Source organism: Microcystis sp. M049S2, assembly GCF_020245625.1.
Lineage (GTDB): Bacteria > Cyanobacteriota > Cyanobacteriia > Cyanobacteriales > Microcystaceae > Microcystis > Microcystis ichthyoblabe_A.
Window position 1 is genome coordinate 1 of the sequence record NZ_JADBUN010000054.1, and the last position, 53108, is coordinate 53108.

The window sequence follows — 53108 nt, forward strand, 5'->3', positions numbered from 1 at the left end:
CTTCAGTCAACCACTGTTTTTTTTCTGTTTTTTTTATCTGAGTTAGTCTTCTAGACAACTCTGTATATTTCGGCTTTTTCTCTCCTTGTCGATACAGTTCTTGACAGTAAGCTAAAGTATCGTTCCAGACAACACGCACACACCCGAACAACTGAGACAAAAGCCTCTTTTGTTTGTTGGTTGGGTAAAGGCGATATTGACACCTTGCTTTGATTGAGTTAAAATGTGTCTGTCTGTACCCTATTTTAACTAGGTCTATCAATAATGTCAAGTCATCTACGAAAAGAAAGACACTCTATAATCAGTGATCAGTAAACAGTAAAAAGACAGTGGGAAAATTCTATTTAATACTGCACACTTAAAAACTCACATCTGATAACTGATAACTTACCGACTGATAACTGATAACTGATAACTGATAACTTACCCACTGATAACTGATAACTGATAACTGAGAGGTGCGCCACTGGAAGTTCTTAAGTGTTATATTAAAGATCAAGAAAAGCCGTCGTGAAACGACGGGGTTTTAAACCCAAATTTTCGATAAGCAGCAAGAGCAAAAATCCCCCTTTTCCCATGGCTAATCATCTGGCTGAATCTGAAAGTCTTTATCTGCGAAAACACGCCGAAAACCCGATCGATTGGTGGTATTGGTGTGACAGCGCCCTAGAAATTGCCAGGAGAGAAGATAAACCGATCTTTCTCTCGATCGGTTATTCTAGCTGTCATTGGTGTACGGTTATGGAAGGAGAAGCGTTTTCCGATCGGGCCATTGCCGATTATCTCAATCAGTATTTTTTGCCGATCAAAGTTGATCGCGAGGAAAGACCGGACATCGATAGCATCTATATGCAAGCATTGCAGATGATGGTCGGTCAAGGGGGTTGGCCTCTGAATGTCTTCCTAACACCCGATAGTTTAATTCCCTTCTATGGTGGCACCTATTTTCCCGTGCAACCGCGCTTTAACCGGCCTGGTTTTCTGCAAGTGTTGCAATCTGTACGTCGCTATTATGACGAGGAAAAGGAAAAATTAAGCAAATTCACGGCCGAAATGCTGGGCGCACTGCGTCAATCGGCCATTTTACCGCGAGCAGAGACCAATTTAGCCGAACCTTCCCTTTTAGCCACAGGAATCGAGACAAATACAGCGGTGATTCGGGTTAATCCCAATAACTACGGTCGGCCCAGTTTTCCGATGATTCCCTATGCTAATCTGGCTTTGCAGGGCAGTCGCTTTGGTGACGATTTTGAGGATTCCCTCCGACAAACGGCCTATCAACGGGGGGAAGATCTGGCCCTGGGGGGAATCTATGACCATGTGGGGGGAGGATTCCATCGTTATACAGTGGATTCGACGTGGACAGTTCCCCATTTTGAAAAAATGCTCTACGATAACGGGCAAATTGTCGAATATTTAGCCAATTTGTGGAGTGCGGGTAATCGAGAGGCGGCCTTTGAGAGAGGGATTAAAGGCACGGTTAACTGGCTAAAACGGGAAATGACCGCCCCAGAAGGTTATTTTTATGCGGCCCAAGATGCCGATAGTTTTGAGAAGGCCACGGATGGGGAACCGGAGGAAGGGGCCTTTTATGTCTGGTCGGATCTGGAGTTAAGGGATTATCTCTCGACTGAGGAATTGGGGCTGCTGCAGGCTAATTTTACCGTCACTGCCGAGGGGAATTTTGAGGGTCGCAATGTGCTGCAACGTCGGCAAGGAGGAGAATTATCGAGGGAGATAGAAAATATCCTCGATAAGTTATTTATTCGGCGTTATGGCAGTTCTCAGGCTCAATTAGCTCTTTTTCCCCCGGCCAGAGACAATCAGGAGGCGAAAACCGTCTCTTGGCCGGGACGAATTCCGGCGGTAACGGATACGAAAATGATCGTCGCTTGGAATAGTTTGATGATTTCCGGTTTAGCCCGGGCCTTTGCCGTCTTTGGCGAACCTTTGTACTGGCAAATGGCTACGGTCGCGGCCGAGTTTATTCTCAAGCATCAGTGGTTAGATGGACGTTTTCAGCGCTTGAATTATCAGGGTCAGGCCTCGGTTTTAGCCCAATCGGAGGATTTTGCCTATTTTATTAAGGCTTTACTGGACTTGCAAACCGCTAAACCCCAAGAAACTGCCTGGTTAGAGGCGGCTATCGATCTACAGGGGGAATTCGATCGCTGGTTTTGGGCCGAGGATGAGGGGGGATATTTTAATACTGCGTCCGATCATAGTCTCGATCTGATCGTGCGAGAGCGAGGTTATACGGACAATGCCACCCCTTCGGCTAACGGAATTGCGATCGCTAATTTAGTTCGTCTGTCGCGATTGACGGAAAATCTAGAATATCTCGATCGGGCCGAAAAGGCCTTGCAATCTTTTAGTACCATCCTAGAACAGTCCCCCACCGCTTGCCCCAGTTTATTTGTTGCCCTCGATCACTATCTTCACGGTTTCTGTCTGCGTGCCGCGGAAAGCTCGATCGAACGGCTGTTAGGTCGCTATTTGCCCACTGCGGTGTATCGAGTCGATGCCAGTTTGCCACCTAGCACATTTGGGTTAATTTGTCAAGGGTTATGCTGCCTTGAACCGGCGGAAAATTTAGAACAGTTAGACCGACAAATTGTCGGGGTGATGAGGGGAGAGTCAATACTGCTCGGTTAAGGTTTTTTTCTCTCTGCTCCCCACTTTCCTAGGAAATAGGATCTGGTTTTTGGCTTTCGTTGGCAACTTCTAATACTAAATCCGGGTATTAAAAACTGATTATTTATTCCCATTTTTTGCCTTTTGCATGAGTAGAAAACGGGTTTCTCGGAGAAACCCGTTTTCTGTGCGTTACTCAACGGATTTAGTATTACTTGACCGATAGTTAACTCTTAATCAGAAAAACCTCGCCAAAAAATCTCCCCTTTTTATTTCCAGTAAAAAGGGGAGAAAATATTAGATAGCTTTAGGATTCAGTCATCCATTCCGTATGGAAAAACTCACCTCTGGGTTTATCGGTACGTTCATAGGTATGAGCGCCAAAATAATCCCGTTGTGCTTGGGTGAGATTTTGCGGTAAATTGGCCCGACGATAACTATCAAAATAGTCCAAAGAAGAACTAAAAGCCGGGACGGGAATTCCCAACTTATTAGCCAAGACTAACACCTCACGCCATGCTTCTTGGCGATCGAGGATACTTTGCTTAAATTCCGGCGCTAACAACAAATTCGGCAGCCCCGGATTTTCCGCAAAAGCCTTGCGAATTTTATCCAAGAAACCGGCGCGAATAATACAGCCGCCCTTCCAGATCCGGGCCGATTCCGGCAGACTGATATTATAGTTAAACTCCTGAGAAGCTTTAGCGATTAAAGCCATACCCTGGGCATAGGAACACATTTTCGAGCAGTAAAGGGCATCACGCACCTTATCCACAAATAGTGCCGCATCCCCCGGATAGGTTTCCCCGGGTCCGGGTAACTCTTTTGAGGCTGCCACCCGTTCATCCTTATAAGCGGACATCACGCGAGCATTAACCGCAGCATAAATGGTCGGAATTGGCACCCCCAACTCTAAGGAACTTAACACTGTCCAGCGTCCTGTTCCCTTTTGTCCCGCCGAATCCAAGATTAAATCTACCAGATGATGGCCGGTTTCCGGGTCAACATACTTAAAGATATCGGCGGTAATTTCAATTAAATAAGAATTAAGCTCATCGGTGCGATTCCACTCGGCGAAAGTTTCCTGTAACTGCTGATTGCTTAGTCCTAGACCATTTTTCAGCACGTCGTAGGCCTCGGCAATTAACTGCATATCGCCGTACTCGATGCCATTGTGAACCATTTTCACATAATGGCCCGCACCCCCGGACCCCACATAGGTGACACAGGGACCATCATCGACTTGGGCGGCAATTTTGGTTAAAATCGGCTCTAATTCCCGATAGGCGAACTCTGTACCCCCCGGCATCAGGGAAGGACCGTGCAGAGCGCCTTCTTCGCCACCACTGACTCCCATCCCAACAAAACCCAGTTTAGTGGTCGATTCTAGGTCGCGGGTGCGTCTTTCCGTGTCCTCGTAGAGGGAGTTACCGCCATCGATAATCATATCTCCTTCTTCGAGAAGGGGTTTTAATTGTTCAATCACGGCATCCACCGGCGGGCCAGCTTTTACCATGACCAGAATTTTGCGGGGACGCTCTAAAATTTGGACGAATTCTTCTAAACTATAGGCCGCCTTGACATCTTTGCCGACGGCGCGAGTTTCCATAAATTCTTTAGTTTTGCTGGCGGTGCGATTGTAAACAGCGATGGGAAAACCCCGACTCTCCACATTGAGAGCGAGATTTTCTCCCATGACAGCTAGTCCGATAACACCGAAGGTACGTTTAGTCATAGAAATTCAGTCTCGGCTGATGCGTTCTTCTTCCCCTTTTAGCGCCTACTTTCCCTAGGATAGCTAAACTTTCCCTATTTCTTAAGCCTTGACTAATCAGGAGTCAGGAGGCAGGAGTCAGGAGTCAGGAGGCAGGAGGCAGGAGGCAGGAGATGGGGTTTTAGGGTGTTGGGGTTTTCGGGTTTTAGTTGAATTCCCCACTTCCCCACTTCCCCACTTCCCCACTTCCCCACTTCCCCACTTCCCCAATTCCCCACTTCCCTCTCCCCAGAAAAATTAATGCTAATGTTAAATTAAATTAAGAAAATCCCCATTATTCCTCGGCTTATATGCAGTTAACTTGGCTTGATAGTAATTCTTGGTTAATCGAAATCGGGGGAAAACGCCTGCTTCTCGACCCTTGGTTGGTAGGTTCCCTGACTTTTGGTAATTTAACTTGGCTATTTGAGGGCAAAAAAACCGCTAATCATGCCATTCCCGAACATATCGATCTGATTCTTCTTTCCCAAGGTTTGGAAGATCACGCCCATCCTCCTACTTTACAGGTACTCGATCGCCAAATTCCCGTGGTGGCCTCTCCTAATGCCGAAAAAGTCGTTCGAGCGCTTAATTATACCCATCTCATCCCTTTAACCCACGGTGCTAGTTATATCTTTGACAATGCGATCGAAATTACTGCTGTCCCCGGTTCTCCAGTCGGGCCGACTCTGGTGGAAAATGGTTATGTTATCAAGGAATTAGCGACAAATCAGAGTATCTACTACGAACCCCACGGTTATCATTCTCCTAGCCTCGATTCTCTGGGTAAAATCTCCGTGATTATCACTCCTTTGATTGATTTAAAAATACCTTTCCTCGGACCGGTAATCAAAGGACAAGAAAGCGCCTTAGCAGTCTGTCAACGCTTGCAGCCCGAATATATTATTTCCACCGCTGCCGGTGGTGATATCGAGTTTAAAGGTTTATTGATGGCGGTGTTAAGTGCCGAGGGTAGTCCCGAATCTTTTCAAGAATTATTAACATCCCATGCCTTGCCGACAAAAGTAATTGATCCTCGTCCTTGGCAACCTTTTACAGTGGAATTAGGCGAATGCGTCCCTGGTTTGAGCTAATCTGAGTTAAGGGAAGAATAGAAAAAAGTTAAAACTTTCTTCCCGATTTTTATCTAAAAAAGTAGAATTTTTGTTATATCTTTGCTGGCTACAGATAACATTAATTGTTTGAAAAAACTGGCTCTCTTGAATATTGGATGTAAAATGGGTAAAACCCCACACCCTGCCCCCAGGAAAAACTTTTTCAGCAAACCCTAATTAAAAGTGGCTCTTCTCTGCTAAATTTTCTATGAATCAGTTGCCCTTATTTTCTCAATCAAAATCAGTGCGAGACTTTTATCAACCTGATGCCGAAATAATTCTTTATCAAGGAGATAGCAATAATTTTATCAAGACTATACCAGATAATTCTGTGAGCTTGATTATTACTTCTCCTCCCTACAATTTAGGAAAAGACTACGAAAGAAAAATCTCTTTGGATACTTATCTGGAAACCCAAACCAAAATTATGCGAGAATTCTCTAGAATCTTGCAAGATAATGGCAGTATTTGCTGGCAGGTGGGAAATTTCGTTCAAGAGGGTGAAGTTTATCCTTTAGATATTTTTTATTATCAGCTATTTAAACAAATGGGTTTCTTTTTAAGAAATAGAATTGTCTGGCATTTTGGCCATGGATTACATACCTCTAAAAGATTTTCTGGCAGATATGAAACTATTTTATGGTTGACAAAAACCGATAAATATATCTTTAATCTTGATCCGGTGAGAATCCCCGCTAAATACCCTGGTAAGCGCCATTTTAAAGGTAAAAATATCGGTAAACCCTCTGGTAATCCTTTAGGAAAAAATCCCAGCGATGTTTGGGAGTTTTTAGCACAAGAATGGGATGAGTTACTGTGGGATATTCCTAACGTTAAATCTAATCATCCAGAGAAAACTATCCATCCTTGTCAATATCCGATCGAATTAGTAGAAAGATGTGTTTTAGCCTTGACAAATGAGGGGGATTGGGTTTTTGATCCCTTTGCTGGGGTTGGAACTTCTCTGATTGCTAGTATTATGCACAATCGTCGAGTGATGGGGAGTGAAAAAGAAGCAGAATATGTGAAAATTGCCAGGGAAAGAATCGCCGCTTATTTGCAAGGAAATCTCAAAATTCGTCCTTTAGGAAAACCTATTCATCAACCTAATGGTAAGGAGAAAGTTGCTCAAATTCCCGAAGAATGGCACAATAATATATAGGAATTAACACTGAATCTCCCCAGCAGATTACAGGTTTTTGCTTTCATATACTTGGGTTTTAATGCTTAGTGCCGTCTAACCCATCCTGCAATAATTGATAAGTTTTTTTGTCACCATTTTTATAGAAAACTTTGCAGAATTGTGGCGGTTTCTTTGCCTGTTTTTTCCCAACTAAAAAGCTCGGCGCGTTGACGACTGAGGGACTTTAATTTTAGGCGTAATTGTTCATCAGTAGCGATTTGCTGCATTGCCTCTCTCATCTCATCGATACTATAGGGATTAATTAAAATTGCCGCCTCTCCTGTTACTTCTGGGAGAGAGGAAAGATTAGAAGTAATTACAGGAGTTCCACAGGCGATCGCTTCTAGTACAGGTAATCCGAAACCTTCCCAAAGGGAAGGATAAACTAAAGCAGTTGCTTGGTTTAAAAGTTGCGGCAATTCTTCATAGGAAACATAGTTTAAAAATTGCACTCGTTGAGAGATTGATAATGCTTCTACCTGTTGCTGCAGAGCCGGGGTAAAACGGGGGTCAAATTGACCGACAATTAATAGTTGATATTCGGGATCGATTTGGGAAAAAGCAGTAATTAAACGACCGAGATTTTTATGAGGATCATAACGACCAAGATAGAGAAAATAGGGACGAGTCGCCAGATTTAGAGGGCGAAAATTATGAGAATCATATCCAGAAAGAATCACGGTTATTTTGTCAATAGGTATGTTAAAAAACTTATTAATATCGGCGGCCGTTGCTTGGGAAACAGCGATAATATGTGTGGCTTTTTTCAGGACTTGGGGTAAATAGTATTTATTATAAAAAGTTAGGGGAGAAAATTTCGGAAATCGCAGGGGAATTAAATCATGAACTGTGACAATATAGCGGCAATTTCCATAAATAGGTGCTTCGGGAATGGGGGTAAATAGCAGGGAAGACTTCAATTGTTGATAGGTTTGATAGAGTTGGGTTTCTGTCCAAATTAAGCGCTTAATATTGCCTTTGGTTCCCTGCTCTTGGGTGAGGTTTGCTGACACAGTATAGGTGTTAAAATCTGGGTAACTATTAGAAGTGATTAGGGTAGGATTTAAGTTAGCTAATTGAGGAATGAGATTTTTAGTATAGGTAGTCAACCCAGTATATTTAGTACCGAGAAAAGCGAGATTGATTAATAATTGATGGTTTTTATTCATAGATATTAGCTAGTTAAGTAGGTAGGTGTTAAAAGTTGTCAAATACCCCCCTTATCAACGGAAGATTAAGGGGGTATCAGCACCCCCCTTATCAAGGGGGGATTAAGGGGGGATTAAGGGGGGATCCATCTTCAATTTAATTATAACTACTTACTTATTATAAAAGAGAACGATAAGCTTTTATAGTAGCTTGTGCGGTTTTTTGCCAAGAGAATTTTGCCGCTTGTTTTTTTCCTTTAGTGATTAATTCTTGACGGAGAGAGGTATCACTAATCACCTGATAGATTGCTGCGGCAATTTCTAGGGAATTATCGGGATTAATTAATATTGCCGAGTCTCCCGTGACTTCGGGTAAGGATGCAGTATTAGCAGTTACCACAGGACAACCTAAAGTCATCGCTTCTAAAACCGGTAATCCAAAACCTTCATAAAAGGAAGGATAGACAAAAACATCGGCTTTTTGATAATAATCTGCAACTAAGTCATCAGCAAGATAATCAAGATGTTGAATACTATCTCGAAAGGGAGACTGAGATATTTTCTCAAAAATTGGTTCATACTTCCATCCTTTTTTGCCAATCAGAATCAGATTATGGTCTAATTTATACCTGTCCTTGAGATAGTTAAAAGCAGTGATAAGATTAATAATATTTTTTCGTGGTTCTAGGGTACTAACAAAGAGTAAATAGGGTTTAGTGATGGTTAGAGATGAGGGAGAATTGGGGAGGGAAGAATAACGACTTGCGAGGGGAGTAACAAAAATTTTCTCTGGGGTTACATCTAAATATTCGATAATATCTCGTTTGGTACTTGCGGAGTTAGCAATAACTAAATCTGTCCATTTTAGACATTGTTTAATCCGTTGGGTGTAGGTTTTGACAATCCCCGTGACAAACTCAGGATATTTAATAAAAGTAACATCATGAATAGTCATAACTTTACGACTCTGACGACAAGGATAGACCACATGATCCAATCCGTGGAGAATATCGGGAGAATCAAGAAAGTTTTCTAGATAGGGAATTAGAGGATTAGGAAATCGGGTTAAGATATTGCTAAGACTGACGGGAATTGGTAAACATTTAACCTCTGGATAGGATTGCAGTTTTTCGGGAATAGAAAGATTACCCCGCAGCCAGTTTTTTACCGATGGTTGAAAACAGAGGGACAGGGAAAAGTTTTCTTGGTTTTGTAATTTAGCTAATTCGGCAATCAGATGATAAGCGTATAATCCAATTCCACTAGGATTTTGTCTTATCGGTGTACCATCAACTAAAATTTTGAGCATTTGCGGTTAGATGAGATTGACGGGATAGATATTTTTAAAATTACAGATTCAATTGTCAATTTTGCTTAGGTACTTAAAATCGGCAATAAACTCCACCCTAATAGTTAATGTTACCCTATAGCGCCCCTAAATAGCAGCCTTTTTGGGCTAGGTTACGGTGAATACTTAATTTATCGGGCAATTTTTTCGATTATTGTCCCACCCTACGACTAGGATTGTCAACGGGTACTTATAAGCTAAGACCTATTTTAATCGCCTATCCTTAGATTAGCTGAATGTCCTTGACGAGAAACGCTGTAATTAGTTATAATTACGGAAGAATAGCTTCCCCGTACTTGTGGTGAGCGGAGATTTCTGAAAAGTTATCTCAGGGATGGCTTAGTCCCCTACAGAACAACCAACATCGGGTAATGCCGAAAAATCTTGATTAACTAATGTTTTCACTATGTTTAATCCCTTAGTATCTTTTAAATCCCTAGAAGGCCATGAAGGTGAGGTTAAATGTCTAACTTTTTCCCAAGATGGTCAATTTTTGGCTAGTGGAGATAACGAGTTAACTGTGATTGTTTGGGATTGGCAAAAAAATCAAAAATTTATTTTACAAGGACATGAAAAAGCCGGTTGGTGGGACAAGGGAGTTAACTCTGTTGCTTTTAGTCCCTGTCAAGGATATTTGATTAGTGGAGGAGATGATCAAACCGTAAGAATTTGGTCACTAGAAACTAAAAAATTAATCTCTACCTTAACGGGACACCAAGACAAAGTTACAGCAGTAGCTGTTCATCCCGATGGGGAAATTATTGCTAGTGGTAGTGAAGATAAAACGGTGAAAATATGGTCAGTAAAAACTGGAGAAATTCTTTCTACTTTACAAGGTCATAGCGATAAAGTCCTAACAGTTAAATTTAGTCAAAATGGTCAACTTTTAGCCAGTGGTGGCGGCGAAAATGACAGAACGGTAATTATTTGGAATCTGGGAGAAAAGAGCAGTATTACCTTAAAAGGTCATTCCGATTGGTTTGGAGGTATTTTATCGGTAGATTTCGGCAGTAATAACAAATTTTTAGCCAGTGGCAGCAAAGACAAAACTATTAAAATCTGGGATATTAAAAGAGGTACAGAGGTAAAAACTCTCAGCGAACATAGTGATCATATCAATTCAGTTAGTGTTAGTCCTAATAATCAACTATTAGCCAGTGGTGGTGATGATAAAAGCCTAAAATTATGGGATTTAAAAGCAGGAAAAGCCATTATTTCTATTCCCCATCCCCAGAAAATCTATTCGGTTTGTTTTAGTCCCGATGGTAATTATATTGCCACGGCCTGCCAAGACAAAATCGTGAGAGTTTATGGCACTTCCGAACTACAATCTTTAGCAAGTTGAGCAATCTTTGAGCGGGTGCATCTCATTTTTGTAAATCTACTAAGTTGGAATTTTTAAAGGGAAACTATCTGCCAAAATTGATCGTTACTTCCGATTTTATTCCTCAATCCAAGCTTTTGGGGGGTTCTACCCCCCAAACCCCCCGTCGGGGGACGAAGCGCCTCCCCCGAACCCCGGAGCGCATGAGCTTTTCGGTGGGATGCTTACACGCGGCTGCTGATATATTTGTAATAATTTAAGAGTCACTGATAATTGCTGATTGTCGATATTTCTGCAAATGTGATAGTAAATCCGGTTATTAAAAACTGATTATTTATTCCCCTTTGCATGAGTGCCTCTCCTCGTAACTAGCCTGTACTCAACGGATTTAGTATAATTATCTACTAGAGATCGCTGCTGGTCTGTTCCTCTCGGAAGTAAAGTTGATATAATTGACAGCTAGGCTGGGCTAGGTCGCCTTTTAACTGAATTAAACCCATACTTTCCAGTTTATAGGCAGTAATCGGTTCTAATCGCACTCCCTTATCGGAAGAATTAACCACTTCCCCCATCGCTGTCAATAATTCCGGCTGTTTTTGCAGATTATCCCAGTGATGACGCAGGTGTGCCGCATAAATTCCCCCTTGGGTAGCAGCATTAGGGAGAATATTTTTTTCCCCGCGCACCCGCGCTTCCAGGGCTAAACGGCTAAGATAGGGATGACCAGCGACTAGAGCAATTAAATCCCCGATAAAACGCTGATTATCGTCATTTTTGGGCAATCCGTAGCTACTAGCCAAGTTTTCCAGTTGTTCGAGGCTAAAACCGGGTAATTTAATCGCGCGACCGACATTAAAGGGAGATTGATTAGCGTCCAATTGAATATAGATTTCCGTGGAATTAGCAATCGCTAACCGCAAATTCTGCCAGATTTCTAAATTATTAGCTTCTTCGTGCCAACAGCGCAAAAGCGGCAGAAAATCCCTAGCGATGTCGGGATACTCGAAAATTCTGTCTAAATTATCTAGGGCCAAAAAGAGCGGCCCGTTAATCTGTTCCAAAAGATAGGACTGAAAATAGGTTTGACAACTGATTAAACTGCCAAATAGTTCCTCATCCCAATATTCATCTAATTGAGGCTTTAAACCCAATTCTCGACTAACATTGGCCGAAAACCAGCGACAAAATCGGTCTAAACTGGCAAACATCGCCTTTTCTGCCACTTGACAATTAATATAAACTGTGCTATGTCCCCAACTATCTGCCTGAGCGAGCAGATGTTTAAGAAGAGAAGTTTTACCGGTCTTTTCGGGGGATTTAATGCGAATGAGTGACCCCGGACGATTAATTTCTTGATAACAGTCGCTTTCGACGGGAGGGCGGCTAATATAACTATCTATAACTGATTTTTCTGCTAGTATCGGGACGGGTTGATTTCTCCATTCGGGATATTTGATATCTTTGAACCATTCTCGGAGGATTTGGAACTTACCCGGCCCTTTACTACCTAATTCTAGTTCGGGACAGCCATTATCTTTATCTGCCGAGAAATAGCTATAGATTTTAGTCATTTGTTTTTTATAGGTTTCATGGCTGGCGGCCTCGGCCATTTCCCAAATTTCCTCATCCGGTTTGCGCCAATTTTCATAGGCAAAACGAACCAAAAAAATCTCCTTTAATTTGCCTTGAACACCGTATTCTCTAGCTAGATGTTTAAGAAACTCGTCCCATCCCTGTGGTTTCATCCAGTTCTACTTTATTCTACTTATATTCCCTTTTTTTCCATGTTAACCCCTTTTTCCCTCTTGGCAATGGGACTGACATCCGAGCGGGAAGGCCCTATGGTAAAAATAGGTCAATTACCTGATGGTGTCTAAGGGAGTAAAACCATGAAAATCTCGTTAACCTTGTTTGTTCTGGCCTCCTTGCTGTTAGGTTCAATTCCTCACACTTTAGCGGTTAATAGTCAAGATAACCATTTTGACCGTTCCTCTTGGCCGCTAATTTTACAAAACCGTGACTGTAAGGGTGATAAGGACGATAATTGCAATTAGTCCTGATTATCTCGGTTAAGGTTGTTAATCTATATCCCCCACCGATAAAAAAATCGTGGTCGGGATTTTTTTTATCTCATCGGCTGCAGATAGCTTTTATCAAGATAATTTCTAGATTCAAGACCAATTATCTCAAGAAGTCGCCTGTAATTCCTCTAAACGTGCTAAAACTTCGGCACTGTGAATGGCAGGATTTACCCCTAAATAAATCTCTTTTAAAATCCCATCGGGATCGATAAGATAGGTATGACGCAGGGAAACATAACCCATCCAAGAACCATAAGCTTTACTAACATCTCCGGTAGTATCTGCCAGTAAGGGAAATTTTAACCCCTCCGAGTCACAAAATTCCGCATGAGAATCGACATCATCGGCACTTACCCCTAAAACTTGCGTATTTTTAGCCATATACTTCGGCAAATCCTGCTGAAAACGTCGCGCTTCTAGGGTACAGCCGGGGGTAAAATCCTTGGGATAAAAATACAAAACTACCCATTTACCCCGATAGTCAGATAGGGAAATATTCCCTTCTCCCGTGTTAGTCGGTAGGGTAAAATCGGGTGCCGGTTGATTTAAAGGGGGTTGGGGGCCACCTAAAGCGTTAGCATCGGGAATAAAGGCAAAAAATGCCAGAATTACTGCAATTAAAAAACTCAACAGTTGACGACGAGACATAATCAGTTATCAGTTATCAGTTATCAGTTATCAGTTATCAGTTATCAGTTATAATCATTTCAACTAAGATTGAGAATATCGGCTCTTCTAGGTTATGTGTGATAAGTTTAACTTACATAGGATCGATCTTTGTGTCCTCTGTGTCTGGAGTGGTTCCTTTCACTCCCGCGCCAGCAGGACTGTATCTTAGAATACATTTTACCCACCAAATCCAAGAGAGCCGAATATCAAGGCCAGAGTTCATAAGGGTTTAACTGGTCTAGATTGTATCAGACTTATCTAAAATGACTATAGCAGTCATTCTAGTAAAAAATCCTAGGGTTAGGGGAAAATCGGCGGCTCTCTTATTATTTGTGTGATAAGTTTAACCTAATACGGGAGCGATCGATCTTTGTGTCCTTTCCCTCGTTCCTGTCACACTGGGAAAATCAACTGTCACTCTAGCTTAATATTCTTTACATAACTTGACAAGGAAAGGGCGAGGTAAAGGGGGAAAATAGATCGAGCTTGTCTTCATCTGCCTAACGATCATGTCTATTGTCACCCTTAACCCCCTTCAATCCCATCAAGATTTAGTCATCGATCCGGGTAAAATCACGGGATTACGGGGAAAAATCACCATCCCCGGCGATAAATCTATATCCCATCGTTCCCTGATGTTAGGAGCGATCGCCGAAGGAGAAACCGTTATTCATGGGTTATTATTGGGCGAAGATCCCCGCAGTACCGCTAGTTGTTTTCGTGCCATGGGTGTGGAAATTTCCCAACTCAACAGCGAGAAAGTGATCGTCAAAGGTAGGGGTTTAGGCAATCTTGAGGAACCTTTAGAAATCCTCGACGCGGGCAATTCCGGCACGACGATCCGCTTAATGTTAGGATTATTGGCCGGTCATCGGGACCGTTTTTTTGTCGTTACCGGTGATGCTTCCCTGCGATCGCGTCCCATGTCCAGGGTGGTGAAACCCCTCAAGGAAATGGGGGCGCAAATTTGGGGCAGAAAAGCCAATTCTTTGGCTCCTTTGGCCGTTTCTGGGGAATCTCTGCAACCGATCCACTACTATTCTCCCGTTGCTTCTGCACAGGTAAAATCCTGTCTTCTCCTCGCAGGACTGTTAACGGAGGGGAAAACCACGATCACGGAACCCGCTTTATCTCGCGATCACAGTGAACGGATGCTGCGCGCTTTTGGGGCAAATATTGAGGTGGATGGGGAGACTAATAGCGTCACGGTGACGGGTTATCCCACTTTAACCGGACAAACGGTGATTGTACCCGGGGATATCAGTTCGGCAGCTTTTTGGTTGGTAGCGGGAGCAATCGTGCCTAATTCCGAGTTATTAATCGAAAATGTGGGAATAAACCCGACTAGAACCGGAGTTTTACAGGTTTTACAGGCAATGGGAGCAGATATCACCCTCGAAAATCAACGGGTGGTGACGGGGGAACCAGTGGCGGATCTGCGGGTGAAATCCAGTCCACTACAGGCAACCACGATCGCCGGTGAGATTATACCCCGTCTGATCGATGAAATTCCCATTCTGGCAGTAGCGGCGGTTTTTGCCCAAGGAACGACAATTATCAAGGATGCCGAGGAATTACGGGTGAAGGAAAGCGATCGCCTGACGGTGATGGCCACCCAACTCGATCGCCTAGGGGCAAAAGTAACAGAATTACCCGATGGTTTAGAGATTACCGGCGGTACGGGCCTATTAGGCGCGGAAGTGGACAGTTTTACCGATCATCGCATTGCCATGAGTCTAGCGATCGCTGCCCTCAATTCCCGTCAACCCACCACTATCCATCGCGCTGAAGCAGCTGGCATTTCCTACCCCGATTTTTTTAGCACCTTACAGCAAATTTGTCAAGAGTAGAAATATTAAGTTTTTATGCGAACGGGCGAAGGGTAACTGGTACAATTGCAGAAATACCGAAAATCAGCAATTATCAGTGACTCTTAAATGATGACAAATGTATCAGCAGCTGCGTGTAAGCATCTCACCGAAAAACTAATGCGCTCCGGGGTTTGGGGGGTTCTACCCCCCAAAGGCTTGGATTGAGTGGTAAAATCGGAAGCAATGACCAATTTTAGAAGATAGTTTCCCTTTAAAAATCCCAACTCAGTAGATTGACAAAAATGAGATGCAGCCTTTAAATACGTCTTAGCTTAAATCTTCTGATAGTTTTAAAATTGACAGCGTACTCGGCCACCTGTGTGATAATCGAGTTCATCGATCGAAATAGCGGAAAATAGAAGCGTCCCTAACTCGCATTTCCCTGAAAAATATCTCCCTATCTACCCCACTCCCGTCTTCTATTCCCCACCGATAATGGAAATCATCGCCCAATTAGAGAAAGTTTCCTATATTTATCCCGAATCCTCCAATCTAGTGCTTAAAAATATCTCTTTAGCAATTCATCGAGGAGAATTTTTAGGTATTATCGGGCCCACAGGTGCGGGAAAAACTACTCTCTGTTTAACTCTTAACGGTATTGTCCCCCAATTTTACGGAGGGCGTTTTTTTGGTTATGCAACGGTAGCTGGTTTAGATACTTTAACCCATCCCGTTAGCACCTTGGCCCGCTATGTGGGGGCAGTATTTGAAGATCCCGAAACGCAACTTTTAGCCACTTCCATAGAAAATGAAATCGCTTTTACCCTAGAAAATTTACGGCTACCGCGAGAGGAAATTAAAGCGCGTATTCCCAAAGTTTTAGCGGCAGTCCGGTTAGAGGGAATGGAAAAAAAATCGCCGGGGGAACTATCGGGAGGACAAAAACAACGATTAGCGATCGCCGCCGCTCTCGCAGTTCAGCCCGCTTTGTTAATTCTCGATGAACCCACCTCCCAACTGGATCCGGTGGGATCCCAGGAAGTTTTCGCCACCATTAAGGAATTAAATCGCCATCTCGGTGTCACAATTGTGATGGTCTCCCACGCAGCCGAGGAAATGGCCGAATATGCCGATCGCCTGGTACTATTAAGGGAGGGTGCGATCGAAGCCATGGGAACCCCGGCAGAGATCTACTCCCAAGTACAACGTTTACAGGAAAATGCCCTGCGTCCTCCGCAAGTGGCCACTACTTTTGCTTTGATCGAGCAGAAAATCGGGGCGGTCGAGTCCATTCCTGTCACCCTCGACCGCGGTTTTGCCCGTTTAAACGAGCTTAAATCCTTTTATCATCAAATAACCCCAACACCTCCCTTATCGTCGGTTTCTGACCCCTTAAACCCCCTACTGAAGGTAAAAAATCTCTGCCATACCTATCCCGATGGTACTACCGCTTTGCGGGATGTGTCCCTCGATATTGCCGAAGGGGAATATCTGCTGATTATCGGTCAAAATGGCGCAGGAAAAAGCACTTTAGTCAAGCATTTTCTCAATCTTCTCTCGGCAACCACCGGTCAAGTTATGATTGACGGACGTTCGATCGCTAGCTTTTCTGTCAGTGATTTAGCTCGATCGATCGGTTATGTAGCCCAAAATCCCGATAATCAGATTTTTAACACCACTGTGGAGAAAGAAGTATCATTTGCCCTGACTAATCTCGGTTATTCTCCAGAAATCATTATCCAACGCACGGAAGCAAGTCTAGAAGCCATGGGATTGCTAGAATATCGCTCCTATCATCCTCTCTCCTTGCCGAAAGGCGATCGAGCGCGGGTAGTGATTGCGGCAATTTTAGCCATGGAACCGCGTATAGTTGTTTTCGATGAACCCACCACCGGCCAAGATTACCAAGGGGCTAAGGCAATTTTAGAGGTCAGTCGTCAATTACACCAGATGGGCAAAACCGTGATTGTGATCACCCATCACCTCTATTTAATGCCAGAATACGCCGAAAGAGTAATTATCATGGGCCAAGGAACTATCCTTTTAGATGCCCCAATCCGGCAAGCTTATCATCAAACCGATCTCTTAGCCAAAACCTATCTAACTCCACCCCAAGCAGTTTTATTGGCACAAAAATTAGGACAACTTTCCGGTTATCCTAATTCTCTTTTAACTCCCCAGGAAATTGCCGATTGTTTTCAGAGGATTTAGCCTTGAGGCTATTTAGGGTTTGCGGCAAAAAGTTATTCGTGGGGACAGGGTGTGGGGTGTGGGGTGTGGGGTGTAGGGTTTTACCGATTTTCACCTGGTCAATTACCTAATTTTCAGGGAAAAAGTCCCTGAATTTTCCCCCCGATCACTCCCATCTCTGGTACTTTTTGATTGATAAAAAGTCTAAAAGTCTTACCCAGCAAGGTTTTTAGATTTATTCAGCAACCCCTATTTAACTGTTTCTAAGATCAACTTCGATCGCTTAACATTATCAGGTACAGGAATCGGATAATCGCCATTAAAACAGGCAGTACAGAAGGTTTTCGGATCTTCTTTCGTTGCTGTTAACATTCCATCTTGACTGAGATAAGCTAAACTATCCACCCCGATTTGTGCCTGAATTTGCGCCACCGATTTAGTTGCCGCAATTAATTGCTCTTGGTTGTCCGTATCAATGCCATAAAAACAGGGATGAGTCACCGGAGGTGAAGATATTCTCATGTGAACTTCTCTTGCTCCAGCATCGCGTAAAGCTTTAACTAATTTCCGGCTAGTGGTTCCCCGCACGATCGAATCATCAACAATAATAACTCTTTTTCCCTGTAAAACATCCTTTAAAGGATTCAATTTCATCTTAATTCCCGACTCTCTCATGTGTTGGGTTGGTTGAATAAAAGTCCGTCCCACATAACGATTTTTAATCAATCCTTCCGCGTAGGGAATATCAGAAATGCGCGAAAATCCGATCGCAGCCGGAATACCCGAATCGGGAACTCCCATCACCATATCTGCTTCTACCGGCGACTCTTTGGCTAATTGTTCCCCCAAACGTACCCGATAAGTATATAAAGATTCCTCGTGAACAATGCTATCGGGACGAGCAAAATAAATCATCTCGAAAACGCATAATTTTTTCTCCGGTTTAATGGCCCAATCCACCGAAGATAAGCCATCTTCACTAATCCAAACTAATTCCCCCGGCTGCACATCCCGCAGATAATCGGCCCCGATAATATCTAATCCGCAGGTTTCCGAAGCCAAAACATAACGGGAGGGATTACCTTCTTCTTGCAAAACCCCAATTACTAAGGGTCTGACACCATTGGGATCCCGCGCCCCGATAATTCCCGTCGGTGTGCCGATAACAAGGCTATAAGCCCCGCTACAATAGCTAAAGGCATCGATCGCCGCTTCTATCCAATCCTTGCCACTATCCACCTCCTGACCGATAGCGACGGCGATCATTTCCGAGTCGGTGGTGGTGACGAGATCGCAACCGCGCTTTTCTAATACATTTCTTAACTCAAAAGTATTGACTAAATTGCCGTTATGTGCTAAGGAAAGTTTACCCAAACGGGTTTCGATCACAGCAGGTTGGGCATTGGCGCGACGGCTAGAACCAGTGGTAGAGTAACGAGTATGACCGACGGCGTGAGTACCGGGCAAGGTTTTAAGGACAGTTTCGTTAAAAACTTGGGAAACTAAGCCCATTTCCTTGTAACAATGCACCGTTTCCCCGTCGTAGGTGGCAATACCTGCCGATTCCTGTCCTCGGTGTTGCAGGGCATAGAGTCCGAAATAGGTCAGTTTTGCTACTTCTTCTTCGGGGGCATAGAGTCCAAAAACTCCACAGGCTTCTTCAGGCTTATCGACACTGGCAAAAGATACAGATGAGTCGGGATGGCTAGACATGGGAGGGTTGGGGCTTGGGGCTACTTTTGAGACAAAATCTTAACTTATCTTAATCTCTTTTTAACACCTTATTTATGGGGATTTGAGGGATGGGGATTTGGGGGATGGGGAACAGTTATCAGGTGTTGGGTTTTGGGGTTTTAGGGTGTTAGGGTTTTGGGGTTTTGGGGTTTTGGGGTGTTAGGGTTTTGGGGTTTTAGGGTTTTAGCTGAAATTCCCCATTTCCCCATTTCCCCATTTCCCCATTTCCCCATTTCCCCATTTCCCCATTTCCTCACTCCCGACGACCGACTCCTGTTTCCTTCCCTAAAGCCTTCTTTCGATCGCTTTTGACCAAACTTGCTGTATAGTTTCTAGACTAACATCGATCGCCGGTTGTTTATCCCGGTCAAAAATCCGAAGATTATCGCTTTTTTCGCTAACTTTGCCGGTTATTTGCCAATAGTCTCCTAATTGTGTCTTTAGGTATTCTTCCCAATCTTGCCGATTTTCGGGGGAAACGGAGACAATAATGCAACTAGCTAACTCTCCGAATAACACCGCGTCAAAACGGCCCTGATGCTGCCAAGAAAGGTCAATTTCCGCCCCTAACTGCCCACTAACACAGCATTCTGCCAGAGCAGTGGCTAAACCTCCCTCCGCGCAATCGTGGGCAGATTTCACCCAACCGGCGCGAATTCCCTGACGACAGGCCGCTTGTACCTTTCTTTCTAACTCAAAATCAATTACCGGCGGTTTTCCCGTCACCAAACCGTGAATAACGGCTAAATATTCCGATGCGCCGATAGTTGGCAAAGAGAAACCCAAAATATAGATTAAATCCCCCGCTTTTTGCCAACCTTGCCCGCAAATTTGCCCGATATCCGGCACTAATCCCACCATACCAATCACGGGAGTCGGATAAATAGACTGGGGGCTGCCAGCTGCGTCAACGGTTTCGTTGTACAAAGAGACATTACCCCCAGTCACTGGTGTATTCATTTCCCGACAAGCTTCGGCAATACCCTGACAAGCAGTGGCTAATTGCCAATAACCGATTGAATTCTCTGGACTTCCGAAATTGAGATTATCCGTGACAGCAATGGGGTCAGCACCAACACAGCTAAGGTTTCTGGCCGCTTCCGCCACGGCCAACTTAGCTCCGTTATAGGGATCAAGATAAACATATCGCGGATTACAATCTGTAGTCGCCGCTACACCTCGCCGAGAATTTGCGGGATTAGCACCCAGAGGACGCACGCGAATCACGGCCGCATCGGCCCCCCCGGGGAGAATAACGGTGTTATTCTGGACTTGATGATCATATTGACGATAAATCCAGCGTTTTGAAGCAATCGAGGGACTATCCAGCAGTTTTAATAAAATCTCGTTATAGGATTCGGGAATAGGAATAGTAGCATCTTCCCATAATTGAGCTTTTTGGGCGTATTCCGGCGGTTCTGTTAGTAATTCCCGATGATAAATCGGAGTATTATCCGCTAGGGCCGTGGCAGGAATTTCGGCGGCAATTTCCCCTTTAAATAATATACGGACGATCGGTTCTGCAATTACCTGGCCAGCGACCACAGCCTGAAGTCCCCAACGATGGAAAATCTCGATTAATTCGCCTTCTCGTCCCGATTCTGCCACAAATAACATTCTTTCTTGGGATTCCGATAGCAGATATTCGTAGGGAACCATCCCGGTTTCCCGGACGGGGATTTTATCGAGATCTAATTCAATTCCCACCCCTCCCTTGGCTGCCATCTCGGAGGTAGAACAGGTGATCCCAGCAGCCCCCATATCCTGGGCCGCCACCACCGCGCCGGTCTTAAATGCCTCTAAACAAGCTTCTATCAGGGATTTTTCCAGAAAAGGGTCGCCCACTTGCACCGCGGGCCGGTCATCCATAGATTTATCGGTTAATTCGGCACTGGCAAAACTCGCCCCTCCCATACCGTCGCGGCCGGTGGTAGAACCAACGTATAAAACCGGGTTTCCCAGTCCTTTTGCCCCGGATTTAACGATTTCCTCGGTTTCCATTAGCCCTAAAGCCATGGCATTAACGAGGGGATTGCCATTGTAGGCATTATCAAAGTATATCTCACCGCCCACCGTGGGAACGCCGACACTATTGCCATAATGACTTATTCCTTCCACGACTCCGGCAAAAATGCGACGATTGCGGGCATCTTGCAAGTTACCAAAACGAAGGGAGTTGAGGATAGCAATAGGACGGGCCCCCATGGTAAAAATATCCCGCAGGATGCCTCCGACTCCAGTAGCGGCACCTTGGAACGGTTCCACCGCAGAAGGATGATTATGGGACTCGATTTTAAAGGCTAATCGCAATCCATCGCCTAAATCCACTACTCCGGCATTTTCTCCCGGTCCGACGAGAATTTTTTCGCCAGTGGTGGGGAATTGTTTGAGCAGCGGACGGGAGTTTTTATAACAACAGTGTTCCGACCACATCACGCCAAACATTCCTAATTCGGCTTTGTTGGGGTGTCTTCCCAGTCTTTTGACTATTTCTTCGTATTCTTCGGGTTTGATGCCTTCTGAGGCAATTTCTGCGGCAGTGAAGGGGGTAGTCATGGGACAATGCGATCGAGGGACAAGATTTATTGTATAACGTCTGATGAGATCGAGTTACAATGCCTAGTAAAGGACAGAAAAGTTAAAAGGGTTGCGCTAGTAAAGTTAAGCTAAAGACATAAGTAGGTAGGCGTTAAAAGTTGTCAGATCACCCCCCTTATCAAGGGGAGATCCCCCCGCCTATCGGCACCCCCCTTATCAAGGGGAGATCCCCCCGCCTATCGGCACCCCCCTTATCAAGGGGGGCAGGGGGGATCGAACCTAAAATCCATTTTTAATTTAATTATAACCAGCTACTTAACTGCTTAACTGAATCTGCTGGGATGCTATCACAGAATAGAAGACTACATCTATTAATTGCTGAGGCGGAACTAAGTTTAACTGCTCTTTTTTCACTACTTCTATCGTTTTTGGTTCAAAAAATTAGGCGTTTTCGGTTTACCATAGTCAAAGTGTGCTTTCTAGACCGATGACTTTGACTAAAACCCCCGTGAGCAGAAACCGTCGTTTTTCCCCGCGCAATCTCTTTGAGACTTGCATGGCCCTATTGGTGTTATGTAATTATATTCTGGTTATTTTCGATTTAACCTATATTCCCCTGCGAGATTTTTGGTTACAGGGACGCTTGCAAATAACCTTATTAAGATTTAATGAACCAATACAACTCGGGCCGATTGCCTTTCAAGAATTACAAATACCTCCCGACAAACCCCTAGAAATTCCCTTTGTTAAAGGAATCGCTAATTATGATGTGGTGAAAGGAATTAAACCCTATCGCAGTACCAGTGAATATTTAGAGACGGTTGATAAACTCAATCAAATAATTAATCAAAAGGTCTTTAACCCAGAGTTTAATCTGCAAGAATATCGCCAAGAGATTGAGAAAATTTTAGAAAATTTGCGCCAAAAAAGTGTCAATATGGTCGATAATAATCCCTTTGCCTCTGCCGAGAAAACTGGGACTTTAGAGAAGATTAAAAATAAAATGCGCTTGCGGGTTTTTAAAACGGAAAATGTTTCCGCAAAAGCAGCCTTTCAGAAGTTTTGGACTTGGGATTATCTTAGTCAAAATTGGGAAAAAGAGTTGAAATTTTTCAATCAAGAAATTCAACCTTTAATAGAAACTAATTATTTTCGTCCTCTAGGAGAAGATGGGAGACCGATAGATAACTTTGAGGCGATCGATTTTTTCTTTGGTACCATCTTTTTCTGGGAATTTATGCTGAGAACTTGGTGGATTGCTCGCACTCATAAAGGCCTGCGTTGGCGCGAGGCTATGTTATGGCGATGGTATGATATTTTTCTGTTTGTTCCTATCTGGAGATGGTTGCGATTTATTCCTACCGTTATTCGCCTAGATCAAGTTAAAATTATTAACTTAAGGTTGATTAAAGAACAGGCAGTTAAAGGCTTAGTTGCGCTAATTTCTAAAGATATTACTGAGATAATTTTCCTGAGAATTATTAATAAAATTCAGGAATATATTCGACGAGGACAAGTGGAAAAATTTATTGATCGATCCCTTAATGGTGGATATAATAATCTCAATGATACTAATGAAGTTATCGAAATTTTTCGGTTAGTAGTTAATAGCACTGTTGACAAGGTTTTACCGCAAGTTAAACCAGAAGCAGAAGCTTTAATTAAATACAATATCGAGAAAATTTTCAGTCAAACTCCCGCTTATCAAAGCTTATTGCGATTACCCGGCATGAAAGGGTTAAAAACTGACTTGAGCAATCGCCTATCTAGTCAATTGTATCAATCTTTTGTTAATATAGCTGACAAGATCACCCAAGAAGACGAAGTTTTTGAGCGTTTATTGCAGCAATTAGTCCAGCGTTTCGGGCAATCTCTCGCCGGGGAATTACAATCCCGTCACAGTTTAGAAAGAATCGAGATGTTATTAATTATCTTCCTAGAAGAAGTCAAATTAAACTATGTACAAGAATTCTCGGATGAAGACTTAGAAACTATCCTCGAACAAACTCGCTTACTCCACTCTCAAAGTTCAGAAATTACCCTAGGAGAAACCATGAATCCTCGTCGTCTTCCCTAAAAATTAGTGATCATTGATTAGGTAATCTTGCTTGATCTTTTGATCACTTTTCTACTAAAATATCTGCTGGACTCCCATTACTCAATTAACCTAATTATCTACTCCCATGTTAACAAAAATTATTCTCGGTTTACTTTGGTTAGGCTTCGGATTATACGCTTTTTTACTAGCACCACCCGATCAACCAGATACAATAAATTTAATTATCAATCTTTCCACTGGTAAATGGCAAGATATCAACCCGTTAATTATCGCTATTTTTAACCTGATGGGAATTTGGCCACTCATCTACACTAGCCTTTTAATTATCGATGGTCGTGACCAAAAAATCATCGCTTGGCCCTTTGCTTTTGCCTCCTTTGCTGTGGGAGCTTTCGCTATTTTACCCTATCTAACTCTCCGTCAACCTAACAGCAATTTTACTGGTAAAAAAAATCTGGTCATTAAACTTTTAGACTCACCTTTGTTAGGAGTAATTGCCCTAATTACTGCGACAATTTTAATCGCTTACGGATTAATTAACGGCAATTGGTTCGATTTTTGGTATCAGTGGCAAACTAGCCGTTTTATTCATGTTATGAGTTTAGATTTCTGTCTTTTAACCCTATTATGTCCAATTTTGCTGCAAGATGATCTAACGCGACGAGGATTAAAAAATCCTTTCCTGTTGCCAGTAATTTCCCTTTTGCCTCTAATCGGTCCGGCAATTTATTTAATTATTCGTCCTCGCTTAGGGGAGAATTAAGGGTAAATTGCCTTGGGGAAACTCGGCCTAGTTATCAGTTGTTTTTTAACGATTTCTTGACAAGAGAAGTTCATATTTAACAGAAATTATGCTGAGGTTCCCCTAAAATATGAGGAAAGAGATTAATGTCCAGATTAGAAGGAGTGTTTAACCTTGTTAGAGAGTCAAAAACCACCTCGGATTTACTGCTTTCAAGCTGATTATCTTGCCTCCCAACAATTTAACCCCCAAGAGATTCCCGCTTGGTTATCCTTAGAGGTAAACTGGCAGGGTTATAGAATTCATACCCTACCCTGGGTAGCAGACGTAGCTAGGGTATTAGGATTATTAGCGATCGAAGATACTCCCCAAGGGTGGCAAGATTATTTAGAAAGCTTGGGATTAGCCAAAATTAGGTTAATGGACAGCGAGGAGTTTTTTGAGGATAAATCTTTATCGGGATGTTAGAAATGCCCTATAATTGGCAATTTAGTGATGATTCTACCAGTCAATTTATGCCTTATAAACTACTCTTCGTCTGTTTAGGAAATATCTGTCGTTCTCCCGCTGCAGAGAATATCATGACTTATCTAATTGAACAAGAAGGATTAAGCAATAAAATCCTCTGTGATTCTGCGGGGACTGCTGGTTATCATATCGGTTCTCCTCCTGATTCTCGCATGAATACGGCGGCCAAAAAACGCGGTATTCCTCTGCAAGGGACAGCTAGACAATTTACCCGCGAGGATTTCGAGAATTTTGATCTAATCCTAGCCATGGATAAAGCTAATTATCAAGATATTTTATCCCTAGATCGGACAGGAAAATATCAAGAAAAGGTCAAGTTAATGTGTGACTATGCTCGTTATCACCCAGAAAAAGAAGTTCCCGATCCCTACTACGGTGGCCGTGAAGGTTTTGACCGCGTAATCGAGCTACTTTTAGACTCCTGTGGCAGTCTTTTAGAGGAAGTAAAAAACAAAATTTAAGTTTTTTCTTCCAGCTAATCGATTAATCTATGTTCGAGGGAAAAACGAACCAATTCGGCGCGATTGTTAGTAGTTGTTTTTCTGAGTAAACTGCTAACATATTTCTCGATCGTGCGAGAACTAAGATGCAGTTTTTGTCCAATTTCACTGTTAGAAAGTCCCCGGGCTAAATGTTCTAACACTTCCCGCTCGCGATTAGTTAACTTAAAATCGTCCTGTAAAGAAGAAGTTAAAACATCCCTAGTTTTGGGGCTTTCTTCTGGTTTTAATTTCTGATATTGACGTTCACTTTGCACCATTTGTGATCGCTCTAAAAGATTGCGAATAACTGCTTTTAATTCCTCCATCTCAAAAGGTTTAGGAAGATAGATATCACAACCCACTTGATAACCGCGGATTCTTTCCTCTGTTGACCCTCTTTCGGTTAAAAAAATTACTGGTAATAACCTAAATTCTGGCTGTTGCCGCACCTTAGTCACCAAAGAATAACCGTCTAAACGCGGCATTTTGATATCCGATACCAAAAGATGGGGATGATAGGTATCCAATAAATTTAAAGCTTCCAAACCATTACTCGCCGCTACCACACTATAACCTGCTAATTCTAAATAGTCTTTGACCGCTAGGCGGATACCGGGGTCATCATCGGCAATTAGAATCAAAAGAGGCATAGAAATTAACAGGACAAGGTTTTTTCGTTATTAATAGCCTAGCACCCTCCGCTCGTCACAATTGTCCATCAAGCTACAGAGGCCGTTTTAACTGATATTATACTAGCAGTTAGCTATCAGCCTTTTCAGTGATCAGATGTGATTTTTCAGCTTTTTTCTACCCATCTCCCCACTCCCCCACTCCCCCACTCCCCCAACCCGTTTTTTACTTTTTACTTAAGATGACAGATTATTTAGTTTCCCTGACAATTTGGGCGGGTATTTACGCGATTTTTGCCCTCGGTTTAAATCTACAATGGGGATTTACAGGCTTAATTAACTTTGGTCACGTTGCTTTTGCCACTTTAGGGGCTTATACCACGGTTTTATTGACTTTACAAGGTGTACCGATGATTTTTGCCGCTATTGTCGGGGCGACCCTAGGGGCATTGTTGGGATTAGCCATCGGTTTTTCCACCCTGAGATTAAGAGCCGATTATCTAGCGATTGTCACCATCGGGGTGTCTGAGTTAATTCGTTTGCTGGTGCTTAACGAGGATTGGTTAACGAAGGGCAGTTTCGGACTACAACGTTATCCGCTACCTTTGGATATAAATCCCAGTTTTCCCGTCAAATTATTAATTATTGCCCTGTTTACCCTGCTTGCTATCTTTGCTCTCTGGCAATTGGGGCGCAATCTGCAACGACAATGGCGAGAAGCGGGGCAAATTAGCGGGAAAAGCTATCAACCGACGCAAAAGAGAGCTTTAATCTTTTGGGGGTTGTTAGGGGCGATAATCCTGCTTTTTCTGTATATAAACGGTGTAATTGCCTTGAATGACTATAATTACAAAGCCGGGCTGATGGTGGTAGTTTTAGTCCTCCTCGCTCTCGTTTATACTGGTTTAGAATTACTTTTGCGATCGCCTTGGGGACGCATCCTCAAAGCGATTCGGGAAGATGAAGAAATTCCCCGGGCTTTAGGAAAAAATGTCTTTTGGTATAAGTTACAATCTTTGATGTTAGGCGGTGCGATTGCTGGTTTAGCCGGGGCTTTTTTAGCATGGCAATTAACCACTATTTACCCGACTAATTTTGAACCGTTATTGACTTTTAACGCTTGGATTATTATCATTCTCGGTGGCTCTGGTAGTAATGCCGGCACCTTACTAGGATCAATAATTTTCTGGGCTTACGATTCCCTGACTCGCTTTATTCTACCCCAATTAGATATTTTTAATGATAGCCAATTAGGGGCTTTAAGGATTATGATTATCGGTCTGCTGCTCATGGTTTTAATGATCTGGCGACCCCAGGGTATCCTCGGCAAAAAAGAGGAGTTAACTTTAGGAAAATAATTTCAGTTATCAGTTATCAGTTATCAGTTATCAGTTATCAGTTATCAGTTATCAGTTATCAGTTAACGGTGATTAGATTTGAATATTAAGTGAACAGTATTAAATAGCAGTTTTCTAAGGACTTAAGCAAAATTAATTACACATTTAAATAATCCTATTGCAAGAGTGCCTATTGCCTGTCTCAACTAAGAAATTTATTTCCCACGACTACTTACTGTCTTTTCACTGATTACTGTTTAATGTTTACTGATAACTGATGTTTATCTGATCAATTATGTTACTTTCTGCCAAAGGATTATCGAAAAGTTTTGGGGGCATTCGCGCCGTCAATAATGCTTATTTGGAGGTGCCGCAGGGCAGCATCACCGGGTTAATCGGACCAAATGGAGCCGGCAAAACTACACTTTTTAACCTTTTATCTAATTTTATTCGCCCGGATAAAGGGGAAGTTTTTCTTGATGGTCAGCCCATTCATCAGCTGCCTCCCTATCAAATTGCCCTAAAAGGATGTGTAAGAACTTTTCAAGTAGCAAGGGTATTATCCCGATTAACGGTGTTAGAAAATATGCTCTTAGCTAGTCCTGGACAAACGGGCGAAAATTTTCTCAAAGTCTGGTTTCAGGGGGCAAAAATTCGCCAACAGGAACAGGAAAATCGTGCCAAAGCTTTGGACATATTAGATTCGATCGGTCTGGGGGAAAAAGCGCAGGATTATGCGGGGGCGTTATCGGGAGGACAGCGGAAATTATTAGAGATTGGCCGAGCGCTAATGACCGAGCCAAAATTAATTTTATTAGATGAACCGGCCGCCGGAGTTAATCCCACTTTAATCGGTCAAATCAGCGACCATATTATCGAGTGGAATCGTCAGGGAATTACCTTTTTAATTATCGAGCATAATATGGATGTGATTATGTCCCTTTGTCACCACGTTTGGGTATTAGCAGAAGGGACAAATTTAGCCGATGGCATTCCCAGCGAAATCCAAAAAAACGAGCGGGTTTTAAAGGCTTATTTAGGAGACTAAAGCTAATTTTTGCACCTGTTCAACAAAGTTAGCCAGAATTTTTAAGCCATTAGTCGAGGATTTTTCCGGGTGAAACTGCACCGCCACCAAACGCTCACGAGCGATCGCTGCTGTCACCGTTTGACTGCCGTGGGTGACGGTGGCGGCAGTTAGATGACTATCAAGGGGATCGACATAATAGGAATGGACAAAATAGACGTGAGGGTGCGGGGGTAATCCCTGCCAAAGAGCATGATCCGGCTGGGTGAAGTCTAATTGATTCCAACCCATGTGGGGAATGGTAATGCCTGGTTCCGAGCGAAAACGGCGCACTGTCCCCGGAATAACCCCTAAACCCGCCTCTTGACCTTCCTCTGATGAGTCAAAAAGAATTTGTAAACCGAGACAGATACCGAGAAAGGGTTTACCATTAGCGATCGCCGCTTTGATCGGTTTTTCGAGATGACGGCTGCGAATTTGCCGGACAGCAGGATCAAAAGAACCGACTCCGGGTAAGACAATAGCGTCAGCTTTTTCGAGATCGAGGGGAGAATCGGTAATTTTTGGCACTGCACCCACGGTTTCCAGTCCTTTACAGGCAGAGTGCAGATTTCCCATGTCGTAATCGATGACAGCGATTAAGGTCATTGCTATATACTGATTGGGCGATGACCTTATTTTAGAGCAATCACACTACTAAATTAGCCCTTGACTCAAAAGTTGTTAAATGGGATTTGAACCCGCAACGGGCTGCTTACAAAGCAGCCCTGCATAATTGATAAAACCCTTTTCCCAAACACAGGGCCATCTCAATCCCTGACAATCGCTTTCGCCAGAATTACAGCCAGCAGAGAGATTGTCTTCCCTAGTCGATGAACATCTGGTTAAACTTCATCTTGATGAGAAAAGCTGTAACACAACTAAAGTTTTTAAATTGAATAATCGATAACTTTCTCACTTTTATTGTCAAAATCAGTGAGTAAGGTCGCTTTTCTCGGTTTTAAATGTACCGTTTGTTCTGGTTGTAACTGTAATTGCTTGTATTCCTCTCGATTGAGATAAGCTACCACCATTTCCCCATCGGCTAACATTAATTCTACTTGTATTTCCCAGCCTAAATGAATAACTCTTTTTACCACTGCCCAACTATTCAACCCATCTTGACTGGGCATAATTTCCAGATCGTGGGGACGGATAAAAACGGTGGAATTATGCCCCTGATGATGTCCATTTCCTAATCCTGCTAAACTGGGTAAGATATTCACTTCCCCAATAAATTGCATCACAAAAGGTGTGGCTGGATGATCGTAAATTTCGGCGGGAGAACCCACCTGTTCAATTTTACCATGATTCATCACGACAATCGTATCGGCCACTTCCATTGCTTCCTCTTGATCGTGGGTAACAAAAACACTGGTAACGTGAACTTCTTCGTGTAAATTTCTCAGCCATACCCTTAATTCTTTTCTAACTTTTGCATCTAAAGCTCCAAAGGGTTCATCTAATAATAATACATTTGGTTGAATGGCTAAAGCGCGGGCTAAAGCTACTCTTTGCCGTTGTCCTCCCGATAATTGGGCGGGATAGCGATCGCCTAATCCTTGTAATTGAATTAATTCTAATAGTTCCTCAACTTTTTTCTTAATTACTGGTGATTTTTGCTGGCGAATTTCTAGACCAAAAGCAATATTTTGACGGACAGTCAAATGTTTAAATAGGGCATAATGTTGGAAAACAAAGCCGATATTTCTCCGCCTAGGATCAAGATGAGTGGTATCTTGTCCGTTAATGATAATTGCGCCACTGTCGGGACTTTCTAATCCCGCAATTGAACGTAATAAGGTGGATTTTCCCGATCCCGATGGTCCGAGGAGGGCGACTAATTTGCCTTCAGGAATGGTTAAACTTATATTATCTAAAGCTTGAAAATTGCCGAAACGTTTAGAAACTTGCTGGATAGTAATACTCATTTAGGTTAATTGTAGTTAGGTCGTGTGAATTTTGTGGGCGGTTTTACGTTCGAGAATTTCTTTGATAATTAAAGTAACTCCTGCTAGTAAGGCGAGAATAGCCGCCGCACTAAAAGCAGCAGGGGTGAGATAATTTTTATAAGCCTGTTCTACGAAAATTGGCAGGGTGGCAGTTCTCCCTAAAATACTGCCAGAAACCACAGAAACCGCCCCAAATTCTCCCATCGCCCGGGCATTAGTTAACAGCACTCCGTACATCAACCCCCAACGAATATTGGGTAAAGTGACGCGCCAGAAAATCTGCCAATCATTTGCCCCTAAAGTGCGCCCCGCTTCCTCTTGTTCTAAGCCAATTTCTTCTAAGACTGGGATAACTTCTCTAGCGACAAAAGGCATAGTAACAAATATAGTTGCTAATACCATTCCGGGTAAAGCAAAAAGTATTTTTATACTGAAAAGTTCTAAAAAAGAACCTAACCAACCATTGCGCCCATAGAGCAGTACAATCATTAAACCCGCTACCACGGGAGAAACTGCAAAAGGTAAGTCAATTAAACTAATTAATAAAGTTTTGCCACGAAATTGATTGCGAGCAATTACCCAAGCGGCACAAAGTCCGAAAATTGTGTTTAAAGGTACAGTAATTAGGGCAATAATTACTGTTAATCTTACCGCTTCGATAAAGTCAGAAGTTCCCGCCGCTTCCAAAAAAGCTTGGAATCCATTGCGAAAAGCATAGTAAAATACTGCCGCTGCTGGAATAAATAATAATAGTGCCAGATAGACAAGAGCGATGATAATTAGTAGGGGTTTGTAATCCCGCTCTTTCGGTTTAGTTGATTTTTTTAGACTCAGCATTTTGATCTGTCTCCGGTTATACTCTAATGTTTTTTACCCTTTACTTAACTCTGTATTTTTGCCCCCATTGCTGCAGGAAATTAATTACTACTAACATGAACAAAGAAACCAGCAATAAAACCATGCCGATTACTGTAGCCCCCGTGTAATCATATTCCTCTAGTCTTTGGAAGATTAAAACTGGGGCAATTAAATCCTTAAAGGGAATATTAGATGAGATAATAACTACAGAACCATATTCACCGATCGCTCTGGCAAAACCGAGGGCAACTCCTGTTAAAATAGCGGGTAGTATTGTGGGAAAAATAACTCGCCAGAAGATTTGCCAAGAGGAAGCACCGAGGGATAAAGCCGCTTCTTCTACCTCTTTTTCCATTTCCTGTAAAACCGGCTGTAAGGTGCGGACAATGAAGGGTAAAGCGATAAATAACATCGCCACAAAAACCCCTAAAATGGTAAAGGATATCTTAATGCCAAAGGGGGCAAAAAATTGACCGAGCCAACCGTTATCACTGTAAACTGTGGCGAGGACTAAACCAGCAACAGAAGTGGGTAAAGCAAAGGGCAAATCCACACAAGCATCGACAATTTTTTTACCCGGGAATCGATAACGCACTAACACCCAAGCGATAATAGTGCCAAAAACTCCGTCAATTAATCCAGCGATTAGGGAAGTAAAAAAAGTGACTTGGTAAGCGGATAAAGAAATCGGTAAAGTGGCAACACGCCAAAATTCAGCAAAACCAAGAGTTAGGGATTTAGCAAATAGTGCCGCTGCTGGTAAAACCAACAAAACCACTAGATAACTAATGGTAATTACCCAAGGAATAGAAACTTTTTTCAGGGGTTGACTGGGAGATAAAGATAATTGTGGGTTAGCCATTGTTAATTATTTTTAGAGATTACCAATTGTCCGCTTCTTCAAGAACTTGTGCTGAATCATACCAAACTTCTACATCTAAATCTGCTAGATAGGAAAGGGCATTTTCTATACCTTGAGAGTTGCCTTGTAGTTGTAAATCGAACCAGCCATCTTGATTATTATTGGCAGCTAACAAAGCAGAAAATATATTCACTTTTAGACCAGGAAAAGATCCTAAACGTGCTATGATTGGCTCGTTAATATACTGTTTAGGAACCCGAATTTTTATCCGTCGGGACGTGGGGCGATCAAGTCCCGATTGATCGAGATGTAAATCACTTTGGGGATGATTAATAGTCTGCCATTGAGGTTGATTATCCATGGTTTTTCTCCTTAGGATTTACCAGCTTTAGTCAGAATTTTATCAAACAAGCCTCCATCATCAAAAAATTGCTTTTGTACCTGATCCCAACCGCCTAAATCCTGCACGGTAAAGAGATTTTTTATCTGAGGAAATTTACTCTCAAACTCTTTAACTATAGTCGGTTCAACGGGACGAAAACCAACTTTAGCAAATTCTCTTTGTGCCTCTGGGGTAAATAAAAACTGCACAAAAGCTTCGGCCACTTTTCTCGTACCTTTTTTATCCACATTGGCATCAACAACCGCCACGGGATTATCCACAGAAATGTTATAATCGGTGGGAACAGTATAGGCTAAATTCTCACCTTTTTGGTTAGCGAGAATCATCTCGTTTTCGTAATTAATTAGCACATTTCCCTGACCTTGTTTAAAAAATACATCACTAGATTCGCGAGCATCTCTAGGTAAAACTGGCACATTTTTAAACACTTTTTCGACAAAAGTTTGCGCTGCTTGTTCACTGCCTCCCGCTTGCGTCACCGAACCCCAAAGAGCGAGAAAATTCCAGCGCGCTCCGCCGGAAGTCTTGGGATTAGCGGTAATAACTTTAATATTATCCTTGGCTAAATCTGACCATTTATTAATTTTAATATTGGCATCGCGAGGGACAAAAGCCACTACAGACTTATGAACAATAGAGTCATTGGGTGCTTCTTTTTCCCAACCGGGTTGAATTAATCCCGCTTGCTCAATTTTCTTGGTATCCAAAGCTAAAGCCAACGCTACCACATCCGCTTCTAAACCATCGATAACGGCGCGAGTTTGGGAACCGGAACCACCATAACTCTGTTCAAAAGTTACTTTTTGCCCCGTTTTTTCTTGCCATTTCTCGACAAATTTGGGAATGATTTTTTCGTAGGCACTTTGGGTGACAGCATAGGAAACAAGTGTCACAGTCACGGGTTTTTGGCTGTCATTGCCGCTATTGGTGGGGGATGGGGTGCAAGATACCAGCATTCCCCCCGTCAGGACAGTTGCCACGAGTAGGGATAAACAAGACTGGGATGACTGCATCGGCGGCGCTCCTAAGATTTACTCTGAGGTTGTATCTGTTTTCAGGCGTGTTTTAATCCTACAGCACGGGAAACAAAATTTCAATACATTTATAAAACAAATTGGGAATAAGGCGATAACAAGGGAAACTGTGAGAAGATAAAATCAGTGCTACATCTAGGTTTGAGACTATGGGCAAGAGCGTCAAAGCCAAAAAAACAACCCTCCTACAACAACTGATTAACCAGAGTTTTCTTTTTCGCGGACTAGAGGAAGCTTGGTTAAGTCACTATCTCGATGCCGACAATCTCAAGTTAGAGACGCTATTTTCCAATCGTCCCGTCTATACGGCTTTTCTACCCGATGAATTTCTAGATGTTTTGTATGTGATTTTGAATGAGGGTGTAATCGTCGTCCGCAGCACCCCCCTCGACCGGATTATTGCCATTACCTACCCCGGTGGCTGTTTTGGCATGAGGAGTTTACCCTTTAGTTATGGTTTAGCCAGTCGCGCCTTTCCCTGTTTGGTGGAATCCTATAAAACCACCCACGTCCTGAAAATTCCCTTATCGGCGCTAGAAAAGATTTACAACGATAACGAAAGTTTTCGTCAACGGTACTGTTTTTTATTTGAATTACAGCAAAAATTCGAGTATCATCTGCTTAATTGCAGTAGCTATCCACCCCAAGCTGTAGCCACTTTACTCAGAGCCTTAATCTATCAAGAAAGAGAATTAGGCAGTCAACCAGATGCCGAAAATATCTATACTTTTGATCTATCCGTCGATATGATTGCTCGCGCTTGTCAACTCAATCAACGCACCGTCGAACAGGTATTAAAAGGATTGCAAAACGTGGGATTAATTGCCTCAGAATCGACGGGGGATTTAATTCGCGTACTGGATGCCGAGGGTTTAAAAGAAGTTTACAGTGCCACCAGGGATAAAGTTAATTGGTGGCCCCTAAGATAAGTAGGTTTGGCCTTATTTATTATTGCCATTGACAGCGCTTTAAGGCATCTTCGGCAGCCGCTTTGGTGGCATCCTGTTTCCGTTTACCTTTACCTGTACCGTAGAGAAGATGATTAACCCGCACTTCGGCAGTAAATTCCCTAGCGTGGGGCGGTCCTGTCACATCAATGATCGCATATTCTGGATTAGAGGCAAAATTGGCTAGGGCCCACTGTTGAAAGAGATTTTTAGCATCGATAAAAGATGGCGATTCCGATTGTTGAGAGACTAAATGAGAGGCTACAGGGATAAAAAGCCCGTGCAGATAGTTTTTAACCGCATTTAACCCCGAATCTAGATAATAAGCCCCAATTATCGCTTCAAAAGTGTCCGCTAATAGGGTAGGATTTGATCGCCCCCGATCTTTAATTGCCCCCTTGCCTAAACGCATTAACTCCCCCAGGCCGATTTCGATGCCTAATTGCGCTAATTGTTCTTCTTTGACCAAATTTGACCGCAAACGAGTTAATTCGGCCTCGTTCATGGCGGGATATTTTTGATACAAAAGTTCGCCCACCAAAAAAGCCAAAATCGCATCGCCCAAAAATTCTAGGCGCTCGTTATTTTCCGTCAATTCCGACTGTTCGTTGACATAGGAACGATGGGTTAAAGCTTGGGTGAGAAGGAGAGCATTTTGAAAAGGAGGCAAACAAGACATTACAGAAATGATCAAGTCAAGAGCATTTCTTATCTTAATCTGACCCCACCCCGAATAGATGAGACGAACGATCCTTTTTTTACTGTTTTTTCCAGCTAGTTTAGGCATAATCTCCCAAATCTTCTCACCGGAAAACCTATCCGCTGCTATTCTTGCCCTAGGTACCCTGGTGATGTGTATGGAACAGGCACGCATGGCAGCGGTGGACTTGGCAGAAATTGCCCAATTTCAGCAAAAAACCAGCGATCCTCGCCTCGATCGCTTTTTTATGGTTACAATTAGTACAATTGTTTTAGAATTAGCGGGCTTTTATGTGGCTGCCCTCTGGATAGGATGGGGAGCTTTAATAGTTTTAGTCAGTCAAATTTGGTTTCATTGTTTAGCCAAGATTCAACTGCAGCCAACCACGGAAAAAATTATTGACCATGGCATAGGGCCACGTTTACCCATCTTACTCGCTGACGGAATCGGGATAATCTTCGTGGCTTTCTGGTTAGCCAAAATCGCTCCCCTAATTATGGCCATAACTTTAACGACAATGTTATTAATCTACGGCTCTATTAAGTATCTTTTCAGAACTGGGGAGGGGAGAGAAAGGAACCTCCAGAGTCTGCAATCCCTATAAATGGCTGCTCAGAGACTCTGACGCAGTTTAAACCCACATTCCGCACCCTCAACTGTCACATAAGCTGTCCCCCTCCAGAGACTTGAGTAAAAATACTTAGCTGGTGAAGGTTTTCTCGGTGGCCGCTAGGGGGTCTTGAGACCCCTAATTATGAAAAAATAGGAATTGTTGGAAAACTTAGGCGAGTGGACTGTTCGACTAAGCTGTTCGTAATTTAAATTGCTTGTTGAGACGAGGCAAAAGGCAAGAGGCAACAGTAAAGGGATTGAGGGAAGTTCGGCTAATCTAAGAATAACCGGTTTAAATGCGTCTTAGCTTATCCGCATCGCTTGATTGAGCAACGTCCAATAGAAAAAAATAAATAAAGCTTTTTTGGCAATAAGTAAGAGGTTGAGCTTGACTTATATTGACAAATAAGTTAAGGCCATGGCCTAGGAGAATCCAAGAATATCAGCGCGTCGATGGTTCGAGTCTCTGTAAAAGCTAGTTCGAGAGTTTGAATGCTCAGAGCGCTGCCAGAGCAGCAATGCCGACCTCTAGTTTAGAATGGGTTTGTAGGGGGAACGAAAAATACTCAAGAATCTGATTGAAATTGGTAGTGCTAAACAAGTAATGATAAATCCAAAGAGGAATTATAGTGATAGATAAAATACTATATCTCCCCGATCCGTAGGGAATTTTGGACAATTAGGCATGGCGGAGAGACACTTGATTTTTAGCGACTATTCTATCATCATTACTTCTTGAGGACTACCGTAAAAAGCAAAAAGCGGCCAGGTTTGCCTTTTGCTCCCTCTTATCTATTCCTCTCAATAATTTTGACTCAAATCATGAAAAAACGCTTACAATGGCTAGGTTTAATCATTATCACCCTGATGGGTGTCCTCGCTTTTCGTTCCCCGGCAATTGCCCAAACCCCACGACATTTTACCGATTTAACTTTTCCTCCCCTTCCTGAAGTTACAGTTCCAAAATACGAACGCTATCAACTAGATAATGGTATGGTGGTTTATTTAGTGGAGGATCGGAACTTACCTTTAGTGAGTGGTACGGCGATGATTCGGACGGGAGGAAGATTAGAATCCGAGGAAAAAGTCGGATTAGCCGATATTACTGGAACCGTGCTGCGTAGTGGTGGCACAGAAAAACATTCTTCTAATGTCTTAAATCAGTTATTAGAACAAAGAGCAGCCCTAGTAGAAACCTCGATCGATCTTAACAATGGAACTGCTAGTTTTAGCGCCCTTAGTGAAGATTTAGAAACAGTTTTTAATCTCTTTGCCGAGGTTTTGCGTTCCCCAGCTTTTGAAAACCAGAGGGTGGAATTAGCCAAAGTTCAGGAAAAAGGAGCAATTGCCCGACGTAATGATGATCCCGATGATATTGCTAGTCGGGAGTTTAAAAAGCTAGTCTATGGTGATAATAGCCCCTACGCTCGTACTGTAGAATATAGCACTTTAGCTAATATTGACCGTCAGGATTTAATCGATTTTTATCGTACCTATGTCCGTCCCGACCAAATAATTTTAGGAATTGTCGGTGATTTTGATTCTCCGTCGATGAAAGCATTAATCAATAAGACTTTTGGCGATTGGAAAAATCCCGCCACTACCCCTAAAATTGTCACCCCTTCTGCAACCCAAAAAAATCTTCAAGGTGTCTTTGTTGTCAATCAACCCCAATTAACCCAGAGTACGGTTTTATTAGGCCATCTTGGTGGTCGTTTGGATAGTCCTGACTATCCCGCTTTAACGGTATTAAATGAGATTTTAAGCGGTTTTGGTGGTCGTTTATTTAATGAAGTGCGCTCCCGTCAAGGATTAGCTTATTCTGTCTATGGTGTCTGGAATAGTCGTTATGATTATCCCGGTTTATTTATTGCCGGAGGTCAAACTCGCACCGATGCTACCGTACCTTTTATTAAGGCAATTTTAGGCGAAATCGAGCGCCTTCGCAATCAACCCGTAACCGCAAAAGAATTGGCAGATGCTAAAAATGCTATTCTCAATTCTTTTGTTTTTAAGTTTGAGAAACCTGGTCAAAATTTATCGCGATTGATGACTTATGAATACTATGGTTATCCCCAAGATTTTATCTTCCGTTATCAACAAGCGGTAAAAGGGGTGACAATTGCTGATATTCAACGAGTGGCCCAACAATATCTGCAACCGAATCAAATTGTGACTCTAGTAGTGGGTAATGAACAGGAAATTCAACCTCCTTTATCCAGTTTGGGAACTACGGTTAAAACTGTTGATGTCACCATCACACAAATATAAATAAATCTAGGTTGGATGGAGCTAAACTAGGTGAAATCCAACCTAAAAAAATTAGATAAATATAGCAGGAGATATGACTTTACAACTCACAATAAATTATCCTGAAAATTTACCCGACTTTCTTCAAAAAACACGAGAGGAATTCGAGAAAGAAGCAACCTGGGCTATGGTAGTAAAACCCTTTGAGATGAAACATATTTCATCGGGTATGGCTGCCAATTTATTAGGAGTGGATAGGGTTAATTTTTTATTGAGATTGACCAATTTTGGCGTAGGGATGATTGACTTAACAGAAGAAGAACTATTATCAGACCTTGAAAGTGCCTAAAACTGAAGGTGACGTATTGCTAAATTACAGCCCTTCTCATAAAAAAAGTATAACCTAATTTGGTATTGACTCCTGACTGCTGACGACCGACTCCCCAAAAAGAAAACTTCCTATCTCACCATTGAGATAACTGCTGTAACTATTTTGAGATAACTAAGGCTATCATTGAGGAAAGTTACTGTTGAGACTCCTGATTAATTTGTTAATTTTTGTGTTAATTACCTAGACAATCAAACCCTTTAGAGATAGGGTTATCGTGGCTGATTTGGCTATTATATAGTTTTGTAAATAAATATCAAACTCAAGGATTTTTGAAGATGGTATGTAGCTAAACTGAAAGTATAGATTACAGAGGTAAAAATACTTATGATGCTACTACAAGATGTTGCGAGAACCTCTAGAGAACAAGCATTAATTCTGTGGTTTGAAGAAGTAGACAGCAAAGATGTGGGATTAGTCGGTGGGAAAAACTCCTCATTAGGCGAAATGATCCAACAATTAACCCCGAAAGGGATTAATGTCCCCACAGGATTCGCCACCACCGCTTACGCTTACCGTCACTTTGTCGAAAAAGCCGGACTAGACGCACAATTAAGACAAATTTTCCAAGATTTAGACGAAAACGATGTCCAAAACTTGCAAGAAAAAGGTAAACAAGCACGCACATTAATCCTCAATACACCGTTCCCCGATGATTTAAGTCATGCGATCGCTATTGCCTATCGCCGACTCTGTGAACGTTATGGCGATGATCTCTATCATTCCATCGATGTGGCCGTTCGATCGAGCGCCACTGCCGAAGACTTACCAGAAGCGAGTTTTGCTGGACAACAGGAAACCTACCTCAACGTGCAAGGGGTGAGGGGAGTTTTAGAAGCTTGCCATAAATGTTTTGCCTCTTTATTCACCGATCGCGCTATTTCCTACCGTCATCATAACGGTTTCGATCACTTTGCCGTCGCCCTTTCCGTCGGTGTCCAAAAAATGGTGCGTTCGGATCTGGCCACCTCCGGGGTGATGTTCTCCATCGATACGGAAACAGGGTTCAAAAATGCCACTTTAATCACGGCAGCCTACGGTTTAGGGGAAAATGTCGTGCAAGGTGCCGTTAACCCCGACGAATATCTGGTTTTTAAACCCACTCTTAAAAACGGCTACAAACCCATCCTCGACAAACGCCTCGGCAGTAAAGCCATCAAGATGATCTACGATGATGGAGGATCGCGTCTAACCAAGAATATCCGAGTTAACAAGCTAGAACAGGATCAATTCTGCATTAGTGACCAAGAAATCCTTACTTTAGCCCGTTGGACAACCCAAATCGAGGAACATTACTCGCAAGTGCGCGGAACCTACACCCCCATGGACATCGAATGGGCAAAAGATGGGATCACGGGAGAACTCTTTATCGTTCAGGCCCGTCCAGAAACCGTACAATCGCAAAAAGCCGCTAATATCCTTAAATCCTACGAAATTAAAGAAAGAAGTCAAGTTTTAGCGGTGGGACGGAGTGTAGGTGCGGCAATCGGTCAAGGAAAAGCCAGAGTCATCCTCAGTGTAGATAAAATCAACAACTTTAAACCGGGAGAAGTTCTCGTCACCAATCGCACGGATCCCGACTGGGAACCGATTATGAAACAAGCAAGCGCGATCGTGACTAATCAAGGTGGTCGTACTTGCCATGCCGCTATTATCGCACGAGAAATGGGCATTCCGGCGATCGTGGGTTGCAATAATGCCACGGAAACGATTAAAACCGGTCAGGAAGTCACCGTTTGCTGTGCGGAAGGGGATGAAGGGAAAGTTTACCTCGGATTGCTACCCTTTGAAATTCTTGAAACTCCCCTGGACAATTTGCCCCAAACTCGGACAAAAATCCTCATGAATATCGGTAATCCCGAAAAAGCCTTCGCTTTTGCCGATATTCCTGCCCAAGGGGTCGGTTTAGCGCGTCTAGAGTTTATTATCGCTAACCATATTCAGGCCCATCCCAGTGCCTTGCTGAAATTCCACGAATTGGAAGAAGGAGACGTAAAAGACCAAATCGCCGAATTAACCAAACACTACGAGGATAAACCCCAATTTTTCGTCGATAAATTGGCCCGGGGAATTGCCATGATTGCAGCCGCATTCTACCCCAAAGATGTAATTGTGCGGATGTCCGATTTTAAATCCAATGAATACGCTAATTTATTGGGTGGCAAACCCTTTGAACCCAAGGAAGAAAACCCGATGATCGGTTGGCGCGGCGCTTCCCGTTATACTGATCCTAATTATCGCGAGGCTTTCGCTTTGGAATGTCGGGCGCTGAAAATGGTACGGGAAGAAATGGGATTAACTAATGTGATTCCGATGATTCCTTTCTGTCGTACCCCCGAAGAAGGGATGAGAGTCCTCGAAGAAATGGCGAAAAATGGTCTCGAACGCGGGGTTGATGGTTTGCAAGTTTATGTGATGTGTGAGTTACCAAGTAATGTAATTCTTGCTGACCAATTTGCTCAGGTGTTTGACGGATTTTCGATCGGTTCTAATGATTTGACCCAATTAACCTTAGGATTAGATCGGGATTCTGCCCTAGTTGCCCATCTTTTTGATGAACGGAATGAGGGAGTTAAACGCATGGTGAAAATGGCCATTGAAACCGCTAAAGCCCATAATCGCAAAATCGGTATCTGTGGTCAAGCCCCCAGTGATTATCCCGAATTTGCTCAATTTTTAGTGGAATTAGGCATCGATTCTATCAGTCTTAATCCTGATTCTGTCCTCAAAACTTTATTGATGGTGGCAGCAGTGGAGCAAGGACAATAGTTTAGTGATAAAGGTGGGCAAGTCCCACCTTTTTTTGTATTGATATACAGCCTTTCTCATAAATATGGAGTATGACCTAATTTTGTATCGACGACCCACGACCGGCGACCGAATCCCTAAAACGAAAACTTCGTACCTCATCGTTAAGATAACTACTTTAACAAACCTATAACTCAAGATTTTTGTAGTCTTTAAATCCCCGCTAATTGTTGTAATTGCAAGAGAGGAGCAAAGGTATTGATATTAACATTAGTCATCACTGTTTCTTCTCCTGCGGCACATTCATAAACCACATAAGTCCAGATACCTGGATTATCTTCCTCGGCACTTTCTCCCTCATAAAAAGTGATTGTACCGTCATCTTCGCACTCGTAATAAGCGGAATAAACATCCTCCCATTCGCAATCGGAATCATTCATGGTTTCCTGAATTACCGTTAGTACCCCTGCGATGTGATGGGGTTGGGTTTCCACCTGCACTAAACGTTCTTCTTCCCAGATAAAATTATGCAATTCTAGAGTCATATTTCTCCTTAGATATTAACAGATAATTAATTAAAATTTCCAAGAGTGATTAGCATCCTTTAACGCGGCTTTTACCGTTAATAATTGACTGAAATTTTTAAAGAAATAGAGCAAAATAAGATGATAATTTCTTCTAAAGTTAAGGCAAGTTTTTGATTATCACCAGAGGATAAAGAGCTATTCACCAATTGATAACATTCATAGATTTTCAAGAATAATTATTAGTTTTTTAAGAGATGGCGGTACTTTTCTTCGAGATTTTCCGTTGCTTTGGTTAATTTTCCCTTTTCGTCTAGGATGGGTAGTTTCATGATTTCCGATGAAGCTTTAATTAAAAGTAGTACCTCCCGAAACTTGGCCACATCTTCCTCTAGATGGAGATTAAAATTAGCTCCTGACTCCAGTTCAGTTAAACTCTGAATAGCTCTACTATTCAGACTATTAACGAGGTATTGTAACTCCTTAATTCTGCTCTGAACTTGTCCTAAAAAACTCTTACTTTTATCTAATTGAGCTATTTTATTATCCACTTCTTTGGCGTATTCGATAGCTTTACTTAGGGCTTTTTTCCCTTCTCCTCCTAAGACAAAACCACCAATCATTAAAGCAGGTCCGACGGTAATACCTCCTAAAACCACTGTTCCCAAAGCCATACCACCACCACCGGCAGCTAAAGAACCACCTCCTAACCATGCTAGGGTGGCATTCCAAGCGGCTGCCCCACTAAGTCCACTAATTGCTGTTCCTGTACTAGCAGTACCGAAAAGACCAATTAATCCTAGGGTTCCCTGACTGGCTGCCGAAGCGACTCCCACTACTTTTAAACCCCCCACAGCCAAACTTTGCGCGTTTAACACTTCTGCTTTATATTCCTTGAATTGTTCGGCAGAAAATCCCTCAAACCCTTCTGAGAAGCGTTGATGGGATGGGGAGGAATTTTGACCAATTCTTTGACTAATTCTTTGATCAATTCTGCTAATAAACTTAACAAATCTGCCGATAGTGTTGATTTTGACATTAATTTGCAGTTGACCGTATTCTTCCGCGAATTTTTGGGTAGCTTGAAACTTTTTTTCTAGGGATTTGTTGGCTTTTTTGTATCTTTGTTCGGCACTGTTGCCAATTTTTTCCGCCTTTTGTAGCTTGGATACACCATCAGCACCCGCACTAACACCCACACCAGCAGTAACTAAGGCCGCCGCACCAAGAATAATCGGGATAATAAAGATCATGACCGAAAAGCTCCTAGTCTATTCAGTTTTGTAAAATTCTACCAACATAGTTAAAAAAAAATCAAGGATTGTATCGGTAGAATTACGGCTCTCTTGTTCTTTGTGTGATTATTTTAACTTATATAGAAGCGATCAATCTTTGTGTCCTTTGTGTCTTTGTGGTTCGTTCCACGCACTCGCCAGCAAGACTGTATTTTAGAACACATTTTACCCACCAAACCTAAGAGAGCCGAATCACTGAATAGCTGATAGCTGGTAGCTGAGGATTTATAACTTGCGTTCGTAACTTAACAAGGTATTTTTTAATAACATTGCCACCGTCATCGGACCGACACCACCGGGGACAGGAGTAAGATAACTAGCCACTTCTAAAACCCCAGCATAGTCCACATCACCCACCAAACGGTCAGCGACACGATTAATCCCCACATCCACCACCACCGCACCCGGTTTTACCATATCTTTAGTGATTAAATTGGCTTTACCGACCGCAGGTACTAAAATATCGGCACTTCTGGTTATTTCTGCCAGATTTTCCGTGCGCGAGTGAGCAATAGTTACCGTAGCGTTTTCCTCCAATAACATTAAAGCTAAAGGTTTCCCCACTAGAATACTGCGACCCAGCACCACCGCGTGCTTACCAGCTATGGGAATATTATATTCTTTCAGCAGTGCCATGACCCCCGCAGGAGTACAACTGCGAATACAGTCCTCACCTCGCACTAAACCGCCTAAATTGAGAGGATGTAAGCCATCAGCATCTTTTTTCGGGTCAATTTGGTAGAGAAGGGAAACCGCGTCTAAATGCTTAGGTAAAGGTAATTGAATTAAAATCCCGTCCACCCGCTCATCTTGATTGAGACGGACAATTTCCGCTAAAACTTCTAGTTCATTTGTATCGGTTGGAAAATGACGACCAAAAGAGGCCATACCGATTTTAGTACAAGCTTTCTCCTTATTGCGGACATAAACGGCACTAGCGGGATTATCCCCCACCATCAACACCGCTAACCCCGGAGGTCTTCCCATTTGAGATTGTAGCGTCTGGATGCGCTCTCCTAGACCAAGCTGGATTTTTTGAGCTAAGGCTTTCCCGTCGAGAATTTGGCAAGTAGTTACGGACATTCTATGATAATACCGAGAACAAAAATCTTTCGGATCTATTCTATGGTCAAAAAGATTGGCTAATCGCACTCGTTAAGGTTAAAGCAAGAATGTCTATTCAGACTCGTGTAGGGCGCATCGGCAGTTTATTATTATTGCTAGGGTTATTCGGTTGTAGTACCCTTGCTGACCTCGGTATTGCCGTTCCCTACATCGGTGATCCTCCCCTAACAGCGATCGAGCAATTACAGGAAAAACCAAAAGGTGCTTTAGTTTATCTTAGGGGAACTGTCAGCAATTATGCCCCTTTTTTAGCGGGAGGGGCCTATCTTTTGCAGGATGGTTCCGGCAAGATTTGGATTCGCACCAATAGCAATAAATTACCCCGTCAAGGCGAAGAAATCGTCATTAAGGGCAAAATTGACTTTGAGGCTATTCCCCAGGGTTCCCAAAGCGTTAACGAAGTGTATGTGGTGGAATTAGAACAGATGGATGCAGTAGCAGTTAATTCGGTTCCCACTCCTTCCCCGTCCCCAGAAATTAAACCTTCCCCCACCTCGGAAGTTAAACCCCCAGAAAATAATTCTCCCCCAGTCTCCACTAAACCCCTGGAAAATCCCCGACAGGTGACAATTCCCAGCGCAGCTGAAACAAAACCCCCAGAAACTCCCGTCGTTACCCCCGTTAAACCCAATCCCCCCGCGCAACCCGTCGCGGAAGCGATTCCCCCCAAACCCCCCGCAGTGGTTAAACCCATCCCAGATCCCCTCGATGCTTTCTTTTTACCCCATAAACAAAACGAGAAATAGCTAGGGTGTGGGGTGTGGGGTGTGGGGTGTGGGGTGTGGGGTGTGGGGAGAATAAATAAAATAGTCTCCCGTCTCCTGTCTCCTGTCTCCTGTCTCCTGTCTCCTGTCTCCCGATAACTGATAACTGATAACTGATGATATTTGTTGCTTTGGCGATTTTAGAACAGGACGGTCGCTTTTTAATGCAGTTGCGCGACGACATCCCGACGATTCTCTATCCGGGGGTGTGGGGTTTATTTGGTGGTCACTTAGAAGCGGGTGAAAGTCCAGAAATAGGGTTAAAACGAGAGTTAAAAGAAGAAATTAACTACGAAGCCCCTAGTTTACGCTATTTTCGCTCTTATAACGATGATAATCTCTCCCGTTATCTTTATCATGTACCCCTGACCGTGGAATTAGAAAAATTAGTGCAAACAGAAGGGCAAGATTTAGCATTATTACCTCCGGCTGCCATCCGTCAAGGGGAATACTATTCCGAGAAGATTAATCAGACTCGTCCTTTAGGAAAAATTCATCGCCAGATATTGCTCGATTTTATAGAACTAGAATTATAGTGGATACTAGAGCCAGACAAGGAACTCCCTTATCTATACGAAAGTCGTAGTTAACACTGCTCCTCACCTCCCTCGAAGGCAAAATGCTCCCGCTTTTTGAATGGCTTTATTGAAACGTCAATCTTATTTTGGCTTTGTCTTTATGAACCAGTCGCGTCCCTCGTTCGTTTCCGTGCAGAAACTCCTATCTGGAGGTGCGATCGCTACCCTAGCAGTTAGTTCCCTGATGCTCCTCACCCCCGCAGCCAAAGGGGAAAAACCCTTAGAAGATAACCCGAAAGCAGTCATCGACCAAGTTTGGCAAATTGTTAATAATGAATTTGTAGATCGTGGTTTTCATCAAATTGACTGGCAAAAAAAACGTCAAGAATTGTTAAGCAGAAATTATACTAATCCCCAACAAGCTTACACAGCAATTCGGGAAGCTTTAAAGGAATTGGATGATACTTATACCCGTTTTTTAACTCCTAGTGAATTTTCTGTCCTCACCAGTCAAACTTCTGGAGAATTATCGGGAATTGGGGTACGTTTAGCTCTCGATAAACGCACTAGCGATCTGGTCGTTGTCGATACGGTGAAAAAATCCCCCGCCAAGGAAGCGGGAGTGAAAAGCGGTGATCGCCTGATTAGAATTAATGGCAAACCCACCGCTTTAATGACCCTAGAACAGGCAATGGAGGCACTACAGGGAGAAGTGGGGACTAGCGTTAGTTTACAGCTTGCCCGCCCCAATCAAGGCGTATTTGAAGTGACTTTGACCCGGGTAGATATCGAAATCCCCTCCGTTAGCTATACCCTTAAACAGGAAGGTGGGGTGAAAGTTGGTTATATCAAACTGGATGAATTTAGTTCCCACGCAGCCGAACAAATGAAACAGGCGATCGAGGAATTAAGTCAACAACAGGTATCCGGCTATGTTCTCGATCTGCGGGGCAACCCCGGCGGGTTACTATTTGCTAGTGTTGATATCGCTCGTATGTGGATGAAACAGGGCAAAATCGTTAGCACTATCGATCGACGTGGTGGAGATCGTCAATTTATCGCCAATAACACCGCTATTACCGATTTACCCCTAGTAGTCTTGGTTAATAAAGGTTCCGCCAGCGCCAGCGAAATCCTCGCCGGAGCGCTAAAAGAAAATGGCCGGGCGACTTTAGTAGGTACATCGACTTATGGCAAGAGTACCGTCCAATCGGTACACACCCTCTCCGATGGTTCTGGTTTAGCGGTGACAATTGCCCGTTATTATCCCCCCAACGGCGAAAATATCTACAAAAAAGGCATTAAACCCGATGTGCAGATCGAGTTAACCCAAGAACAACAGCTGCGCTTCCGCGATGATCCTTCTTTGCTGGGAACTAAGGATGATCCCCAGTATCAACAGGCGATCTCACTCCTACAATCCCATAGTGTCAAACGTCCCGGCACTGGCAATCTCAACAACCCTTTGAGTAGTCGGGCCGAATAATCGTCCTAAAAAATCTGGGGAAACGGCGACTGTTTCGGCGAAATGGCGATTCTAGAACGGCCTTTAAAGCATTTAACAGCGCTCTCTCTCGCTCCCGTGCAGTTGCTCGTGATTCCCGCCCAAAGATTTCTGCAGCTACAAATTCTGCACCTAAGCATAAGAGGCAGTATAAAACTGTATCGCTGGCTACAAATGCTCGATTATTCGCCAAAAAGTAACCTGATCAAAACCTCACACCCTGCTCTATAATTCCCGACGACCTTCTAAAGCTCTCGCTAAAGTTACTTCATCAGCGTATTCCAGATCGCCGCCCATGGGCAACCCAAAAGCGATACGGGTAACTTTAGTGAAGGGTTTTAGTAAACCCCCGATATACAAAGTCGTGGTTTCCCCTTCGACACTGGGACTGATGGCTAAGATAACTTCCTGAATTTTTTTCTGGCTGACTCTGGTGACTAAAGACTGTATATTTAATTGATCCGGTCCAATACCATCCATAGGTGAGATGACACCCCCTAAAACGTGATATTTGCCCGAATATTCCCTAGTTTTCTCCAAAGCAATCACATCTCTGGAGTCAGCTACCACACAGATAGTCCCCGTTTCTCGGTTAGGATTGCGGCAAATTTCACAAATCGGTTCGGCCGAAAGATGAAAACAAACCTGACATAATCCTACTTGTTTTTTCGCTGCCACGATCGCTTGGGCCAATTCGATCGCATCTTGTTCTGGTCGTTTGAGAATATACAGGGCCAGACGTTGAGCGCTTTTTGGTCCGACTCCGGGTAATTTTTGTAACTGCTCGATCAAACGAGCTAAAGGCGGTGTATAAATAGCAGTTAATCCTCTTATCAGTTATCAGTTATCAGTTATCAGTTATCAGTTATCAGTGGGTAAGTTATCAGTTATCAGATTTGAGTTTTCAAGTGAGCAGTGTTACATGGAAGTTTCCTGCTGTCTTTTCACTGTTTACTGCTCACTGCTCACTGATTAAGACCTTTTTGGTAAACGGACATCGATAACACTGGTGTTGAAATTATAATTATCTCCTTCTAACTCGATTAAAGTGCCAATTTTCACCTTTTGACCGCCAACAACCGCACCGGTATCAGTAACTTCCGCTTGACCACTGAGAGTCATAATCATATCTTGAGAATAGTTTTCTGTGCGGGGATCGGGTAGGACTTTTACACTACCATCGGGCTGCGGAACTAAGACATTTCTCGCTAAAGGTTTAACATTTTTTATATCCACTTGACCAGCCGGTTGGTTACGAATAACAATATTAGTTTTCTTCTCGGTATTGAATTGATTAATCAAAGCATTGGGATTGAGAACACTTAAACCCCGGACAATAACATCCACTTCTATGGGTTCTTTGGTAACTTGAGCGATCGTACTTTTACCACTCGTCCCCGGGACAACAAAAATACCGATAATTGTCAATAAAATTACTAAGGCCGCTCCGATATCAAGCAAGCTAAATTTACCGAATAAACGTCCTTTTGAGTCTAATAACTGCATAGCCTTGAATTTATATAGATGACTATTCCTAGAGATCGAGCCTAGAGAGTAAATTCTATCACGATCGGAATCTTGGTCGCAGACAGGAAGTCTGACTTAAGATAGAAGATCGGAGTTTCATACGGAGCGATCGATAGACAATGGCGGGTAAAACTCAACTTAAGAAACAAGAAAAGCAATTATCTCCAGTGGATCTGACCCCTTCTGACGGTAACAACCTCGAAAAAGTTGCCCCCGTTAAACATTGGTCGATCGAAGATAGCGAAAATCTCTATCGCATCCAAGGCTGGGGAGAACCCTATTTCTCGATCAATGCCGCAGGAAATATTACCGTCTCGCCTCAGGGAGAAAGGGGCGGTTCTTTGGACTTATACGAGTTAGTTTCGGCGATTAAGCGGCGAAATATCGGTTTACCCCTGTTAATTCGGTTTAGTGACATCCTTGAGGATCGGATCGAGCGCCTGAATGCCTGTTTTAGCCGAGCGATCGCCCGTTATAATTATCCCAATGTCTATCGCGGTGTCTATCCGATCAAGTGCAATCAACACCGTCACATCGTCGAGTCTTTAGTTCGTTTTGGCAAACCCTATCAATTTGGGCTTGAGGCTGGTTCAAAACCAGAGCTAATGATTGCTTTAGCTACCCTAGAACCTGCCTTAAACGGCAAAAATGACAAAACACAACCATTGCTAATTTGTAACGGCTATAAGGACAAAGAATACCTAGAAACTGCCCTTTTGACCACTCGTCTCGGTCATCGGCCTTTGATTGTCATCGAACAATTGGAAGAATTATATTTAACCCTGCGCGTCAGTAGTCAGTTAGGAATTGCCCCACATTTGGGAGTGCGTGCGAAACTGGGGACAAAAGGGGTGGGCCGTTGGGGATGTTCCACGGGAGACCGGGCAAAATTCGGTTTAACCGTCCCGGAAATCTTGACGGTGGTGACGGAATTAGAACAAGCGGGGATGTTAGATTGTCTGCAACTGCTGCACTATCATATTGGGTCGCAAATCTCCGCTATTAGCGTCATTAAGGATGCCATTCGCGAAGCTAGTCAGATTTATGTGGAATTAGCGAAATTAGGGGCAAATATGACCTATCTCGATGTGGGGGGTGGTTTAGGGGTCGATTACGATGGCTCAAAAACTAACTTCTACGCCTCAAAAAACTACAATATGCAGAATTATGCCAATGATATCGTGGCTGAGGTCAAGGAAGCTTGTGAAGATGCCCAGATTTCACCCCCAATTCTCATCAGTGAAAGTGGCCGGGCGATCGCTTCTCATCAATCGGTGTTAGTCTTTGATATCTTGGGAAGTAGTGAGGTTCCCCAAAATCCCCCCGATCCCTGCAATGGGAAAGAACACCTCATCCTCCGCAATCTCTGGGAAACCTACACAGGTATCGATGAGCGCAATTATCAGGAAGCTTATCACGATGCGGGACAGTTCAAAGAGGAGGCGATTAGTCTGTTTAATTTCGGTTATCTCAGTCTCAAAGAACGAGCTAGAGCCGAACAATTGTACTGGGCTTGTTGTCACAAAATTCTGCAAGTGGCCCGACAAGAGGATTATGTTCCCGATGACTTGGAAGACTTAGAGCAAATTATGGCCTCAATTTATTATGCCAATCTCTCGGTTTTTCAGTCAGTCCCCGATAGTTGGGCGATCGATCAACTATTTCCAATTATGCCGATCCATCGTCTCGATCGAGAACCTACCCAAAGAGGTATTCTCGCCGATTTAACCTGTGATAGTGACGGAAAAATTGCCCAGTTTATCGATTTGCGCGGGGACGTAAAATCAGTTTTAGAATTGCATCCGTTGGAGTACAAAAACGGGAAACATTCTCCGGAACCCTATTATCTAGGAATGTTTCTGGTGGGTGCTTATCAAGAGATTATGGGCAATTTACATAATCTTTTTGGCGATACTAACGTGGTACATATTCAGATGAGTCCCAAGGGATACGATATCGAGTATCTAGTCAAAGGAGATACGATCACGGAAGTATTAAGTTATGTACAATATTCTGCGGAAGACCTGTTAGAAAGAATTCGTCTTCGTTGTGAACAAGCTTTGCAGGAAAATCGCATGACGGTGGAAGAATCCCAATTACTACTACAGGATTATGAACGCAGTTTGCGACGTTATACCTATCTAGTGGGTGGGGATTGATTATTTCGCTCCTAAAACACTAACATTTGCCAATAAAATGGTTTCTATCTGCTTCCACCAGCGGTGACGGCACTTCTTTGTCTGGGTTCAGAGCCATACAGATCGAATTTATTAAGCCGGTTCTCCCCATCTTGTCATAGCTGCTTGTGTAGGATGTTTGTCTGGACAAGATTCTGAAGGGATTCGTATCTTCTTACTCACATTGCAGCCACACAAATTACAGACTTTTTTGCCGGTTCTTTGTCCAATTTTCTGGTTGATTTCCTTAGAGGGAATTATCTTCTGCACTAATTTTTGTGGTTCTGAAAGATGGGGACAGGCTAAACAAGCGTTTTCTCGCCGTTCTAGGGTTTCGTCATCGACTACAGAAAAGCCTGTTTGAGCCCATTTCAGTAAAGTCTGGCTGGCTTTACTAATCAATTCTAGATTAGTTTTGTCTTGGGGTAGTAATTCTGGTGATGAACGCAATTTAGGGGGATTTGCTAGTAAGTAGTTCAGGAAAGCGGGTTCTTTGCGACAAACGAGCAAATTATGGGCGTAGGTTTCATCTTCTGTGGCTGCTTGCAGCACTTCAGGGGATACAGGTTCATTTAATCCTAGTATTTCGGAAAACTCCCGGCATTTGTCTTGGAGTTGTTGATCCATTACTGAGATGTTTTTCATAGGTTCTACGTTTCAATCGGCAATATTTCGAGGATTTTTTCTACTTCATAGATATATAGCACTCAGCTAATCTGAAATCCAAAGTAGAGTTGGGGTTTAAGATTGTATTCTAGACCTGTAGATGATTCTCAAAATCTAAGAATAATCCACAGGTCTATCAACAGTTTTTAAGGAAGCTGAATATTGGCAAAATGGTGTTTTGCATCTAGAGCAGTTCCTTCGCTGGAAGTCAGGTTACTAACAGTAATCGTGTAATGAGTCTTAGTGGCAAAATCGCCTACTAACGTGACTCGGAATAGATCAGTCGAATCTACCTGAACAGCAGTAAGATGAACCGCAGGGTCAACTTGGTAGTTTGTCATCTCCTTAGCGGCAGATTCGTCAAGAGGCATATTGAAAGAGAGAATAATCGTTGGTTTGTCATCAACAATCGCCCCGGGGATAGCATCCAGTAATCTGAGAAGACCACCAGCACAGGCGGGTAGAGTGCCTCCGAACCAGCCTTCCTTCATTGTTTTTTGACGACACTCAATACAAGGTTTATCTAAAGGATTATTCGGATCGCCGTTTCGGTTTTCTTCGGAAATATAGCTGAAGAGCTTGTTAATTTGCTTTATGCTTTCTTCAGCAGTATCGAAGTAATAAAAGTTCCAAACAAGGCTCATTACTACACCAACACCATAATAATCGGCTAGGATTCGAGGCAGTTGTTCAGTACGAGGTTCACCCCCCGGTTCGTGGAAACTAGCGATCGCTTGAGCAACAACCAAAGCCATTGCTTGCCAGTAAATTCCATCAGTTCTGAGAAGTTGACCCGAAACCACTACCTGCTTTTGCCCAAGGTACTCGAAGGCGTAAACATTAGGAAGAGGATCTTCCCAAACCAGAGTGAAGTTAATATCAGGGTAGTAAGCTCGGCAGTTCTTAAAGACGGTTTTCAATTCATTGACCCCAACATGATTACTGAAGGGACGTTTTTTGACATCTGGGTTATTATTGATGTCAATCCCTTGGACTTCAGTAATAAAGGAACGAGCGGTGGGGGGAAGATAGACAGACTCACCTGTATAAAGCTTTAAGGTGTTAGGAACGGCGACCTCACCGTTAAAGTCGGGATGATGGTAGGAATGAACTCCGACCGCATTCAGTTGGTGAGCTTCATGATAGGCGGGTTCTCCAATCGCTGGACCGCGTTCGAGCAAATCGCCTAATCTCTCAGTCTGAATCTGTACGCTAAAGTCAGCCGTCACAACCCCGTTCGAGTTGAGTAGATGCCCATCAAGGTCTTCCGTAAAGCGACTAGAAAGGGCGATGTGATGAATTCCACCAGAATATTCTCCCAGTTTGACGGCGTTAATTCTGACGGGAGTACCATCGGCAGCAACAAGGCGGTCATTAATTGTCAATGTTCCCGCCTGTTTGACCTTGCCATTAGCGAGTAAAAAGAGTTGATCTGAGGTGGCAATAATACTTTTTTGCTCCTCGCCGTAATTAACGAAGATCATGGTTGGAAAGGTTGACCCTTTGGGTAATGGAGGAGTTCCACTACTAAACTGTACGGGTTTAGCTGACCAAGATAAGCGGAGGGTTTCTCCTGTTGATTCTAGGGTAGCGACAGAAACGAGATCCCCCGGTTGAAACTCTTGAATTGCTTTTTCTCCATCGGGAGTGGCAATGGGGGTGCCATAGGCGTAACAGGCACAACAGCAATAACAATCTCTTGTGTCCCATTTTTTCTTACCACCATTGTTGTTGATCCATGCCTTATACCATTTTTCTAAATTCCTGACAGACATAGAGCTTCTAAAATCCAAGACCATCCCGTCAAATACCCGATCGTGTCATTGGATAGAGAATTTAAAAGATGGTAAAGTTTACTTCTTAAGTTATCAAGGGAGTTAAAA

General features: G+C 43.0%; 46 protein-coding genes and 1 pseudogene. 23 read left to right on the forward strand and 24 right to left on the reverse strand.

The features are described from left to right. Nucleotides 1-214, reverse strand: a 214-nt coding sequence (locus tag IM496_RS04530) for a helix-turn-helix domain-containing protein (RefSeq protein ID WP_287661373.1), incomplete at its 3' end; no start/stop codon positions are given. 362 nt (nucleotides 215-576) lie between these two features. On the opposite strand from IM496_RS04530, the gene IM496_RS04535 reads away from it, so the two are divergent. Then, nucleotides 577-2655: a thioredoxin domain-containing protein gene (locus IM496_RS04535; RefSeq protein WP_287661347.1), complete on the forward strand. Its 2079-nt coding sequence runs from the start codon at nucleotides 577-579 to the stop codon at nucleotides 2653-2655. Nucleotides 2656-2941: 286 nt separating this feature from the next. Here the strand turns inward: IM496_RS04535 and gnd are convergent, their stop codons facing one another. Beyond that, the gene (gene gnd, locus IM496_RS04540; protein ID WP_016515095.1) at nucleotides 2942-4369 is read right to left on the reverse strand and encodes a decarboxylating NADP(+)-dependent phosphogluconate dehydrogenase; all 1428 of its coding nucleotides are present in this window, start codon (nucleotides 4367-4369) and stop codon (nucleotides 2942-2944) included. 329 nt (nucleotides 4370-4698) lie between these two features. Here gnd and IM496_RS04545 point away from each other — a divergent pair, with 329 nt between their 5' ends. Both IM496_RS04545 and IM496_RS04550 read left to right on the forward strand, forming a co-directional pair. Further along, nucleotides 4699-5481, forward strand: a complete 783-nt coding sequence (locus IM496_RS04545; RefSeq protein ID WP_287661348.1) for an MBL fold metallo-hydrolase — start codon at nucleotides 4699-4701, stop codon at nucleotides 5479-5481. Nucleotides 5482-5710: 229 nt separating this feature from the next. Further along, nucleotides 5711-6664, forward strand: a complete 954-nt coding sequence (locus tag IM496_RS04550; protein WP_287661349.1) for a DNA-methyltransferase — start codon at nucleotides 5711-5713, stop codon at nucleotides 6662-6664. A gap of 119 nt (nucleotides 6665-6783) precedes the next feature. On the opposite strand, the gene IM496_RS04555 is transcribed toward IM496_RS04550, so the two are convergent. Together IM496_RS04555 and IM496_RS04560 are read right to left on the reverse strand one after the other, a co-directional pair. Continuing rightward, complete coding sequence (locus IM496_RS04555; RefSeq protein ID WP_287661350.1) at nucleotides 6784-7854, reverse strand: glycosyltransferase family 4 protein; 1071 nt, start codon at nucleotides 7852-7854, stop codon at nucleotides 6784-6786. 157 nt (nucleotides 7855-8011) lie between these two features. After that, nucleotides 8012-9142 (reverse strand): glycosyltransferase family 4 protein, encoded by a 1131-nt coding sequence (locus tag IM496_RS04560; protein ID WP_287661351.1) that lies wholly within the window; start codon nucleotides 9140-9142, stop codon nucleotides 8012-8014. Nucleotides 9143-9587: 445 nt separating this feature from the next. Here IM496_RS04560 and IM496_RS04565 point away from each other — a divergent pair, with 445 nt between their 5' ends. Further along, nucleotides 9588-10526 carry a WD40 repeat domain-containing protein gene (locus tag IM496_RS04565; RefSeq protein WP_110545667.1) on the forward strand — a complete coding sequence of 313 codons (939 nt, stop codon included), beginning with the start codon at nucleotides 9588-9590 and terminating at the stop codon, nucleotides 10524-10526. A gap of 383 nt (nucleotides 10527-10909) precedes the next feature. On the opposite strand, the gene IM496_RS04570 is transcribed toward IM496_RS04565, so the two are convergent. Then, the gene (locus IM496_RS04570; RefSeq protein ID WP_194013415.1) at nucleotides 10910-12250 is read right to left on the reverse strand and encodes an AAA-like domain-containing protein; all 1341 of its coding nucleotides are present in this window, start codon (nucleotides 12248-12250) and stop codon (nucleotides 10910-10912) included. 144 nt (nucleotides 12251-12394) lie between these two features. On the opposite strand from IM496_RS04570, the gene IM496_RS04575 reads away from it, so the two are divergent. Next, nucleotides 12395-12559, forward strand: a complete 165-nt coding sequence (locus IM496_RS04575; protein ID WP_008197316.1) for a hypothetical protein — start codon at nucleotides 12395-12397, stop codon at nucleotides 12557-12559. A gap of 132 nt (nucleotides 12560-12691) precedes the next feature. Here the strand turns inward: IM496_RS04575 and IM496_RS04580 are convergent, their stop codons facing one another. Continuing rightward, nucleotides 12692-13234 (reverse strand): peroxiredoxin, encoded by a 543-nt coding sequence (locus IM496_RS04580; RefSeq protein ID WP_002766273.1) that lies wholly within the window; start codon nucleotides 13232-13234, stop codon nucleotides 12692-12694. 530 nt (nucleotides 13235-13764) lie between these two features. On the opposite strand from IM496_RS04580, the gene aroA reads away from it, so the two are divergent. Then, nucleotides 13765-15105 carry a 3-phosphoshikimate 1-carboxyvinyltransferase gene (gene aroA / locus IM496_RS04585; protein ID WP_194013413.1) on the forward strand — a complete coding sequence of 447 codons (1341 nt, stop codon included), beginning with the start codon at nucleotides 13765-13767 and terminating at the stop codon, nucleotides 15103-15105. Between the two features lie 456 nt (nucleotides 15106-15561). Then, nucleotides 15562-17277 (forward strand): ABC transporter ATP-binding protein, encoded by a 1716-nt coding sequence (locus IM496_RS04590; protein ID WP_194013411.1) that lies wholly within the window; start codon nucleotides 15562-15564, stop codon nucleotides 17275-17277. A gap of 228 nt (nucleotides 17278-17505) precedes the next feature. On the opposite strand, the gene purF is transcribed toward IM496_RS04590, so the two are convergent. Further along, nucleotides 17506-18969: an amidophosphoribosyltransferase gene (gene purF / locus IM496_RS04595; RefSeq protein ID WP_104397297.1), complete on the reverse strand. Its 1464-nt coding sequence runs from the start codon at nucleotides 18967-18969 to the stop codon at nucleotides 17506-17508. 306 nt (nucleotides 18970-19275) lie between these two features. Next, complete coding sequence (purL, locus tag IM496_RS04600; protein ID WP_287661352.1) at nucleotides 19276-21546, reverse strand: phosphoribosylformylglycinamidine synthase subunit PurL; 2271 nt, start codon at nucleotides 21544-21546, stop codon at nucleotides 19276-19278. A gap of 469 nt (nucleotides 21547-22015) precedes the next feature. On the opposite strand from purL, the gene IM496_RS04605 reads away from it, so the two are divergent. From IM496_RS04605 to IM496_RS04620, 4 genes are all read left to right on the forward strand, one after another. Beyond that, complete coding sequence (locus IM496_RS04605) at nucleotides 22016-23605, forward strand: hypothetical protein (protein ID WP_287661353.1); 1590 nt, start codon at nucleotides 22016-22018, stop codon at nucleotides 23603-23605. Nucleotides 23606-23711: 106 nt separating this feature from the next. Beyond that, nucleotides 23712-24350: a DUF2834 domain-containing protein gene (locus tag IM496_RS04610; RefSeq protein WP_194018073.1), complete on the forward strand. Its 639-nt coding sequence runs from the start codon at nucleotides 23712-23714 to the stop codon at nucleotides 24348-24350. Between the two features lie 153 nt (nucleotides 24351-24503). Next, nucleotides 24504-24797, forward strand: a complete 294-nt coding sequence (locus tag IM496_RS04615; protein ID WP_002733401.1) for a hypothetical protein — start codon at nucleotides 24504-24506, stop codon at nucleotides 24795-24797. 2 nt (nucleotides 24798-24799) lie between these two features. Then, entirely contained in the window at nucleotides 24800-25318 is a 519-nt protein-coding gene (locus IM496_RS04620) for a low molecular weight protein-tyrosine-phosphatase (RefSeq protein WP_194018075.1), read from the forward strand. A 14-nt stretch (nucleotides 25319-25332) separates the two neighbouring features. Here IM496_RS04620 and IM496_RS04625 read toward each other — a convergent pair whose 3' ends face one another. After that, on the reverse strand, nucleotides 25333-25989 hold the full coding sequence (locus IM496_RS04625; RefSeq protein ID WP_002742402.1) for a response regulator transcription factor: 657 nt from the start codon (nucleotides 25987-25989) through the stop codon (nucleotides 25333-25335). Nucleotides 25990-26210: 221 nt separating this feature from the next. Between IM496_RS04625 and IM496_RS04630 the strand changes: the two genes are divergently transcribed. Together IM496_RS04630 and IM496_RS04635 are read left to right on the forward strand one after the other, a co-directional pair. Beyond that, complete coding sequence (locus IM496_RS04630; protein WP_194015018.1) at nucleotides 26211-27326, forward strand: branched-chain amino acid ABC transporter permease; 1116 nt, start codon at nucleotides 26211-26213, stop codon at nucleotides 27324-27326. 274 nt (nucleotides 27327-27600) lie between these two features. Continuing rightward, nucleotides 27601-28353, forward strand: a complete 753-nt coding sequence (locus IM496_RS04635; protein ID WP_287661354.1) for an ABC transporter ATP-binding protein — start codon at nucleotides 27601-27603, stop codon at nucleotides 28351-28353. Here the strand turns inward: IM496_RS04635 and hisH are convergent. From hisH to IM496_RS04665, 6 genes are all read right to left on the reverse strand, one after another. Continuing rightward, entirely contained in the window at nucleotides 28342-28980 is a 639-nt protein-coding gene (gene hisH / locus IM496_RS04640) for an imidazole glycerol phosphate synthase subunit HisH (protein ID WP_002752387.1), read from the reverse strand. The genes IM496_RS04635 and hisH overlap by 12 nt on opposite strands. 281 nt (nucleotides 28981-29261) lie before the next feature. After that, complete coding sequence (locus IM496_RS04645; RefSeq protein WP_194015020.1) at nucleotides 29262-30302, reverse strand: sulfate/molybdate ABC transporter ATP-binding protein; 1041 nt, start codon at nucleotides 30300-30302, stop codon at nucleotides 29262-29264. Nucleotides 30303-30317: 15 nt separating this feature from the next. After that, complete coding sequence (cysW, locus tag IM496_RS04650) at nucleotides 30318-31160, reverse strand: sulfate ABC transporter permease subunit CysW (RefSeq protein ID WP_002802588.1); 843 nt, start codon at nucleotides 31158-31160, stop codon at nucleotides 30318-30320. Between the two features lie 40 nt (nucleotides 31161-31200). Continuing rightward, nucleotides 31201-32043 (reverse strand): sulfate ABC transporter permease subunit CysT, encoded by an 843-nt coding sequence (gene cysT / locus IM496_RS04655; RefSeq protein WP_002797970.1) that lies wholly within the window; start codon nucleotides 32041-32043, stop codon nucleotides 31201-31203. Between the two features lie 19 nt (nucleotides 32044-32062). Continuing rightward, nucleotides 32063-32404, reverse strand: coding sequence for an NIL domain-containing protein (locus IM496_RS04660; protein WP_002802587.1), 342 nt, complete (start codon nucleotides 32402-32404; stop codon nucleotides 32063-32065). Between the two features lie 11 nt (nucleotides 32405-32415). Continuing rightward, nucleotides 32416-33459 (reverse strand): sulfate ABC transporter substrate-binding protein, encoded by a 1044-nt coding sequence (locus IM496_RS04665; protein ID WP_104397306.1) that lies wholly within the window; start codon nucleotides 33457-33459, stop codon nucleotides 32416-32418. 170 nt (nucleotides 33460-33629) lie between these two features. Here IM496_RS04665 and IM496_RS04670 point away from each other — a divergent pair, with 170 nt between their 5' ends. Then, on the forward strand, nucleotides 33630-34409 hold the full coding sequence (locus IM496_RS04670) for a Crp/Fnr family transcriptional regulator (protein ID WP_104397307.1): 780 nt from the start codon (nucleotides 33630-33632) through the stop codon (nucleotides 34407-34409). A 19-nt stretch (nucleotides 34410-34428) separates the two neighbouring features. Here the strand turns inward: IM496_RS04670 and rnc are convergent, their stop codons facing one another. Continuing rightward, complete coding sequence (gene rnc, locus IM496_RS04675; protein ID WP_002774091.1) at nucleotides 34429-35106, reverse strand: ribonuclease III; 678 nt, start codon at nucleotides 35104-35106, stop codon at nucleotides 34429-34431. A 58-nt stretch (nucleotides 35107-35164) separates the two neighbouring features. Between rnc and IM496_RS04680 the strand changes: the two genes are divergently transcribed. The 4 genes from IM496_RS04680 to ppsA all read left to right on the forward strand — a co-directional run bounded on the left by IM496_RS04680 (nucleotide 35165) and on the right by ppsA (nucleotide 41146). After that, a complete protein-coding gene (locus IM496_RS04680) occupies nucleotides 35165-35731 on the forward strand; it encodes a hypothetical protein (RefSeq protein WP_287661355.1) in 567 nt (188 codons plus the stop codon). Between the two features lie 830 nt (nucleotides 35732-36561). Further along, nucleotides 36562-38010, forward strand: coding sequence for a M16 family metallopeptidase (locus IM496_RS04685; RefSeq protein ID WP_287661358.1), 1449 nt, complete (start codon nucleotides 36562-36564; stop codon nucleotides 38008-38010). Between the two features lie 73 nt (nucleotides 38011-38083). Continuing rightward, nucleotides 38084-38338 carry a UPF0175 family protein gene (locus IM496_RS04690; RefSeq protein WP_287661360.1) on the forward strand — a complete coding sequence of 85 codons (255 nt, stop codon included), beginning with the start codon at nucleotides 38084-38086 and terminating at the stop codon, nucleotides 38336-38338. 366 nt (nucleotides 38339-38704) lie between these two features. Then, entirely contained in the window at nucleotides 38705-41146 is a 2442-nt protein-coding gene (gene ppsA / locus IM496_RS04695) for a phosphoenolpyruvate synthase (RefSeq protein WP_002751914.1), read from the forward strand. A 191-nt stretch (nucleotides 41147-41337) separates the two neighbouring features. Here ppsA and IM496_RS04700 read toward each other — a convergent pair whose 3' ends face one another. The 3 genes from IM496_RS04700 to folD all read right to left on the reverse strand — a co-directional run bounded on the left by IM496_RS04700 (nucleotide 41338) and on the right by folD (nucleotide 44027). Next, a complete protein-coding gene (locus tag IM496_RS04700) occupies nucleotides 41338-41670 on the reverse strand; it encodes a hypothetical protein (RefSeq protein ID WP_002748057.1) in 333 nt (110 codons plus the stop codon). A 221-nt stretch (nucleotides 41671-41891) separates the two neighbouring features. Continuing rightward, on the reverse strand, nucleotides 41892-42902 hold the full coding sequence (locus tag IM496_RS04705; RefSeq protein ID WP_287661362.1) for a hypothetical protein: 1011 nt from the start codon (nucleotides 42900-42902) through the stop codon (nucleotides 41892-41894). Nucleotides 42903-43169: 267 nt separating this feature from the next. Then, a complete protein-coding gene (gene folD / locus IM496_RS04710; RefSeq protein ID WP_287661364.1) occupies nucleotides 43170-44027 on the reverse strand; it encodes a bifunctional methylenetetrahydrofolate dehydrogenase/methenyltetrahydrofolate cyclohydrolase FolD in 858 nt (285 codons plus the stop codon). An 89-nt stretch (nucleotides 44028-44116) separates the two neighbouring features. On the opposite strand from folD, the gene IM496_RS04715 reads away from it, so the two are divergent. The 4 genes from IM496_RS04715 to IM496_RS22290 all read left to right on the forward strand — a co-directional run bounded on the left by IM496_RS04715 (nucleotide 44117) and on the right by IM496_RS22290 (nucleotide 47086). Then, the gene (locus IM496_RS04715; RefSeq protein ID WP_287661366.1) at nucleotides 44117-44815 is read left to right on the forward strand and encodes an OB-fold nucleic acid binding domain protein; all 699 of its coding nucleotides are present in this window, start codon (nucleotides 44117-44119) and stop codon (nucleotides 44813-44815) included. A 134-nt stretch (nucleotides 44816-44949) separates the two neighbouring features. After that, complete coding sequence (locus IM496_RS04720) at nucleotides 44950-45369, forward strand: NUDIX hydrolase (RefSeq protein WP_287661368.1); 420 nt, start codon at nucleotides 44950-44952, stop codon at nucleotides 45367-45369. Between the two features lie 142 nt (nucleotides 45370-45511). Beyond that, nucleotides 45512-46837 carry a carboxyl-terminal processing protease CtpB gene (ctpB, locus tag IM496_RS04725; RefSeq protein WP_353737626.1) on the forward strand — a complete coding sequence of 442 codons (1326 nt, stop codon included), beginning with the start codon at nucleotides 45512-45514 and terminating at the stop codon, nucleotides 46835-46837. Between the two features lie 12 nt (nucleotides 46838-46849). Next, on the forward strand, nucleotides 46850-47086 hold the full coding sequence (locus IM496_RS22290) for a cyclic nucleotide-binding domain-containing protein (RefSeq protein WP_353737627.1): 237 nt from the start codon (nucleotides 46850-46852) through the stop codon (nucleotides 47084-47086). Here IM496_RS22290 and recR read toward each other — a convergent pair. Together recR and IM496_RS04735 are read right to left on the reverse strand one after the other, a co-directional pair. Then, nucleotides 47081-47671 (reverse strand): recombination mediator RecR, encoded by a 591-nt coding sequence (gene recR, locus IM496_RS04730; protein WP_043999193.1) that lies wholly within the window; start codon nucleotides 47669-47671, stop codon nucleotides 47081-47083. The two genes, IM496_RS22290 and recR, sit on opposite strands and share 6 nt — an antisense overlap. A 156-nt stretch (nucleotides 47672-47827) precedes the next feature. After that, on the reverse strand, nucleotides 47828-48361 hold the full coding sequence (locus IM496_RS04735; protein ID WP_004162056.1) for a DUF4330 domain-containing protein: 534 nt from the start codon (nucleotides 48359-48361) through the stop codon (nucleotides 47828-47830). A gap of 140 nt (nucleotides 48362-48501) precedes the next feature. Here IM496_RS04735 and speA point away from each other — a divergent pair, with 140 nt between their 5' ends. Continuing rightward, nucleotides 48502-50541, forward strand: coding sequence for a biosynthetic arginine decarboxylase (gene speA, locus IM496_RS04740; RefSeq protein ID WP_194015265.1), 2040 nt, complete (start codon nucleotides 48502-48504; stop codon nucleotides 50539-50541). Nucleotides 50542-50652: 111 nt separating this feature from the next. On the opposite strand, the gene IM496_RS04745 is transcribed toward speA, so the two are convergent. From IM496_RS04745 to IM496_RS04755, 3 genes and pseudogenes are all read right to left on the reverse strand, one after another. Further along, the gene (locus tag IM496_RS04745; protein ID WP_194015263.1) at nucleotides 50653-51204 is read right to left on the reverse strand and encodes a hypothetical protein; all 552 of its coding nucleotides are present in this window, start codon (nucleotides 51202-51204) and stop codon (nucleotides 50653-50655) included. A 167-nt stretch (nucleotides 51205-51371) separates the two neighbouring features. Continuing rightward, nucleotides 51372-53000 (reverse strand): hypothetical protein, encoded by a 1629-nt coding sequence (locus IM496_RS04750; RefSeq protein WP_287661371.1) that lies wholly within the window; start codon nucleotides 52998-53000, stop codon nucleotides 51372-51374. Next, nucleotides 52982-53108 (reverse strand): annotated as a pseudogene (locus tag IM496_RS04755) (IS630-like element ISMae27 family transposase); the annotation flags it as partial. The pseudogene IM496_RS04755 and the gene IM496_RS04750, both read right to left, overlap by 19 nt.

Excerpts from the sequence above, each read along its gene's own strand:
- IM496_RS04535 (WP_287661347.1), top strand. The coding sequence starts at position 577 with ATGGCTAATCATCTGGCTGAATCTGAAAGTCTTTATCTGCGAAAACAC.
- gnd (WP_016515095.1), bottom strand. The coding sequence starts at position 4,369 with ATGACTAAACGTACCTTCGGTGTTATCGGACTAGCTGTCATGGGAGAA.
- IM496_RS04545 (WP_287661348.1), top strand. The coding sequence starts at position 4,699 with ATGCAGTTAACTTGGCTTGATAGTAATTCTTGGTTAATCGAAATCGGG.
- IM496_RS04550 (WP_287661349.1), top strand. The coding sequence starts at position 5,711 with ATGAATCAGTTGCCCTTATTTTCTCAATCAAAATCAGTGCGAGACTTT.
- IM496_RS04555 (WP_287661350.1), bottom strand. The coding sequence starts at position 7,854 with ATGAATAAAAACCATCAATTATTAATCAATCTCGCTTTTCTCGGTACT.
- IM496_RS04560 (WP_287661351.1), bottom strand. The coding sequence starts at position 9,142 with ATGCTCAAAATTTTAGTTGATGGTACACCGATAAGACAAAATCCTAGT.
- IM496_RS04565 (WP_110545667.1), top strand. The coding sequence starts at position 9,588 with ATGTTTAATCCCTTAGTATCTTTTAAATCCCTAGAAGGCCATGAAGGT.
- IM496_RS04570 (WP_194013415.1), bottom strand. The coding sequence starts at position 12,250 with ATGAAACCACAGGGATGGGACGAGTTTCTTAAACATCTAGCTAGAGAA.
- IM496_RS04575 (WP_008197316.1), top strand. The coding sequence starts at position 12,395 with ATGAAAATCTCGTTAACCTTGTTTGTTCTGGCCTCCTTGCTGTTAGGT.
- IM496_RS04580 (WP_002766273.1), bottom strand. The coding sequence starts at position 13,234 with ATGTCTCGTCGTCAACTGTTGAGTTTTTTAATTGCAGTAATTCTGGCA.
- aroA (WP_194013413.1), top strand. The coding sequence starts at position 13,765 with ATGTCTATTGTCACCCTTAACCCCCTTCAATCCCATCAAGATTTAGTC.
- IM496_RS04590 (WP_194013411.1), top strand. The coding sequence starts at position 15,562 with ATGGAAATCATCGCCCAATTAGAGAAAGTTTCCTATATTTATCCCGAA.
- purF (WP_104397297.1), bottom strand. The coding sequence starts at position 18,969 with ATGTCTAGCCATCCCGACTCATCTGTATCTTTTGCCAGTGTCGATAAG.
- purL (WP_287661352.1), bottom strand. The coding sequence starts at position 21,546 with ATGACTACCCCCTTCACTGCCGCAGAAATTGCCTCAGAAGGCATCAAA.
- IM496_RS04605 (WP_287661353.1), top strand. The coding sequence starts at position 22,016 with ATGACTTTGACTAAAACCCCCGTGAGCAGAAACCGTCGTTTTTCCCCG.
- IM496_RS04610 (WP_194018073.1), top strand. The coding sequence starts at position 23,712 with ATGTTAACAAAAATTATTCTCGGTTTACTTTGGTTAGGCTTCGGATTA.
- IM496_RS04620 (WP_194018075.1), top strand. The coding sequence starts at position 24,800 with ATGCCCTATAATTGGCAATTTAGTGATGATTCTACCAGTCAATTTATG.
- IM496_RS04625 (WP_002742402.1), bottom strand. The coding sequence starts at position 25,989 with ATGCCTCTTTTGATTCTAATTGCCGATGATGACCCCGGTATCCGCCTA.
- IM496_RS04630 (WP_194015018.1), top strand. The coding sequence starts at position 26,211 with ATGACAGATTATTTAGTTTCCCTGACAATTTGGGCGGGTATTTACGCG.
- IM496_RS04635 (WP_287661354.1), top strand. The coding sequence starts at position 27,601 with ATGTTACTTTCTGCCAAAGGATTATCGAAAAGTTTTGGGGGCATTCGC.
- hisH (WP_002752387.1), bottom strand. The coding sequence starts at position 28,980 with ATGACCTTAATCGCTGTCATCGATTACGACATGGGAAATCTGCACTCT.
- IM496_RS04645 (WP_194015020.1), bottom strand. The coding sequence starts at position 30,302 with ATGAGTATTACTATCCAGCAAGTTTCTAAACGTTTCGGCAATTTTCAA.
- cysW (WP_002802588.1), bottom strand. The coding sequence starts at position 31,160 with ATGCTGAGTCTAAAAAAATCAACTAAACCGAAAGAGCGGGATTACAAA.
- cysT (WP_002797970.1), bottom strand. The coding sequence starts at position 32,043 with ATGGCTAACCCACAATTATCTTTATCTCCCAGTCAACCCCTGAAAAAA.
- IM496_RS04660 (WP_002802587.1), bottom strand. The coding sequence starts at position 32,404 with ATGGATAATCAACCTCAATGGCAGACTATTAATCATCCCCAAAGTGAT.
- IM496_RS04665 (WP_104397306.1), bottom strand. The coding sequence starts at position 33,459 with ATGCAGTCATCCCAGTCTTGTTTATCCCTACTCGTGGCAACTGTCCTG.
- IM496_RS04670 (WP_104397307.1), top strand. The coding sequence starts at position 33,630 with ATGGGCAAGAGCGTCAAAGCCAAAAAAACAACCCTCCTACAACAACTG.
- rnc (WP_002774091.1), bottom strand. The coding sequence starts at position 35,106 with ATGTCTTGTTTGCCTCCTTTTCAAAATGCTCTCCTTCTCACCCAAGCT.
- IM496_RS04680 (WP_287661355.1), top strand. The coding sequence starts at position 35,165 with ATGAGACGAACGATCCTTTTTTTACTGTTTTTTCCAGCTAGTTTAGGC.
- IM496_RS04685 (WP_287661358.1), top strand. The coding sequence starts at position 36,562 with ATGAAAAAACGCTTACAATGGCTAGGTTTAATCATTATCACCCTGATG.
- IM496_RS04690 (WP_287661360.1), top strand. The coding sequence starts at position 38,084 with ATGACTTTACAACTCACAATAAATTATCCTGAAAATTTACCCGACTTT.
- ppsA (WP_002751914.1), top strand. The coding sequence starts at position 38,705 with ATGATGCTACTACAAGATGTTGCGAGAACCTCTAGAGAACAAGCATTA.
- IM496_RS04700 (WP_002748057.1), bottom strand. The coding sequence starts at position 41,670 with ATGACTCTAGAATTGCATAATTTTATCTGGGAAGAAGAACGTTTAGTG.
- IM496_RS04705 (WP_287661362.1), bottom strand. The coding sequence starts at position 42,902 with ATGATCTTTATTATCCCGATTATTCTTGGTGCGGCGGCCTTAGTTACT.
- folD (WP_287661364.1), bottom strand. The coding sequence starts at position 44,027 with ATGTCCGTAACTACTTGCCAAATTCTCGACGGGAAAGCCTTAGCTCAA.
- IM496_RS04715 (WP_287661366.1), top strand. The coding sequence starts at position 44,117 with ATGTCTATTCAGACTCGTGTAGGGCGCATCGGCAGTTTATTATTATTG.
- IM496_RS04720 (WP_287661368.1), top strand. The coding sequence starts at position 44,950 with ATGATATTTGTTGCTTTGGCGATTTTAGAACAGGACGGTCGCTTTTTA.
- ctpB (WP_353737626.1), top strand. The coding sequence starts at position 45,512 with ATGAACCAGTCGCGTCCCTCGTTCGTTTCCGTGCAGAAACTCCTATCT.
- IM496_RS04735 (WP_004162056.1), bottom strand. The coding sequence starts at position 48,361 with ATGCAGTTATTAGACTCAAAAGGACGTTTATTCGGTAAATTTAGCTTG.
- speA (WP_194015265.1), top strand. The coding sequence starts at position 48,502 with ATGGCGGGTAAAACTCAACTTAAGAAACAAGAAAAGCAATTATCTCCA.
- IM496_RS04745 (WP_194015263.1), bottom strand. The coding sequence starts at position 51,204 with ATGAAAAACATCTCAGTAATGGATCAACAACTCCAAGACAAATGCCGG.
- IM496_RS04750 (WP_287661371.1), bottom strand. The coding sequence starts at position 53,000 with ATGTCTGTCAGGAATTTAGAAAAATGGTATAAGGCATGGATCAACAAC.